Below are 55917 nucleotides of genomic sequence, written 5' to 3' on the forward strand. Positions count from 1 at the left end.
TTGGCCGCCCGAGGGTCCGGAACCGACCCGAAAAGAGACGCAAATCCGTCCATCCAACCCTCCTTAACAGAAAGACTGAAGTTGAATCGATTTGCGTCAAATATTCAATAGCTTAAAAGCCATACGCGATTCCCCTGCCTTGAGGGGGGAGATTTGGGCTGAGGGGCTGTCGCTTGGCGCTAGCTCGGTAGCTGATTTCCAGTCCGTTTCGGCAAGAACAGGCCACTGAGCTAACTCAATCACGCCCTTCCGACTTCGCCTTCTCTGGCCGAAACGTATAGCCCGTCTCCACCGCCGCCAGCCCGTATTTGCCGCGCAGGCGGTCGATGGCGCCTTCGGCTGCGGCGCGTTTGGCGGCGCCCGGGTCAACGAGATCCGGCGGGTCGGCGGTGGCGGGGTCGCAGAGGTCGGAAATGCCGATGCCGATCAGGCGATACCTGGTGCCGTCGGTCTCGTTCTTCAGCAGTGAGAGCCCGTTGGAGAAGATGCGGTCGGCCAACTGGGTGGGCGCGCTCAGATGGCGGTTGCGGGTGCGGATCTTGAAGTCGGCGGTCTTCAGTTTCAGCACCACGGTATGCCCGGCAAAGCCGGCCGCCTTGGCGCGGCGGGCGGTCTTTTCGCTCAAGCGCCTGAGGATGGCGCTTAGCTCCTCGAGATCGGAAATGTCGGTGTTGAACGTGGTCTCGTTGGAGATGCTCTTGGTTCCCCGCTCCGGCTTGACGGAGCGCGTATCCTCGCCGCGGGCGAGGTGGTAGAGCCTCGGGCCGATCACGCCGTAGCGGCGCAGCAGTTCGTTCTTCTCCATGGTCTGGAACTGGCCGATGGTCGTGATGCCGTCGCGTTTCAGCGTTTCGGTGAATGCCTTGCCCACGCCCCAGATCATGCCGACCGGCTTGTCGGCGAGGAAGCGCATGGCCTCCGCCTCGCCGATCACCGAGAACCCGCGCGGCTTGTTGAGATCGGACGCGATCTTGGCGAGGAACTTGCAGTAGGACAGGCCGATCGAGATCGTGATGCCGAGTTCGGCCTCCACGCGCTTGGCGAAGCGGGCGAGCGTGACGGCGGGGCTTGCCCGGTGCAGTTTCTCGGTGCCGGAAAGGTCGAGAAAGGCCTCATCGATCGACAGCGGTTCCACCATCGGAGTCAGTTCCAGCATCATCGCCCGCAACTGGCGACCGACGGCGACGTATTTTTCCATGTTGGGGCGGATCACCACCGCATCCGGGCAGGCCTCCAGCGCCTTGAACATCGGCATCGCCGATCTGACGCCGCTGATTCGCGCGATGTAGCAGGCGGTGGAGACCACGCCGCGCTTGCCACCGCCGATGATCAGCGGCTTGTCGGCGAGCTCGGGATTGTCTCGCTTCTCGATCGCGGCATAGAACGCGTCGCAATCGATATGGGCGATCGACAACGTATGCAGTTCGCTGTGGCGCAACAGCCGGGGACTGCCGCAATGGCGGCAGCGACGCGCCGCGCCCGCGGTCGCCTTCAGGCAATCGCGGCACAAGGCTTCCGAAGTGGGCGTCGTCTCGGCCATGACCATCAGAACAAAGATTGAACACCCGAAATTACCGCCGCCGCCGCCGCAAGGCAAGAAGCGGCGCGATGGCGATCAACCGTTTTCGGCGATGTGGCGGCGGATCAGCCGGTCGGCATCGTCCCAACCGGTCGCGACCACGGAAGGGGCCTCGGTCTTCGGCGCCATTGCGCGATAATCGTCGTTGATCAGCAGGTTGATGGTGAGTGCGTCCGGCAGGGATTTGGCAACCGATCTGCAATTGTAGAGCATGTCGTCGACGAAGATCAGAGCCGGCGGGTCCTTGCTGCAGAGCGCGCTCAGCACCTCGCCCTTCGGCTCCTCCGACGCGATCAGCGGAAAGTCGAATCCGAAACGCGACAGCAGGCGGCGGCGCGCCGCGCGATGGCGCGGCGGCATGGCGGTGAGCAGCAGAACATCGGCGATGTCGCCGAGGCCGTCGAGCGTTTCGCGCGCGGCCTCGAACGGCTCCTGCCATTCCTCCTGGGCGTCGTAGAACGCCGACAGGAATGCGCCGACATCGGCATCGGGAATTTTCTCTCCGGTCGCAAGACTGGTGACATTGCCGTTCAGGCTGAAGGTCTCCAGCACCAGTTCGTGGTCATTCGCTTTCAGGAAGGCCTTGAACGGGTCGAGGAATTGCAGCACGACCTCGTCAACATCGACGACCACGAGCGGGCGGTCGCCGATCCTCAGGCCGGAAAGATCCTCGTGTTCGCCGCTCACCGTTTTCAATCGACCTGTCCGCCATATTCGAGCTTCTGCCAGGCATAGGAAACCGTTTCCGGCTTGACGTTGCAGTCCTGGCAAAACGCCATCAGGGTGGGCTCATGCCCGGCGATGAAGCCGATCATGGCGCTTTCGAAGCCGGGGCTTTGCGAGAGCGCGCGCAATTCGCCGATATCGATTCCGGTCAGCGCGCAAAACCGGTTCAAAAGCTCCGGCTCGCCGGACAGCCAGACCAAGATTTCGATGGCCAGCGCATGTTCGCGCGAGGGATTTTCAGATGGATCGGGAAAATTCTGCACGCGGATTTCCGTTTCTTAACCAAATCGGCCTAAACTTGGTCGATGATGCGCTCATAATTCGGTGAGAGCGATTCTAGCGTTTCACCGGCGCGTTGCAAGCCGGACCATGGGTCGGTGCCAGGGGATTGCGTCAGATGGCGAAACAGGTTCTGATTGTAGAAGATAACGATTTGAATATGAAACTGTTTCGCGATCTGGTGGAAGCTTCTGGATATGAGGCGGTGGAAAGCCGCACGGGCGCGGATGCGGTGGAGCTGGCGCGGCTGTTTCGGCCGGGGCTTATCCTGATGGATATCCAGTTGCCGGAGCGTTCCGGCATCGACATTGCCCGCAGCTTGAAAGCCGACGCCGAATTGGCGACAATACCGATCGTCGCGATCACGGCGTTCGCCATGCGCGGCGATGAGGAGCGCATCCGCGAGGCCGGGTGCGATGCCTATCTTTCCAAACCCGTTTCGGTGCCGAACTTCATCAAGACCGTGAGAACCTATCTGGGCGATGCCTGAGGAAACGACCGTGAACAGCTTCGGCGAAGAAAGCATCGTTCTGATCGGCGGCGAGGGGGCTGTGGCCCAGACGCTCGCCGCGATGCTGAGTTCGTGGCCGGTCGATTTCTACCAGGCCGATTTTTCCGACAGCGATGGCATGATGGCGGCGGTCAATGCTGCAAGCCTGATCCTCGTCGCCGTCGATGACGAGGACCCCGCGCCGGCGCTCTCCTGCTGCGGGATTTTGAAGGAGCACGATTCGGGCATTGCCGCCCCGGTCGCCATCATCACACCGGAAAAGGCGGATGCCGGCCTCCGGCTGGCGGCGCTGCGCGCTGGCGCCGATGACGTGGTCGGGCTGGAGCACAATCTGAATGCCGCCGCCGCGCGGATTTCGGCGCTGCTGCGCTATAATGCGTTGCAGAGGGAGGCGGGAACGTGGGAGCGCGCCGCGGTGCGCACCCAGGCCGATCCCGTGCCAGATGACAATGTGAAGGTGCTCGTGGTCGCCGAGGATGCGGCGCTGCGGCAGGATATCCTCAAATCCATGCTGTCGCTGACCACCACGATCGCCACCGGCGATCTGCCGGAGGCGCTGTATCTGGCGGCGAGCCACAGTTTCGATCTTGTGCTGGTGCATGGCGGGCCTCAGCTTTCTGACGCGATGCGGATCTGCGGCCAGCTTCGCTGCGTGCCGGGCATGCGCTTCGTCCCGCTGTTCGCGCTGTCGGAACCGGGCGGGTTGTCGGTCGTCTCCAGCGATGCCGCCCGCAGCGCGGATGACTGCATGGACTGGCCGGGCGAAACCGGTGAACTGGTGCTGCGGGCGCTGCTGCATCTGCGCCGCAAGCGCTTTATCGAGACCATGGGCGCCGGCATGACCGATGCGGCCGGGGACGCGCCGCCGACCGAAGCCAGCGAAGGGCTTCTGGCGCCCGATGGCTTTGCCCGCGCGCTCAACACGCTGAAGCGCGAGGCAAGCGAGGCCGGAGAACCGCTTTACATGGGCGTGCTCAGGGTGCCCGAAAGCGTGGCCGACGAGAGCGCCCAGGCCGTGGCATCGCTGATCCGCTACCACCTGCGCGGCCGCGAGGCGGCGAGCCATGTCGAGGCCGGGCTGTTCGCCATCCTCTATCCGGACCGGGGCAGGGATGATGCCGAGCATGCAATCCATGCGCTGCACACCATGCTGGATGCCAGCTGGCGCCAGATCGCCGACGAACGCGCCCGCGCCGGACTGCTCGGCTCGGCGGATGGCGACGATATCCCGGTGTTCAAATCGGCGCTGATGGAAGTGGGGTAAAGCCTCTCGAGCAATGCCGGATGCAGCGAACCGCTCTCTTGGCCCGCTGCCTGACATAAAAAGCGAACTTCACTTTCCCATTCGATGATCTAATTGAATAGAGTTCACGTAATTAACCATAAAATAGACTGAATTGAGCGCGAACCGTTAAAAACGGTTGATTATTTTCTGTGTGCGTTCAAGTTTACTTTAGCTGCTTTAAGCAGTTGCCCCATGATGCTCAGGTCCGCCGCATCTCCTGGTCTCGTGGGGTCGGCCGGCCGACGGTAACAGGCTTCCTCGTGCCGTTTCCGTTGGCCGGTCGCTCTCGTGTTAGCGCTGTCGAATATACAAGAAAGCGGCGCCAAAGCCGGTTGCGGTTTCGCCGTAAATCCCCGAAAAAACATAAAGTTACGCCCTCAATCTTCCATAGCAAGGGATCGAGGGCGCAGAGAGCCGCCGTCAAGCAGGGCGGCTTGGGGCTACTTCTCGTCAGGCACGAAGTGCATCGCATGACCATTCATGCAATAGCGCAACCCGGTGGGCTTCGGACCATCGGGGAAGACGTGGCCGAGGTGGCCGCCGCAGGTGGCGCAGCGGATTTCGGTGCGCACCATGCCGAGAGAATCATCGCGCAATTCGATCACCGCGTCTTTCCTGACCGGCTCGAAGAAGCTCGGCCAGCCGCAGCCGGCATCGAACTTGGTGTCCGAACGGAAAAGCGGGGTCTCACAACCGGCGCAGTAATAGGTGCCGATTTCGAAACTGTCCCAGTAAGGGCCGGTAAAGGGGCGTTCGGTGCCATGTTCGCGCAGGATGTGAAACTGCTCCGGCGTCAATTTGTCGCGCCATTCTTCTTCGCTTGCCGGATTTTTCTGTTTATTGATGTCTGTCAAAGTCGCGCTCCAACGGTTTTTCACGTTTAATGGCTGTCTGTAGCGATAGATGTGTCGTAGGCTCAGAAAAAGCAATGCCTTGGCAGGAAAGCCGGCCATGGAGGGCGTTCGCGGTTTTGCGCTTGCGAAAAAGACTTGGACGCGGTTGAGCGCATGCTAAACTTAACGTAACTGATCAGGTTCAGTTGCGTGAATGCCCGGCAGACTAATTTTTGGAGATGCTATGTCGCCCAGTGAGACGACACTTATATTTCTGGCCCTTCTTCTGCCCTTCAACGGGGCGGTTTTATCTCCGATCCTCTACCGCATCTTCAAATCCTTCGCGCCCTGGCTTCTGGCGCTGCTGCCGCTGTTTTCGCTGGTCCAGTTCGCCCGCCTCGTGCCGCGCATCGCCGACGGCGAGGCGCTGACCGGCGGCTATGACTGGGTGCCGAGCCTGGGCCTGCGTTTTTCCTTTCTGATCGACGGTCTTTCGCTGACCTTCGCGCTGCTGATCACCGGCATCGGAACGCTGATCGTGCTTTATGCCGGGGGCTATATGAAGGGCCATCCGCAGCAGGCGCGGTTCCTGTCCTTCATGTTCATGTTCATGGGCGCAATGCTTGGCGTGGTGATCTCCGATGGGCTGCTGATGCTGTTCATCTTCTGGGAGCTGACCTCGATTACATCCTTCCTGCTCATCGGCTTCGACCATGAAAAGGATGCCTCGCGCCGCGCCGCGATCCAGGCGCTGGTGGTGACCGGCGGCGGTGGCCTGGCGCTGCTCGCCGGCGTGTTGACGATCCAGTACATCACCGGCGCGAACGGGCTTTCCGAACTTCTCGCAAGCGGCGATGTGCTGAGACAGAGCCCGCTTTATCTTGCCGCCTTCATTCTGGTGCTCGGCGGCGCGTTCACCAAATCGGCGCAGTTTCCGTTCCATTTCTGGCTGCCGAACGCCATGGAGGCGCCGACCCCGGTTTCGGCCTATCTGCACTCCGCAACCATGGTGAAGGCCGGCGTCTACCTGCTGATGCGGTTGAACCCGGTGATGGGCGATACCGCGGCGTGGATGACGGTGCTGCCGGTGTTTGGCGGCATCACGCTGCTGGTCGGCACGGTGCTGGCCGTGCGCCAGACCGACCTGAAACTGATGCTTGCCTACACCACCGTCGCCTCGCTCGGACTGATGGTGATGATGACCGGCATGGGCATCGAACACGCGGTGGAGGGCGCGGTGCTCTATCTGATCGCCCACGCGCTGTTCAAGGGTGGGCTGTTCATGGTCGCCGGACTGATCGACCACGAGACCGGCACCCGCGACCTGACCAAGCTGGGCGGGCTGGCGAAGGCGATGCCGATCACCTTCGCGGCCGGGCTTGCCGGCGCCATCTCGATGGGCGGCCTGCCGCCCTTCGTCGGCTTTCTCGCCAAGGAAGGGATCTACGAATCGCTCGATGCCGGAACAGCCTTTGCGACCATCTTTCTGATCGTCGCGATCATCGGCAACGCGCTGATGTTCGCCGTCGGCTTCGGCGTCGGGCTGAAGCCGTTTATCGGCGCGAAGACCGAGACGCCGAAACATGCCCACGAGGGGCCGGCGCTGATGTGGCTCGGGCCGATCACGCTTGGCCTTGCGGGCCTGCTTGCAGCCGTGTTCTCGCATTATTTCAACACCCATTTCTCGGGCCCGATGGCGAGCGCCGTCGCGGGCGAGGAGATCAGCATCCATCTGTCGCTGATCCCGCATATCGGCCTGCCGCTGGCGCTGTCGGTGCTGACCGTCGCGATCGCGCTGGTGATCTACTGGCAGCTTGATGCGCTGCGGGCTGCGATTGCCGGCATGCTGACGCGTCTTGGCCCCGGGCCGGATCTCTGGTTCGACAGTTTCATGCGCGGTCTTGTGAGACTGTCCTTCAAAGTGACGCAGACGATCCAGCCGGGGCGTCTGGAATTCTACATCACCGCAACTTTCATGATGGTCGCGGCCGTGCTGATGGCCTCGCTGTTCTCGTTCGGCGAATTGCCGGTATGGCAGGGCCTGCCGGAAGATCTCCACCTCGCGCACTGGGTAATCCTGCTGCTGGCCGTGATCGGGCTTGGCGCGGTGATCGGGGCGCATAACCGGCTGACGGCGATCGTGACGCTCGGCATCCAGGGCTTTTCGGTGGCCGTGCTGTTTCTGCTGCTCGGCGCGCCCGACCTGTCTTTCACCCAGTTCATGGTGGAAACCCTGTCGGTGGTCATTCTGACGCTGGTCATGACCCGCCTCAACCTGACGCCGTCCGACCACCGCGCGATGGGGCAAAGACTGTTCGACGGCGCGCTTGCCGTGATCTGCGGGCTCGGTTTCACGCTGCTTTTGATGCGCGTCACCCAGGTGCCGTTCAATGACCGGCTGTCGGAGTTCTTCAACAGCTATTCGAAGATGATCGCCCACGGGCACAACGTCGTCAACGTCATCATCGTCGACTTCCGCGGAACGGATACGCTTGGCGAGATTGCCGTGGTGATGATCACCGGACTTGCCATTCTGGCCCTGATCCGGCTGCGCAACACCAGGACCGGCACCACACCCAAGGAACCGACAGAAAGCGAGGTCCGATGAACACGCTGATCTTCCGAACGGCGGCGCCATTCCTGTCGGCGTTGATGATGCTGTTTTCAATCTTCGTCCTGCTGCGCGGCCATAATGCGCCCGGTGGCGGCTTTATCGGCGGTCTGATCGCGGCCTCGGCCATCGCCATTTTCGGCATTGCCATGGGGGTCTCGGCGGTGCGCCGGGCGATCCATTTCCATCCGCTGGCCTATGCCGGAGCGGGGCTTCTGCTCGCCGCGCTTTCGGGTCTGATCTCGATCTTCGCGCACACGCCGTTCATGACGGCGCACTGGATCTATCCGGTGATCTACGGTGTGGAAGTGCCGATCTCGACGGTCACCACCTTCGATATCGGCGTCTATCTCGTGGTGTTCGGGGCGATATCGTCGATCTTCCTGGCCCTTGAAGAAAGGGACCATGTCTGATGGAGTTCGTGCTCTCCTGCCTTGTCGGCATCTTCTTTACCGCCGCGATCTACCTGATGCTGTCGCGTCACAGCGTGCGCATCATGCTGGGCATCGCCATCCTCGGCAATGCGGTCAATCTGCTGATCTTCACCGCCGGGCGGATCACCGGCTTCGTGCCGCCGATCATCCCGAAAAGCATGGATACGCTGCCGTCGGGAACCGCCAATCCGCTGCCGCAGGCACTGATCCTGACGGCAATCGTGATTTCGTTTTCCTTCTTTGCCTTCCTTCTGGTTTTGACCTACCGCGCCTATCAGGATCTCAATACCGATGATACCGACGATATGCGGGCGGCCGAGCCCAAGGACCAGCCCATGCCGCCGCTCGGCTACTGAACGGGGATATCAAGACTGAACCCATGGCAGCTTCCGCTTACCAAATCGATCCTTCCGCCGCGCTGGTAATGGCGCCGACGACGCTGACGGACTGGCTCGTCATCCTGCCGGTCGCGACCTGTATCGCCGTCGGCGCGCTCTTGATGATGATCCGCAAGCACACCGTCTGGCATCCCGTGATCGCCATCGCCGCGCTTGCCTTTCTGGTCGTCATCGACAGTCTGCTGCTCTATACCGTATGGGAAAACGGGCCGCTCACCATGGTGGCGGGCCGCTGGCTGCCGCCCTTCGGCATTGCCTTCACCGCGGACATCATGAGCGCGCTGTTCGCGCTGGCCGCCGCCATTGCGGGGCTTGCAGGCGCTGTGTTCGCGCTTGGCAGCATCGACACGAGCGGGCGCCGCTACGGATTCTATCCGTTTCTGCTGCTGCTGATCGCGGGCGTCTCCGGCGCGTTCCTGACCGGCGATATCTTCAACCTCTATGTCTGGTTCGAGGTTCTGCTGATTTCGTCCTTCGGCCTGCTGATCCTGGGTTCCACCCACGAGCAGCTTGACGGCGCGATGAAATATGCGGTGCTGAACCTGATCGGCACCACGCTGTTCCTGATCGCGGTTGCCTATATCTACGCCGTGTTCGGCACGCTCAACATGGCCGATATCGCGATCAGGGCGCGCGAAACCCCGGCACTGCCGACCGCGACGATCGGGGCGCTGTTCGTGCTGGCCTTCGGCATGAAGGCGGCGGCCTTTCCTGTCAATTTCTGGCTGCCGGCCTCCTATCATACGCCGCGCACCGTGGTTTCGGCGCTGTTCGGCGGGCTTTTGACCAAGGTCGGCGTTTATGCGCTGCTCAGGGTCATGGTTATGATCCTGCCGGCCGATCTTGCGTCGCTTTCCTCCGTCGTCGGTCTTGCCGCCTTCCTCACCATGGTTCTGGCCGGTCTCGGCGCGATCGCCCAGCATGATATCCGCCGCGCTGTCGGCTATGTCGTGATCGTGGGGATCGGCAACTGCCTTGCGGGCGTTGCGATCGGCGGCATGGACGGCTTGCAGGGCGCACTGTTCTACGCGCTGCATTCGATGATCCTGATGACGCTGCTCTATCTGATCACCGGCCTTGCCGGCCGGCTCGCCGGCGGCTTCTCGCTCAACCAGATCGGCGGCATCTATAAGCGCTATCCGGTGTTTGCCGGCCTCAGCCTTGGCGCGTTCTTCGCCGCCGCCGGACTGCCGCCGTTTTCCGGCTTCTGGCCCAAAGCCATCCTGGTGCGCGCCAGCGTCGAAACCGGGTCTTGGTGGCTTGCAGCCGGCATTCTTTTCGCCGGGTTCTGTTTGACGGTTTCGCTTGGCAGGATATTCCTGCTGGCCTATTGGCGCCCCGCAGAGGGTGAGGTTTCCGAGACGCTCAGGATACCGTTTTCCGAGTGGCTGCCGATTATCGGGCTTTCCGCCATTGTTGTCGTCTTCGGGCTCTATCCGGAGCCGGTGCTGAACCTGACTTCAAAGGCGATTGGCGGGATTCTTTCGCCGGAGGGGTATTTCCTGTCGGTCTTCCCGGGAGGAAGCGTGCAATGAAGATACTGCTTTCCAATCTCGTTCTGGCAATCTTCTGGGTTGCCGTAACCGGCAGCGCCTCGCTGCACAATCTGTTCTTCGGCATTATCATCGGTGCGATCGCGGTCGGGCTGGTGCGCCACCAGATCGGCGGAACAGGCTATTTCTCGCGCGTGAAGCGGTTGTTCAAACTGCTGATGCTGTTTCTGTACGAGCTCATGGCGTCGGCATGGTCGGTCGCGAAACTCGTCTGCTCGCCGCGCATGAACGTCAAGCCCGGCATATTCCGCTATGAACTGACGCTGGAAAAGGATTTCGAAATCGTTCTGCTTGCCAACATGATCACGCTGACGCCCGGAACGCTGTCCGTCGACGTTTCGGATGACAATAAATATCTCTATATCCACGCGATTGACTGCGCCGATCCCGACGCGATCAGGAAGAGCATCGCCGAGGGCTTCGAAACCAAGATCAGGGAGGCTTTTGCCTGATGACGCCTGAGGAGATCGTACAGCATGCCGCAGATATGTCCCTTGTTCTGCTTTCGATTGCGCTGCTCCTGACGGCCTTTCGGGTGGTGAAGGGGCCGACGCTGCCGGACCGTGTTCTGGCGCTCGATATGATCGTGGCGGTGGGCGTGGGATTTATCATCGTGATTGCGGTGCGGACCGGGTTCACGCTTTACATCGACATCGCCATCGCGCTCGGCCTTGTCGGCTTTCTGGCGACTGTCGCCTTCGCGCGGTTCATCCGTTCGAGCGCGATGCGGGCCGATACCGAGACGGGCTTCAAGGTGAAACCGCATCCGATGGCCTATGATTCCGGGCCGTCAGGCGAAGACGTGCCGGTGGTTTCGGCCGATGCGGAAAAGAGCGGGGAGTAGGGGTATGGCGCAATATCTTCTGGCCGGACTGGTCTCCATCCTGATGCTTGGGGGCGCTGCCTTCACGCTTACGGCTGCAATCGGCATCATCAGGCTGCCCGATCTCTATTCGCGCATGCATGCGGCCTCCAAGGCCGGCACGGTCGGCGCGGGACTGATCTTTCTTGCAATCGGCATTCATGCCGGCGAGATATCCACGTTCGTGCGGGCCTGCGCGGGTATCGTATTCTTCATCATCACGGCGCCGATCTCGGCGCATCTACTGGCGCGCGCCTCTCATGAGGTTGGCTACCCGCTATACGAGAATACGGTCAGAGATGAATTACAAAGTAGAGACAGTGACTAGCAGCACGGTTTTTACGACTTTGGAATGTTTTTAAGTATTATGCCATGGGCAGACCCGAAATCGCGTGGTCGCGCTTCGCTGCTTTCAATAAAGACGATAAAACGACGATTTAAACTTTACATTTGTCATTGAAGTGGTATTCCCTCCAAGAGCGCGTGAATATTTTGTGCGTTAATGGAAATAATCAGGCCCTATCCGTGAGGCTGTGCTGCCGGTTTTCCGGGCGGCGCGGCTTTAATTTCTACGCAGAAACGACGACGACCAACGGCGCTGCTTGAAGAGATTTTCTGAAGGCGTCCTTGCGCAGAGTAACTGCGGGCGCGGGCAGGCAAAGAAAAGAACAGGAGTGAAGAATGACGGATGCAACGATCGAGCAGGACAACCAGGCCCTCGTGGAGCTGACCGCCGATATCGTGGCCGCTTATGTGAGCAACCATGTGATCCAGACTGGCGATCTGCCGGGGCTCATTCACGAGGTACACGCCGCGCTGAGCAACACCGCGAAGCCGCAGGCTGCCGCCCAGGCGGCCGAAAAGCAGAAGCCGGCGGTTTCGGTTCGCAAGTCGATCAGCGGCGACCATCTCGTTTGTCTGGAATGCGGCGGCAGCTTCAAGTCGCTGAAGCGTCACCTGATGACCCATCATGACCTGACCCCGAACGCATATCGCGAAAAGTGGGACCTGCCGGCGGATTATCCGATGGTGGCGCCCTCCTATGCCGAGGCGCGTTCCCGCCTTGCCAAGGAAATGGGTCTCGGACAGCGCCGCGGGCGCTAACCGCGATCATACGATTTCGCTCCGAATCTGGATGCCGGCGGTCGAGAGGCTGCTGGCATTTTTTTATGTGCCAGCGCTAGCAAATGCCGGCGTCCTCTCAGGGGGCCTTTCTCTAAGATTGTGTTTACCTTCGCGCAATGCCCGTATAGGTAAACGGTTGAAGAGAGTAGGAAAATAATCCTATTATGGAGGAAAATAAGTAAACAAAAACAACAGGCGGTTTTGAGGGTACCCCTCTTTATGTCCCCGCTTCCGGCGCCGATGTAAGAATAAAATCCTATTTTTCAGGGAGCTGACATGAACGAGCAACGCGTAGCATCGCCGGTCGCGACGACCTTCCAACAACGCCTGAACCATCAGCCAGCCTGGTGCATCGAGAGGGCAAGCCAGATGTCGGATATCCGCAAGGCTTGCCGCATTGTTCTGCTGATCACCAAGGAGATGGCGCTTATCGCCGGCGAGCGGATTTCGATCCGCGCCGAGCGGCGGCGCTCCGTCTCGCATTATCGCCAGATCGCCATGTATGTCTGCCACGTATCGCTGCAGTTGTCGCTGAGCGAGATCGGACTTGCCTTCGGGCGCGATCGCACGACGGTGGCCTATTCCTGCCGCGTGATCGAGGACCGGCGCGACGACCGGGCTTTCGATGAATTCATCGCCGCTGTCGAGCGGCTGGCCTATAACGTGGTTATTGCCGCCGAGGTGCGTCATGATGGCTGAGATGGGAGAGAAGACGCCGCTGGACATGCTGGCGCGGTTGAAGGCGCGCGACGGCTCTGCTTTTCTGACGGAGGAGGCGTTTGCGGCCGGCGAACGGCTGGCGGAGGATTTCAACCGCGCGCTGATGCAGCCGCGGATTTCCGCCTCGCTTCAGCCGCGCCTCGAGACGCGGAGCCGCTTTGCCGCCCCCTCGGCCATGTCGGATACGGCGATCGACGCACGCCGCCGCGTGGCGCGGGCGCTAAAGGCGGTTGGCCCGGAGCTTGCCGATATCGCGCTCGATTTCTGCTGCTTCATGAAGGGGCTCGAACAGATCGAGCGGGAGCGGCAATGGCCGGTCCGCTCCGCCAAGCTGATGGTGCGCACCGCATTGCTGGCGCTTGTCCGCCATTACGCGCCGCCGCCGGCCAAGACCGGTATTCGCGGTTGGGGCGCGGAAGGCTACCGGCCCGAAATCTCGGCGTTCTTCACGGAGGAATAAACCCGCTCAGGCGGCGAGTTCGCGCGCCGCCGTTTCGCGGATCTTGGTGACCATGGCGTTGAGACCGTTGGCGCGCTGGGCCGAGAGGTGATCGATGAGGCCGATCTTGCGGAAGGTTTCGATGGCGTCCGTCTTCGCGATCTCGGATGCTGTGTGGCCCGAATAGACGGTAAGCACGATCGATACGAGTCCTCGCACGATGAAGGCATCGGAATCGCCGCGGAATTCCATTACCGGGTCCTCGCCTTCGCCTGCCTTTGACACCAGCCAGACCTGGCTGGCGCAGCCATGCACGCGATTGTCCTCGATCTTCTCGTCCTCGGGCAGGTCGGGCAGGGCCTTGCCGAGTTCGATGACGTAGCGGTAGCGGTCTTCCCAGTCATCGAGAAAGGAAAAGTCGTCGATAATCTGCTTGAGTTTGTCGCTCATCATCCGGCCTTTTGATTGCTACTGCCCCGATATAGTTCGATGCGGCCGGAATTGAAATGCGCGGCAGCGCAGGAAGCCGAAATTTGCCGGTGTTTCAGCGCGGACGCGGGGTTGGCACGGGTACGTTTTCGGGCAGGCCGGGGATACGCACGGGTGCCTCGACCTTGGCCGGCTGGCCGACGATCGCCCCGGTCTGGATGAGATCGGGCGTATTTCCGGCAACCACCGCGGGCTCTGGTTCGACGACGGGCTCCGGAGTGGCGGTCCGGGCGACCTTGGGCGCGGCAGCGGTTTCCTGCGTGGGTTTCGGCGTCTTGTCGCCGAAGTGCTGGCCGAGATAGATATAGACGATCTCAGCGCCCTGGCGCGCGCGGCGGCCGAGAAAGCTGATAATGCCCGAACCGTCATTGCAGACATCGGGGCGTTCGTCGCAGATGCCGCTCATATATTCGAACGTGCCGCGCGCGGCCGACACCGCGCCGCCGATATCCTGGCCGCTTGGCAGGGCCTGCTGCTCGCGCGTTGCCGCACCCCCAAGCATGAGCGGCGCGAAGAACGGCACCAGCAGGAGCAGAACGAAAATCATGAAAGCGGATTTCAGCAGGAATCTCATCGGCCCCCGGCCTGTTGGTTGTGCCCGCAAGCGTTGTACCCACACTTAACCTAAGACGGTAAATGAGCCGCTAAAAGGGCGCGGGAAAACGGACACATGAGTGGCACTCCAGCACCTGACAATGGGTGTGCGTTGAAATATAAAAATAAATCAAAACCTTAGTTTGAAAACAGGGTGTGCCTTGATGTGTTACTGCAACGTACACCATTAACCATATCCAGAGATTTTTTCGATTGTAGAGGCGCTATCGGCGCGCGCGACGCTGGCAGCGGGAGGCCCGCTCCATTACCCTTCGTTAACAGCCGCGGTCTATTTTCTGCGGCGAGAGGCGTGACCGGATGCCGATGGTTTGAAAAGCGGCGAAGATACGGGTGATGGACTGAATGGCGAAAAAGACGACGAAGAAAACCGGAAAGCGCGGGAAGAAGACGCCCTCGCTGCTCGGGCGCACGGCGTCGTCGCTGGGCGGCCTGGCGGCGCGTCATCCGGGCAAGATCGGCGGGCCGCTGGTGTTCGGCGTGGTCTTCAGCTTCGTATCGGCCAATGCGCTGTGGTATCAGCCGGGGCCGCATCCGAGCCCGATGATGAAGACGCGCCAGCCGACCAACCCCTATGCCGTGCCCGGCCGCCGCATGGCGGAGGTGACGGACTTCGAGAGTTTCCGCATCGAACTCGAGGATGGCGAGACCGTCGCCGCCGAAAAGCCGAAGGACGATCTGGTCGCGATCCTCGAACAGGTCGAGGCCAACCTGCCGCCGGCAACGAGCGCCGCGACCGAACAGGACGTGACCGCCTCAGCCCCGCCCGCGCCCGCGCCGGTTTCCGATGAACCGGATATTCTTGCCGTTCAGCAGGCGCTGGCGGCGCGGGGTTACTACAAGGGCACGCCGGACGGGGTAACCGGCCCGCTGACGAAAGCGGCGATCAGGGCATTCCAGAGCGATAGCGGTATCACGCCGACCGGGGAGGCCGACGAGGAGGTTGTGGCGCTGCTCAGCGTAGCCGCGCCGCTGCCGGAACCGCGGCCGGAGACCGCCGCATCACCTGATCCGGTTGCCGACATCCTGAATGCGGAGACAGCGCCCGCCGGGGCTGCCGTCGCCGATCCGATGGTGGTCGAGATCCAGCGCGGACTGGTGAATATCGCCTATGACGGTGTGGTGGTCGACGGCGTTGCCGGGGCGACAACGCGGGCGGCGATCCTCGAATTCCAGAAACACTACCGGCTGCCGGAAACGGGCGAGCCGAATGAGGCCGTGCGCGACAAGCTTCGCGAGATCGGCGCGCTTTAGGGCTGCCAATCTGCCGTTGCAAAAAGCCCGACCATAGGGCATGCCATGAGAACGTCGTGGAAATCCCGGAGTGGCCGATATGCGCCTTCGTTCAGATTTTTTTGCTTCCGCGCTGGTGCGCGACGCCTTCGCCGCGGGCGGTTTCGCGGTGATCGAGCGCAAGGGGGCGGCCGAAGCGGGGGCGATCGCGATCCGCCAGATTTTCCGCGATGGCACCGAGAGCCTCTATCTGCCCGCGCCGCAGAGCTTTGTGGAAGAGGACGTCCAGGACCGGGTTTTCGAGAGGCGGCTCAACGCGGCGTCATCTGAAAAAGTGTCGGAAATGCTGGAACGCGAAATGCGGTTCGACAGCGACCTCTGGGTCGTGGTGCTGGAATGCGAGGATGTGGACGGCTTCTTCAACATTGCCGATGAGGAGCAGGGCTGAGCGGGTTCCTTGCGCTGACGGCGACCGGGCGGTTCACGCCGTGCGCCGCGCCGCTTCCTGTTTCTCGGCGGCGACACGGGTTTCGCGCTCGCGTTCAGACTGCCAGCCCAGCAGTTCCTGGATGCAGGCGGCGGGCTTCAGCGATCCCACGAGCTTTTCTGCCGCGTGTTCGGTGGTTTCGTTGTTCTGCCGGTCAATCGCGGCGATGCGGGGCAGGACGTAGCTCGTGTCCGCATGGTTCATGCCAAGCGCGATCAGGGCGACGGCAAGACGCTGGCCGGTGGGTTCATCGAGAATGCGGCGGGCGAGCACCCGGTCGCCGCCAAGCGCGCGGGTGAAGGTTTCGGTGAAGAACGGCTTTTCGGCGCGGCGCGCGAAGCGGACCAGGAGGGCGGTCTGCAACTCGGTGAGGGTGGAGACGCCGAGACGGTCTTCATCGCCGGTGCCGGCGGCCATGGCCTTCAGCGTGCGACGCAGCGCCTCGCTGTCATCGCGGGTGCCGGTGTCGATGTCGAAATTGCCGGCGGGTTCCTGCTGTTCTTCCGAGCGCCGTGCGCCGATCAGCGCCTGGATGACCTTCTGCGACAGGTCCGTCCGGTGGATGATGGCGCGGATATGTTCCTCGGTCGTGGTCTCGATCAGGGCGATCAGCGTGTCGTCGGTAATGGCGGGCGAGCGGGCGAGGAAAGGGGCCGCGACCGCGATCTCGCGGCTACCGATATAGCGGCAGACATCCTGCGGCACATGGGCGTGGCAGGAAAGGGCGGCGACCGCCTGGCGGCGCGCCTCCGGTGACGAGGCCTCGTAGACGGGACCGAAGAGTTCGGCAAAGCGCCGACGCTCGGCGCCGCTCGGATTGTCGAGCGAGCCAAAGCCTGAAACCGTGGCCATCAGCACGACGTCGAGATTGCGCGTGTTCTTCAGCCCTTCAAGTTCGCGATACCGATCGACCAAGACCGTACTCCCCGACAAATGTCTTCTATCGACAACAGGTTAGGGAGAAAACGTTATAAAGATGTTAACCATAGTGGAGGGGAGGGGGCGTCTCGGCTTGGAAGGTGCAGGAATCGCGCTTGCCTTTTGAAGGCGGCATCGCATCGATGGCCATGAGGCTTGCTCCCAATAGTCTCTCCCGCTGGCGGGGGAGATGCCCCGAAAGGGGCAGTGAGGGTGGTTCAGCGTTTCAAATCGTGAGGGCGTTCGCGGTGAAAGTCTCCCCCCTCACTGTCGCTTTCGCGACATCTTGTAACTTGAATTCCACCACGTGTGATATTGTTTCGCCCGCGGTGGCGGATGGAAAGCCGAACGGCATCCGGGACACCAAGCCCGTGGGAGAGCAAGGGGTTCCATCCGCCGTTCCATCGAACCCGAACAGTCGCCAGGGCCGCTTGCGCAAGCAAAGTCCGTTTAAGCAAGGATGGGTTAAGATGGATATCGTCGTTGGAATCGATGTTTCGAAAGATCGTCTGGATGTGGCCGTGGCGCCGTCCGGCCTGGCGTTTGCGGTGGTCAACACACAAGCCGGGATCGACGAGTTGATAGCGCGCCTGCAGTCAGTCAAGGCCGACATCGTTGCGCTGGAAGCGACGGGCGGTTTCGAGACGCCTGCTGTGGCGGGGCTGTCGTCAGCGGGGCTGCCCGTCATCGTGGTCAACGCGGCCCAGGTTCGCGCCTATGCCCACGCGATCGGCCGCAAAGCCAAGACCGATCTGATCGATGCGGGTTTGATCGCCGCCTTCGTAATGGCCACCAGACCCGCGCTTCGTCCGCTCAAGGACGCCGAGACACAGGCGCTGTCGGCTCTGGTGGCGCGTCGTCGGCAGATCGTGCAGATGATCGTGGCCGAGGAAAACCGGGCACGCATGGCGTTGGCCAAAGAGACGCAGAAGAGCATCAGGCGTCTGCTGAGTGCGCTGCGGCATGAGTTGGAAAGCCTGGATGCCGATCTCGATGATCACATCCGCAGATCGCCGCTGTGGCGGGTGCGCGAAGGCCTGCTGACCTCGGTGCCTGGGGTGGGACCGGCAACAGCCCGCACGCTCCTGGCCGAGATGCCCGAACTCGGTCGTCTCGACCGGCGGCAGATCGCCTCGCTTGCCGGCCTTGCGCCCTGGACACGACAATCGGGCTCGTGGAAAGGCAAGAGCTTCACCGGCGGCGGCAGGGGCAAGGTGCGCTCGGCGCTCTTCATGGCAGCGCTCGTGGCCAGCCGTCACAACCCCGTTCTCAAGGCCTTCCGTGAACGCCTCGTCGCCGCCGGAAAACCCAAGATCGTCGCCATCGTGGCAACCATGCGAAAACTGCTCACCATCCTGAACGCCATAATCCGGGATCAAAAACCATGGAAAAACGCTTGACCGCCAAGACAGTCGCTCTCCCCTCCAGGGCGAGAAGATTGGGGGGCTATGCGGTCAGACTGTAGCGCGTGGTCAGTTCGGGCGCGGTTAGCCTGAGGACAAGAAAATCAGATCGCCAGATATTCCTCGCGCAGTTCGGCGTTGTCGAGCACTTCGGCGGCGGTGCCGGAGAAGACGATCTGGCCGGTGTCCATGATGACCGCCTTGTCGGAGAGGCGAAGGGCTGCGACCGCGTTCTGCTCCACGATGATGGTGGTGATGCCGAGGTCGCGGATTTGCCGGACGATGCTTTCGATCTCGTGGACGATCACCGGTGCGAGGCCCTCATAGGGCTCGTCGAGGAACAGGATCTTGATTTCGCGGGCAAGCGCGCGGGCGACGGCCAGCATCTGCTGCTCGCCGCCGGACATGGTGACGGCGTCCTGCCTGCGGCGCTCGGCGAGGCGCGGGAAATGATCGTAGATCTTTTCGATGGTCCAGCCCTTTTCGCCGGAGACCTGGGCGAGGACGAGGTTCTCCTCGACCGTGAGGCCACCGATGATGCGGCGGTCCTCCGGCACGAGCTGCGCGCCCATCTTGGCGGCCTCGAAGGCGCGCTTGTTGTGCAGCGATTCGCCATCGAGCCAGATTTCACCGCTCTTCAGGGCCGGATTGTCGAGGCGGGCGAGGGTGCGCAGCGTGCTGGTCTTGCCGGCGCCGTTGCGGCCGAGGAGGGACAGCACCTCGCCCTTGGCGATATCGAAGGAAACGCCCTGAACGATGTAGCTTTCGCCGTACCAGGCGTGAATGTCGCGGACGCTGAAGAATGCATCGCCCTTTTCGGTGGCCATCCGGTTTTGCTCCTCGCGGACATTGTTGCTGTGCATGTTCATGCCTCGGTCTCCCCGAGATAGGCTTCCTTGACCTTCGGGTTCCCGCGCACCTCATCGGGTGAACCTTCGGCGATGATCCGGCCCTGTGCAAGCACCGATATCCTGTCGGCGAGGGAGAACACGACATGCATGTCGTGCTCGATGATAACCTTGGTCATGCCGCGGGCCTTGATGCGCTGAAGCAGTTCGATGGTGCGGTTGGTGTCGTGACGGGCCATGCCGGCGGTGGGTTCGTCGAGAAGCAGCAGCTTGGGCTTCTGGATCAGGCACATGGCAAGCTCCAGCCGGCGCTTGTCGCCTCGCGACAGCGAGCCCGCCTCGTGATGGCGACGGGGGGCAAGTCCGATATCCTCCAGAATGAATTCGGCCTCCTCGCGCACCTCGTTCTCGCCGGCAAGGGCGCGGATGGCGTTCAGCTTGAACGCGCCGTCGCGGCGGGCGAAGGCGGGGATCATGACGTTTTCGATCAGCGTCAGGTCCGGGAAGATTTCCGGCGTCTGGAACACGCGCGAGACGCCCATCTGGTTGATCTCGTGGGGCGCGTGGCTGGTCAGCGTCTGGCCGTCGAAGACGACCTTGCCGTGGGTCGGCTTCAGCCGGCCGATACAGACATTGAGCAGGGTGGACTTGCCGGCCCCGTTGGGGCCGATGATGGCGTGAACCTTGCCGCTTTCGACCTCGAGATTGACATCGGAGAGCGCGCGCAGGCCACCGAAGCTCTTGTGGACGTCGTCGACGTGAAGGACGATGTTGTTGTCGGCCATGGTGCTACTCCGCGGGCTGGACTTCGGCGACGGATTGTTCCTCCGCCTTGCCGGTGCCGCCGCCGCCAAAGCGGGCGCGGACACGTTTGACGCCTTCCATGATGCCGCCGGGCAGGAAGATGACGATGGCCATGAAGATCAGGCCGAGCGTTAGGTGCCAGCCCTCGCCGACGAACAGCGACAGGATCTTGACCAGCGGGGTCTCGAGCGTGTCCGGCAGGAGGGAGAAGGTCTGGTGCAGGGCCTGCTCGTTGAAGGACGAGAAGATGTTTTCGAAATATTTGATGACGACGGCGCCGATGACCGGGCCGACCAGCGTGCCGACGCCGCCGAGAATGGTCATCAGCACGACCTCGCCCGAAGCCGTCCACTGCATGCGTTCGGCGCCTGCAAGCGGATCGGTGACGGCCATCAGCGCGCCGGCAAGGCCGGCGAACATGCCGGAGATGATGAAGGCGGATCGGAGATAAGGCCGCGTGTTGAAGCCGGTATACATCATCCGGTTCTGGTTCGACTTCACCGCCTTCAGCATCATGCCGAAGGGCGAGCGGAAGATGCGGATGGTGAGATAGAAACAGATCAAAAGGGCTATGGCGCAAAAATAGAAGCCGCCATAACCCTGGAGCTGGATGCCGAAGAAATCGGGCGAGGGCAGGCCGGCCCCGGCTTCGAAGAACATCCGGTCGAGGATGCGCGGATCATTGTGCGAAAGCTGCAGGCCGGTCTCGCCGTTGGTGATTGGTGTCAGCACCGAATAGGCGAGGTTGTAGCTCATCTGGGCGAAGGCGAGCGTCAGGATCGAGAAATAGATGCCCGAGCGCCGGAGCGTGACGTAGCCGATGACGGCGGCGAACAGGCCGGAACAGATCATCGCGAAGATGATCGCCGGGATCGCGTTCATCGTCAGAAGCTTGAACGACCAGACGGCGGCATAGGAGCCGACGCCGAGAAAGGCGGCGTGACCGAAGGAGAGATAGCCCGTCAGCCCGAACAGGATGTTGAAGCCGATGGCGAAAATGCCGAAGATCGCGAACTTCTGCAGGAGCGCCGGATAGGCGGCGCCGAGCGGCATGAACAGGATGGGCGCGGCAAGCACGATGGCCGAGAAGATGGCAAACAGCAGCCAGTCATTGCGGGAAAGATTGGCGAACATGCGGGTCTAGTCCTCCATCACGCCGCGGCGGCCCATGAGCCCGCGCGGCATGGTCAAGAGAATGATGACGGCGACGAGGTAGATGATGACCTGGTCTATGCCGGGGATGATGGCTTTCACCTCGTTCATCGAGGCGAAGGATTGCAGGATCCCGAGCGTGAAGCCGGCAATAATAGCACCGGGCAGCGAGCCCATGCCGCCGACCACGACCACGACGAAGCTGAGGACAAGGAAATCCATGCCGAGGTGGTAGTTCGGCGGCAGGATCGGCGTGTACATCACGCCCGCAAGCCCTGCGACCACGGCGGCGATGCCGAAGACGACGGTGAAGCGCTTCTCGATGTCGATGCCGAGCAGGCCGACGGTCTCGCGATCACGCATGCCGGCGCGGACCACCATGCCGTAGGTGGTGAATTGCAAAAAGGCGAAGACGGCTCCGATGATAAGGAGCGCCGTCAGGAAATAGATCAGGCGCCACCAGGGATAGACGATGAAGGCATCGGCCATGCCGATCCATGCGCCGACATTGGCGGTGCCGGCGAAGACGGCGGGAGCGGATTGCGGGATCGGGTTGGCGCCGAAAATCTGCTTGATGATCTCCTGCAACACGATCGCCAAGCCGAAGGTGACGAGAATCTGGTCGGCGTGGGGGCGCTTGTAGAAGAACCGGATCAGGCCGCGTTCCATGACAAGCCCGAAGAGCAGCATGACCGGGATCGCCAGCAGGATGGAAAGCGGCACGGACCAGTTGATGATCGTGGCCCCGACATCGCCGAAAGCGTATTCCATGTAGGGGATGGCGCGGGGCGCGAACAGCGCGCCTTCTTCCTTGGGCGGCTGGATTGGCCAGGAGATCAGCGCGTTGAAGGCGACGGCGCAGAACGCGCCGAGCATGAACAGCGCCCCATGGGCGAAATTGACCACGCCGAGCGTGCCGAAGACCAAAGTGAGGCCAAGCGCGATCAGCGAATAGGCCGCGCCCTTGTCCAGACCGTTCAGAATTTGAATGATGATGGCGTCCATTACCCGCTATCCGCTGTTTCGATGCGCGGGACCGGGCGCGGATCTGGCGCCTGGTCCGTTGTTCATCTGGCCGAGATCAGCACTGCTTGGCCGTATCGGGGCCGAGCTCGCCGCCGAAGATCGACGGGTCGTAATCGACCTGCGAGCGCGGCACGACTTCGACCACCTTGAGGAGGTCGTACTCGTTCTGCGGGTCCGGGTTACCGCGCACGACCAGGCAATCCTTCATGCACTGGTGGTCGGCGGCGCGGTAAAGCGTCGGGCCATTGCCGAGACCGTCAAACTCGAAGCCTTCCAGCGCCTTGATGACTTCCGGTGCGAAGAAGGTGCCCGCGCGTTCCACGGCATCGGCGTAGAGCAGGGCCTGGACGTAGCAGGTCTGGGCGGCCTGGGACGGCGGGAAGCCGTATTCGGCGCCGAAGGACTGGACGAAGGCCTTGGTGCCGTCATTGTCTAGCGACCACAGCCAGTTGGCCGAGCCGAGGATGTTCTCGGCGGCGGAGCCCGCGCCCTTGGCCATCAGGTCGGAGAACAGCGGCACGACGATCTCGAAGTTCTTGCCGTTGGCCTGCTTGTCCTTGAGACCGAACTGCACGGCTTGGGTCAGCGAATTGACCATGTCGCCGCCGTAGTGGTTGAGAATCAGGACATCCGCGCCGGAATTGAGAACCGGGGTGATGTACTGCGAGAAGTCGCCCGCGCCGACGGGGGTCTTGACCGTCTGGACAGTTTCCCAGCCGAGCGCCTCGGTGGCGTTCTTCATCGACTCCTCCTGGGTCCAGCCCCAAGTATAGTCGGCGGTGAGGTGATAGGCGCGGCGGTCCTTGCCATATTCCTTCGCGAGGACGGGGCCGAGCGCTTCGCCCGACTGATAGGCGTTGAAGAAGTGGCGGAAGCCGTAACGGCGCTTGTCCTTGCCGGTGGTGTCGTTGGAATGGGTGAGGCCCGCCATGAAGATGACGCCCATGTCCTGGCAGAGGCTCTGCACGGCAATGGCGACGCCCGAGGACGAACCGCCGGTGATCATCACCGCGCCGTCCTTCTCGATCATGCGCTTGGCGCCGTCGCGGGCGGCATCCGACTTGGTCTGAGTGTCGCCGGTGACATAGTCGACCTTCTTGCCGAGAATGCCGTTGCCCTTCAGCGTCTTAGAGGAGAAGGTCGACAGCATGCCGCCATCGCCTTCGCCGTTCAGATGCTTGGCGGCGAGCTGGAGGGCCTTCAACTCGTCGAGGCCTTCATCGGCATAGGGGCCGGTCTGGGGCACGTTGAAGCCGAGCACGACATTGCTGCCGGTCGGCATGTTGCAGGACATCTTGTCCTGGGCATAGGCGCCGCGGACGAAATGCATGGGTGCGGCGAGCGTGATGCCGGCGGCCGCGCCCGCTCTCAGCAGGCTGCGCCGGTTCATGATAAAGCGAGACATTCAGACTCCTCCCAAGTCGTGAAAAGGGCTGCGCTCTCCTCAGCGCAGAAGCGCTCATCCTCCGGAGCGCATGGGGTGATGCTAGCAAGCGGGCAAATTGTCGCAATTGACCGATAGTGATAAGACCTTTGTTTAAGTCAGTAATTACTTACCTGATGTCCGGCCTGATGCGGGTTGAAGCGCGACCGCGATGCGCGCATATAGGCGGTTCGGCGAAAAGGAAGACCAATGGCTGACAAGGCGGACGAACCCTTCTGGCGGGTAAAGCGGCTCGAAGAGATGGACAATCGCGAATGGGAAGCCCTTTGCGATGGTTGCGGGCTGTGCTGTCTGAACAAGCTGGAGGACTGGGAGACGGGAGAGGTGGCCTTCACCTCGGTCGCCTGTCGGCTGCTGGACGGGCATAGCTGTCAGTGTTCGGATTACGAGCACCGGCAGAAGACGGTGCCGGAATGCATTCAGCTCGACATGGAGGGCGTGCGGGAAATACCCTGGCTGCCGCCGACCTGCGCCTATCGGCTGATCCATGAGGGACGCGACCTCTACTGGTGGCATTACCTGGTTTCCGGAGACCGCGAGACGGTGCATCAGGCCGGGATTTCCGCGCGCGACAAGACCATCAGCGAAATGAAGGTAGCGGTGGAGGACTACGAGGACTACCTGATCGAATGGCCGGTTCTGACGGGAGAGAAGACGGGATGAGGCCTTCCCCCAAAATTACAAGATAAGAAAAAATACCTATTATAGGAAAATAATCCTTGACGGCGTAACGGTGCTTTGGTAGCTTCTGTCTACGGTCGGGAATTTGCGGGTTTGACCCTGCGTCGCCTTCCCGCCCGATTCAGCCGTCACTCAGACTGGAGCGGTTCCGCTTTTCCTCGTATCGCGGAACCGCTCTATCTTTTTTGACCTTCTGCGAGCCGGTGACGGCTCCATCCGGATTTGTTGCCGCCCGGTTTCGACCGGGCTTTTTTATGGTCGAACGGCCTCTCTCGCGAGAAGCCGGAAGGAGCTTCATTGTGGCTGACCATGAGTCATTCGATATCTCGCTATTCGGGCTGTGGCCGCGCAACCCCCGCTATGAAGGCGGGGCGGGGCGAACGGAGGCTGGCTATCACTTCATCGAGCCGAAGACCCGGCGCGGCGGCGATGATGACATGCGGCTGCTCCTGAACGACCTGACGGCGGAGATGCGGGCGCAGTTCGCTTTCTTCAAGCGGTTGCGCATGCGGGCGGTGAAGCGGGGCAACCAGGGCGATGACGGCGATGCGCGCGCCGAGGTGAAGGCGGCGACCGACGCGATCGCGCTGATCATCCGCACGCTGGAAAAGGCCGACGAGTTACAGCGGCGGCTGGCGGCCAGCCGCATGGACGAGGAAGAGCGCCAACTGAATTTCAGGGATTACGACAATGCCAAAGCCCATTTCCTCGACCTCATCGAAAAGCGGGCCGAGGAACTGGCGGAACGGAAGCTTGCTGAACGCGAGCGGGCCGGCTGATCCGTTTCAATACGCCGCCTTCCTTGCCAAGGAGTGGCGGTTTCTGGCGCGGCCCGAGCAATTGCCGCCGCCCGCCGACTGGCGGACATGGCTGCTGATGGGCGGGCGCGGCTCTGGCAAGACGCGGGCCGGGGCGGAATGGGTGCATGACCTAGCGATTGCTCAGGGTGACACGAGCGAGTTGCGGATCGCGCTGGTGGCGGAGACGCTCGGCGATGCCCGCGAGGTGATGATCGACGGGGTTTCCGGGATCTGCCGGATGGCACGGCGGATGAAGCCGGATTTCGAGATCACGCGACGGCGGCTGGTGTGGCCGAATGGCGCGATGGCCTATCTGTTTTCCTCCGAGGATCCGGAGGCGCTGCGCGGGCCGCAGTTTCACTTTGCCTGGTGTGATGAACTGGCGAAGTGGCGCTACGGCCAGGAATGCTGGGATATGTTGCAATTCGGGCTGCGGCTCGGACAATCGCCGCGGCAGATGGTGACGACGACGCCGCGCGCGGTGCCGCTGTTGAAGCGGTTGATGGCCGAAGACGACACGGTGGTGGCCCGAATTTCGACGGCGGATAATCGCGCCAATCTGGCGCCGGGCTTCATCAAGGCGCTTTCCAGCCGCTATGGCGGGACGCGGCTTGGGCGGCAGGAGCTTGACGGCGAGCTGATAGAGGATCGCGAGGATGCGCTGTGGCGGCGCTCCGATCTGGATGCGCTTGTCGCCCGGCGGGCGATGGCGACCGGGCGGATCGTGGTGGCGGTTGATCCGCCGGCGGGATCGGGACGCAATTCGGTCTGCGGCATTGTGGTTGCTGGCGGGATGGAAAATGGCGGGGCGCTGGTGCTGGCCGATTGTTCGGTCGAGGGCGGTTCGCCGGCGCAATGGGCGCGGGCGGTGGTGGAAGCCTATCGGCGCTTCGATGCCGACCGGGTGGTGGCCGAGATCAACCAGGGCGGCGATATGGTGACGGCGATGCTGCGCAGCGTCGACGAACGGCTGCCGGTCTCGACGGTTAGGGCCAAGCGCGGCAAGTTTCTGCGCGCCGAGCCGGTGGCCGCACTTTATGAGCAGGGGCGGGTACGCCATGCCGGGCATTTTGCCAGGCTGGTTGACCAGATGTGCGATTTCGGGCCGGACGGGTTATCTGCGGGCCGGTCTCCCGACCGGCTGGATGCGCTGGTCTGGGCGCTGACGGCGCTGCTGCTGGAGGGCGACGGGATGCCGCGCGTGCGCGGCGTATAGCGACTTGCGCGCCGCAATCGCCAGTGCTAGCAGAAGCCCGAACAGCGCAGAGGTCTGGCATGATACGACATATCGTTTTCTTCTCGGTTCCCGAAGGCGGGGACGCGGATGCGATCGAGACCGGGCTTTCGATGCTGACCGAAAACCCGCATGCAAGCGTGCTGGAAATCGGGCGCAATACCCGTAGCGACCTTTATGACGAACAGGTCGATTTCGTCGTCTATGGCGAGTTCGAGGACGAGGCGGCGCTGGCGGCCTATCGGGCGCATCCAATCTATCAGAAGTCGACGGCGACGGTGCGGCCATTGCGCGAGATGCGGATGGCGGCGGATTACGATACCGACAAGGCGGTGAAGACGTCGCGATTTGTGGGGTAGCTGTTGGGGCGCCGTGGGTGGTTCGTCCCGGTAGGTTTTTCGTACGGATAGACTCCCCCCTCACTGCCCCTTTCGGGGCATCTCTCCCCTCCGGGGCGAGAAGATTTGGGGGCTTTGCGGTGGTGCCGGTGCGATAGTCGGCGCTTCGATAGCTGGCGGCCTGCCGCTTTTGTAGTTTTCAAAGCTCCGGTTTTCCGGGGCTTTTTTCGTTTTGAAAACAGAGAGGTGTGGCATGAAGATGCCCTTTCATCTGCCGGGACGGCGTCCGGCGGACGTGGTTTCCGCGTCCGAGAAAAAGGCGACGCCGGTGACGCTTTCGGCGCTTTCGATCAGCGGAGAGGCGCGGTGGACGGGGCGGTCCTATGCCGCGCTGTCGCGCGAGGGCTTCATGAGGAACCCGGTGGCCCACCGCGCGGTGCGGCTGATTGCCGAGGCCGCGGCGGCGATGCCCTGGCAGCTTTTCGAGGACGGGGCGCTGGTTTCCGACCATCCGCTACTGGCGCTTTTAAAGCGACCGAATGGGCGGATGAGCGGGTCGGATTTCTTCGAGGCGCTGTTCGGTCATCTGCTGCTTTCCGGCAATGCCTATGTCGAGCCGATCCTGGTTGGCGAGACGTTGCGCGAGCTGCATTTGCTGCGGCCCGACCGGGTGCGGATCATCGAGGGGCGGGACGGATGGCCGGAAGCTTATGAATATCGGATCGGCGCGCATGTGAGCAGGTTTGCGGCCGAGGGCGACGGCCTGACGGTGCTGCATATGCGGCTGTTTCATCCGCTCGATGATCATTCCGGGCTTTCGCCGCTGGCTGCGGCGCAGATGGCGCTCGATCTGCACAATGCGTCGTCGGTCTGGAACAAGGCATTGCTCGATAATTCCGCACGGCCGTCGGGCGCGCTGGTCTATCAGCCGAAGGATGGCGGGAACCTGACCGAGGAGCAGTATGAGCGGCTGAAACAGGAGCTGGAGGATGGCTATGCCGGTCCGGTGCGTGCCGGCCGTCCACTGCTGCTGGAAGGCGGGCTCGACTGGAAGGCGATGGGGCTGACGCCGCGCGACATGGATTTCACCGAGGCCCGCAACGGCGCGGCGCGCGATATCGCGCTCGCAATCGGGGTGCCGCCGATGATGCTCGGGATCCCCGGCGACAACACCTATTCCAATTACCAGGAGGCGAACCGGGCATTTTACCGGCTGACGGTGTTGCCGCTGATTGCGAGGACTGCCGCGGCGCTGACGAGCTGGCTCGCGCCGGTTTACGGCGCGGGGCTGAAGCTCGAGGTCGATCTCGACCAGGTGTCGGCCCTTTCGGCGGAGCGCGATGCTCTGTGGACGCGGGTGTCCGGGGCCGATTTTCTCTCCGACGAGGAGAAGCGCGAGGCTGTCGGCTACTAAAAATGGCTGGCGAATTTCAAGGAGTGGATATGGGCGAGAACACCATGCTGGCCGATGAACTGAAATATGCCGACCTGTCGCTGACCGACCTTGCGGGCGACGGTTCGTTTTCGGGCTATGCGAGCCTTTTCGGCGAGGTCGACCTCGGCAAGGACATGATCGAACGCGGGGCGTTTTCGCGCTCGCTGCAGAAGCGCGGCGCGGGCGGGGTGCGGATGCTGTTCCAGCACGATCCGTGCGAGCCGATCGGGACGTGGACGAAGATCCGCGAGGACGGGCGCGGGCTTTATGTCGAGGGCGTGCTTTCCGCCGATGTGGCACGTGCCCGCGAGGTCCACGCGCTGATGAAGGCGGGCGGGCTCGACGGACTTTCGATCGGTTTCCAGACGGTGCGGGCGCGGACGGATGCGAAATCCGGCGTGCGCCGGGTGCTGGAGGCCGATTTGTGGGAAATATCGATCGTCACCTTTCCGATGCTGCCTTCGGCGCGGATCGCGAATGTGAAGCAGGCGGGCGATATCTTTCCGACGATCAGAGAATTCGAGCGATGGCTGACGCGGGATGCCGGCCTCTCCCGAAAGGCGGCGCGCCGGTTTCTGGCCGGCGGCTATGACGCGCTTGTTGGCAGGCAGGATGCGGCCAATGGCGCAGACGGGGCGGATGACGACCGGCTTCTCGGCCTGCTGCGGCAGGCGCGCCGGATGATGACGCCCTGACACCCACAGGCGGGCCGGTTGCCACAGGCGACGCCCGCATTCCAACGATATTTGCGAGAGGACAGGATTATGACCATGTCTCAGATGAAGGTTGCGCCGGAGATCAAGAGCGCGCCGATCAATCAGGCTTTCGAGGACTTCATGTCGAGTTTCGAGGCCTTCAAGGAAGCCAATGACCGCCGGCTTGGCGAAATCGAGAGCAAGATGGGCGAGGATGCGGTGACCCGTGAAAAGGTCGACCGCATCAACCGCGCCATGGACGCCCAGTCGCGGCTGATTGACGAGATGCAGCTGAAGAAGGCACGTCCTTCGCTTGGCCGCTCGACCAGCCTTGCGGCGAGCGAGCACAAGGCGGCGTTCGAGAATTATATCCGCCGCGGCGACGAGCAGGGGCTGCGCGCCCTCGAGGCCAAGGCGATTTCGACGACTGAGAGCGATGGCGGCTATCTGGTGCCGGATGAGACCGATACCGAGATCGGCCGCCGGCTGACGGCGGTTTCGCCGATCCGGCAGTTGGCGACGGTGCGCCAGGTTTCCGGAGCGGTGCTGAAGAAGCCGTTCATCGCCTCGGGCTTTACCGCCGGATGGGTGGGCGAGATCGCCGACCGTGACCAGACCGCGACGCCGGACATTTCCGAGCTTTCCTTCCCGACGATGGAGCTTTACGCGATGCCGGCGGCGAGCGCCTCGCTGCTGGACGATGCGGCGGTGGATGTCGAGAGCTGGATTGCGAGCGAAATCGACATCGCCTTTGCCGAGCAGGAGAGTGCTGCCTTCATCAACGGCAATACGTCGACCATGCCGAAGGGTTTCCTGAGCTACACCAATGTGGCTGACAGCGCCTGGGAATGGGGCAAGATCGGCTATGTCGCCACGGGCGCGGATGGCGCTTTCAAGGCGGCCGATCCTTCCGACACGCTGATCGAGACGATCTATTCGCTGAAGGCGGCGCACCGCCAGAACGCGCATTTCGTGATGAACCGGAAGACGCAGGGCGTCATCCGCAAGTTCAAGGACGATGACGGCAATTATCTGTGGCAGCCGCCGGCCGGTCTTGGCCAGTCCGCTTCGCTCATGGGCTTTCCGGTGACCGAGGCCGAGGACATGCCGGACATCGCGACCGACGAGACGGCGATTGCCTTTGGCGACTTTGCCGCCGGCTATCTGGTTGTCGACCGCACCGGGGTGCGGGTACTGCGCGACCCCTATTCGGCCAAGCCCTATGTGCTGTTCTACACCACCAAGCGCGTTGGCGGCGGGGTGCAGAATTTCGAGGCGATCAAGCTGATCAAGTTCGGCGAGGCGTGAGGTCGGTCGTTTCTGCCGGGCAGGTCGACTGGCCTGGGTCCTCGGGTCAAGCCCGGGGATGACCCGGCAGGAGACGAGAATTGAGACAGGACAGCCCCGGCGCTTGCGTCGGGGCTTTTTCGTTGCCGGAGGAATTTTGACGATGAGCTATGCCCTGATAACGCCGCCCGCGGAAGAGCCGGTGAGCCTTGGCGAGGCCAAGGCGTTTCTGCGCCTCGATGGTAGCGAGGAAGATGATTTTGTAGCGGCGCTGATTGTGGCCGCGCGGGAATATCTGGAAAGCGTGAGTGGTCTGGCGCTGGTGAGCCAGACGTGGCGGCTCTACCGCGATGCCTGGCCGACGAGCGGCATGATTTCGCTGGCGCATGGGCCGGTGCAGAGCGTCGATGCGGTGACGGCGTATGATGCCGATGGCGAGGCGACCGTCGTGGCGCTCGACGGCGGACGGCTTGATGGGCGGGCGCGGCCGGCGCGGTTCTACCTGCCCGGCATGGGCGGATGGCGGGCCGGCGTCAACGGCATCGAAGTAGAGTTTACATCGGGTTTCGGGACTGCAGCCGATGTGCCGGAGGTCGCGAGACAGGCAATTCTGCGCCATGTGGCGCACATGTTCGTGTTTCGCGGCGCGATCGGGCCCGATCAGCAGCCGGCTGGAACGCCCGACGATTATGACCGGCTGATTGCGCCGCTCAAGGCATGGAGGCTTTGATGCGCACGTTGGATCCGGGGACGTTTTCGGCAAGGCTTCAGCTGATGGCGCCGACATTCACACCGGACGGGCAGGGGGGCGCGACCGAAAGTTGGTCGGAGGTCGCAAAGCTCTGGGCGCGGGTCGAGCCGGTCTCGATTGCCTTCGATGAGGAAGCCAATGGCGAGGTTGTTCGCCTGACCCATGAGGTCTGGATGCGGATGCGGACGGATTTGATGCCGGGGATGCGGCTCACGCGTGGCGGGCGGGTGTTCAAGATCAATGGCTGGCGCGATCCCGACGAGACCGGGCGCTATCTGGTCTGCCGATGCGGGGAGATTACGCCATGAGCTCAACTGAAAACGCGCTTCTTGCGGCAATCCATGCGGTGCTTTCCGGCGATAGCGAATTGACGGGGTTGATCGGCGCGGATGCGATCTTCGACCGGCTGCTGAGCCGACCGCGACTGCCCGCCATCGTCTTCGGCGAATGCGTTACCACCGATGATTCGACGGTGGATGGCAAGCTGTTCGAGCATGCGCTGACGATCGAGATCTGGTCGGAGGCGCATGGGCGCAAGGCATTGCAGGAGATCGAGGCGCGGGTGCGGGCGCTACTCGACGATCAGGCGCTGTCGCTTGCCGGTGCGACGCTTGTCAATCTTGCGCATCGTTCAACCAGGGTGAAGCGGGTGACGCGCACCGGCTATTTCCTCGCCGAGATGCGCTTTCGCGCGGTGACCGAACCGGCGTGAGCCGCCGATTTTCAGACAGACAACGGAGAGTTCCATGACGGCCCAGAAAGGCAAGGACCTGCTTTTGAAACTGCATAATGGCAGCGGGTATGAAACCGTCGCCGGCCTGAGGTCGCGGCGGCTGGCGTTCAACGCGGAGACGGTGGACATCACCGATTCCGAAAGCGCGGGACGCTGGCGCGAGCTGCTGGCCGGCGCCGGCGTTCAGCGGGCGTCGATGACGGCGTCCGGGATATTCAAGGATCAGGCATCCGACGAGACCGTGCGTGCGGCGTTTTTCTCCGCCGCGCTGGTGGAGGCGCAGATCGTGGTTCCGGGCTTCGGCGTGATTGCCGGTCCGTTCCAGATTTCGGCGCTCGAATATAGCGGCCAGCACAACGGCGAGGTTCAGTTCGAGATCGCGCTGGAATCGGGCGGGGCCGTAAGCTTCGGAGCGGCGGTATGAGCCGCGGCGGTGGAAGGGCGAACCGCCATCGCGGCGAGGTGGAGGCGGTCTTCGATGGCGAGCGGCGGATATTGTGCCTGACGCTGGGGGCGCTGGCGGAACTTGAGACTGCGTTTGCGGCCAATGGCCTCGCTGATCTCGGCAGCCGGCTTTCCTCGGGCGGGCTCAAGGCGCGCGATCTGATCGCGATCATCGGCGCCGGGCTTCGCGGCGGCGGCAACGCGATCGATGACGAGGAGGTGGCCGCGATGGGCATGGAAGGCGGCGTCGCGGCCTATGCAAGCCTTGTCGGCGAACTTCTGACCGTGACGTTTACGGGAGGGGAGACCTCGAAAGAGGCGGACCCTTCCTAGCCGCAGCGGCAGAGCCCCGACCTCCCGTCGCCGAACCGTTCCCCTGGCGGGCGGCGATCCATACCGGGCTCTGTACGCTGCGGCTTCCCCCGGCGACGTTCTGGGCGCTGTCGCCGATGGAGTTTGCGGCGATGGCGGGCGCGTTCGCTCCGGCCGAGGGCTATCCGACGCGGGCGGTTCTTGATGACCTGATGACCCGCTTTCCCGACAGATGAGGACGTTTCATGGACATTGAAGAGACGAGTATCGATGGCGCACGCGAGAGCGCCAGCGCGCTTTACGACGTGCTGCTCGATCTGGAAACGCAATCCGACCGGTTTGCGGGCGCGCTTACCACGGCGCTGAAGGACGCTACGCTTGGAGGCAAGGGGTTGCAGACGGTGCTGGGCGATCTTGGGCGTCGGTTGAACGACCTGGCGCTGAACGCGGCGCTGAAGCCGCTGGAAGGCGTGATCTCGAGCCAGATCGGGTCGTTGACAGGCGGGCTGGTGGAAGCGGTGGCCCATGCCAAGGGCGGGGTGCCGGGCAGGATCACGCCTTTTGCCGCCGGCGGCATCGTTTCGACGCCGACCTATTTCGGAATGAATGGCGGCCTGGGGCTGATGGGCGAGGCTGGCAGCGAGGCGATCCTGCCGCTGAAACGCGGGGCTGATGGCTCGCTTGGCGTAGCCGCAGGTGCCGGTGGCGGCGCGCGGATCGTTTTCAACGTGTCGACGCCGGATGCGGAGAGCTTCCGCAAAAGCGAGGGACAGATCTCTGCGATGTTGGCGCGGGCGGTGCGCTCCGGCCAGCGCAATATCTGAGGAGCGGTCATGAGCGCGAGTTTTCACGAGGTGCGGTTTCCGCTGCGCCTGTCACTCTCGGTAAGCGGCGGGCCGGTGCGGCGCACCGATATCGTCAACCTCTCCAACGGCCACGAATCGCGCAATCAGCGATGGCGGGATTCGCGGCGGTCCTACGACGCGGGTTCGGCGGTGCGTTCGGTGGCCGATCTTTATGAGCTGATGGCGTTTTTCGAGGCACGCGGCGGCCAGCTCTACGGGTTCCGGTTTCGCGATCCGGTCGATTTCAAATCCTGCGGGCCGCTTGCCGAGCCGGAAGCCGGCGATCAGTGGATAGCGACCGGAGACGGCGCGACGACGAGCTTTCAATTGATCAAGACCTATGGCGACGGCGCGGCGTCCTGGACCCGGACGATCCAGAAGCCGGTGGCCGACAGCGTGAAGGTCTCCGTGGATGGCGTTGCCGCATCCGGATTCTCCGTCGATGCGGCGAGCGGGATTGTGACGTTTGCGAGCCCGCCGGCGAACGGCGCCGCGATTTTCGCGGGTTATGAATTCGATGTGCCGGTGCGCTTCGATATCGATCGCATCGACATCAATATGAAGGCGTTCAATGCAGGCAGCGTGCCATCGGTGCCGCTGGTGGAGGTCAAGCCATGAGGGAGATTGAGGCGGGGCTGCTGGCTCACCTTTCAGCAGACGCGACCACGGTGTGTTCCTGCTGGCGGGTGGTGCTGAAGGACGGCACGGTCATGGGGTTTACCGAACATGATCACGATCTCCACTTCGCATCCACGACCTTTCTGGCCGCGAGCGGGTTTGCGGCGACGAACCTCGAGACGGAAGAGGGGCTTGCGGCCAGTACCAGCGAGGTCGCGGGCGGGTTTTCCAGCACGGCGATCACCGAGGAAGCGCTGGCGGCCGGACAGTATGACGGGGCGCGGGTGGAGGCCTACCTAGTCAACTGGCGCAACCCGTCGCAACACCAGCGGATGTATGTGCACGAAATCGGCGAAGTGACCCGTGAGGGCGGCGGATTTACGGCGGAGCTGCGGTCTGTGACGCACCGCTTGTCCCAGCCGCAGGGGCGCAGCTTCTCTCGCCGTTGCGATGCGGCGTTGGGAGACGGAAAATGCGGGTTTAACCTGGCCACGCCGGGGTTCACGGCGACCGGGACCGTCGTCGCGGTCGATAGCGATGCGCAACTGACAGTATCGGTCGCCGGAGAATTCGCCGCGGGTTTCTTTTCGTTCGGCGTTCTGTCGTTCGAGAGCGGGGCGCTTGCCGGCACGAAAGCGGATATCGAGACCAATCAGGGTGCGGGCGCTGCGATGCGGCTGGAGCTCTGGCTACCGCTGGAGGCGGCGCCGGAGATCGGCGATGCGGTGCGGCTGACGGCGGGCTGCGACAAGTCGTTTTCCACCTGCCGGGCAAAGTTCGGCAACCATCTCAACTTCCGGGGTTTCCCCCATATGCCGGGCGCGGACTTCGCCTATTCCTATGTGAATGGCGAGAGCGAGCATGACGGACGGGCGCTCTACAAATGACGGCGCTTGGCGATGCGGCCGTGGCAGCGGCCGAAAAATGGCTCGGGACGCCTTATCGCCACCAGGCGAGCGAATGCGGACTTGGATGCGATTGCCTTGGGCTGATACGCGGCGTCTGGCGGGAGCTCTATGGTTTTGCGCCCGAGCCGGCGGCACCCTATGCCGCCGATTGGGCGGAGCGGAGCAGCGAGGAACGGCTGCTTGAGGCGGCGCTTCGCTATTGCGGGCCGGCGATCACGATTGGCGAGATGCAGCCGGGCGATATTCTGCTGTTTCGCTGGCGGGCGCAGTTTTCGGCCAAGCATGCCGGTATCTTGTGCGATCCCGACCATTTCATCCATGCCTATGAACAGGCGGGCGTAATCCGCTCCGCCCTTGTTCCCGCATGGCGGCGCAAGGTCGCAGGCGTGTTCCGCTTTCCCGACCGAGATTGAGGTTTCAGCATGGCAACTATCGTGTTTCAGGCGGCCGGCGCCGTGTTCGGTGGGCTGCTCGGCCCGTTCGGCGCGGTTGCCGGCCGGGCGATCGGCGCTCTTGCCGGCAATGCGCTGGACGGACTTATCTTTTCCGGCGGCGGACAAAAGGTAAAGGGCAGCCATCTTTCAAGCGCGCGGATTGGCGGCGCGGAGGAGGGCGCTGCGATCCCCCGGGTTTATGGCACGTCGCGCATCGGCGGAACGCTGATCTGGGCAACGCGGTTCGAAGAGGAAGTGACCGAGGAGCGCACCGGCGGCAAGGCTGCGGGCTCGACGGTCGAGAGCTTTGCCTATTTCGGGAATTTTGCCTATGGCCTCTGCGAGGGGCCGGTAGCGGCGATCCGGCGCGTGTGGGCGGACGGTCGCGAACTCGATCTCGCCAATATCGAGATGCGGTTTTACCCCGGCTCGGACAGCCAGTTGCCAGATCCGCTGATCGAGGCGAAGCAGGGGGCCGGGAATGCTCCGGCCTATCGGGGGCTCTGCTATGTGGTGTTCGAGCGGCTGCCGCTGGACACGTTCGGCAACCGGATACCGGTGATCCAGTTCGAGGTGCTGAAGCCCACGGGTTCGCTGGAGAGCCAGATCCGGGCCCTTGCGATTATTCCGGGCGCGACCGAGCACGGGCTTTGCCCGTTTCCCGTGACCGAGGCGCTGGGCAGCGGCCAGCAGCGGATCATGAACCGCAACACGCTGACGCGGGCGACCGACTGGGAAGCCTCGATCGACGAGCTGATGGCGCTGTGCCCCAATCTGGAACGGGTGGCGCTGGTGGTGGCATGGTTCGGTTCGGACCTGAGGGCAGGGGAATGCCGGATCGAACCGGGCGTGGAAACGCCGTTCCGCAAGGAAGAGAGCACGCCGTGGCGGGTATCGGGCATCGCCCGCGGCGAGGCGCACATCGTTTCCACGCATGATGGCGGTCCGGCCTATGGCGGCACGCCCAACGATGAAGGGCTGATCGCGGCGATCGCCGATCTGAGGGCGCGCGGCATCGAGGTCTATCTCTATCCGTTTTTGATGATGGATGTGCCGGCCGGCAACGGTCTGCCCGACCCGCACGGCGGTTCCGAGCAGCCGCGCTACCCCTGGCGGGGACGGATAAGCTGTCACCCCGCACCGGGCCGGCCCGGCACTACCGACCGCAGCGCTTCGGCCCGTGCCCAGGTGGAAGCGTTCCTGGGGACGGCGGAGAACCATCAGTTCAACACCTTTGGCGGCGGGGTGAATTTCACCGGCGATGACAAGGGCTATCGCCGGTTTATTCTGCATTACGCGCATCTGGCGCGTGCCGCAGGCGGCGTGGACGGGTTTATTCTAGGCTCCGAGATGCGGGGGCTGACCTCCGTGCGTGACGGGAGCGATGCCTTTCCCTTCGTGGAAGGGCTGATCGCGCTTGCGGCCGATGTGCGCTCTGTCCTGGGCCTCAGGGGGCGGGTGACTTATGCCGCCGACTGGAGTGAGTATTTCGGCTACCATCCCGCCGATGGCAGCGGCGATGTCTATTTCAATCTCGACCCGCTATGGGCGAACCACAATATCGCGGCGGTCAGCATCGACAATTATATGCCGATTTCGGATTGGCGCGACAGTGATCTGGGCGCTGAAAACCCTGATGGATTCAAGGTCGCGAACGATCCGGATGGTTTTTGGGGGCAGGTTGCCGGTGGCGAGGGCTATGATTGGTACTATGTCAGCGATGCGGATCGGGCGGCGCGTATTCGTACGCCGATTACCGATGGTCTATCCGGCAAGCCCTGGGTCTATCGTTACAAGGACATCCAGAACTGGTGGGCGAACCCGCATTATGACCGCGTCGGCGGGGCGGAATCGCCGACGCCGACGGCCTGGGTACCGATGTCGAAGCCGATCTGGTTTTCCGAGCTTGGGTGCGCCGCCGTCGACAAGGGGGCCGGGCAGCCGAATGTCTTTGCCGATCCGAAATCGGCGGAATCGGCGTTTCCCTATTTTTCGAGCGGACAGCGCTCCGATGCCGAGCAGCGCCGGTTTCTGGAGACGCAGCTTTCCCGGTTTGAAACCGCGGAAACGCCCGTCGATTTCGGGCATATTTTCCTCTGGTGCTGGGATATCAGACCCTATCCCGCCTTCCCGCAGAATTCCGATCTATGGACCGATGGCGCCAACTGGACAACCGGCCACTGGCTGAACGGACGGCTGGGGGCGACGACGCTTGCCGACACGGTGCGTGCGCTTCTGGCCGACCACGGTTTCCACGATTGCGACGTGCGGCTTTTGAACGGCGATCTGACGGGCTATCAGCAGGCCGATATCGACAGTGCCCGCAATTTGATTGAGCCGCTGCTTTCGCTGTATTCCGCCGATACGATCGAGCGCGGCGGCGTGCTGCAGTTCCGCTCCAGGCTCAGGGCGAGCCTGCCGCCGGCGACGATCGACGTGACGGCGGAGCGCGAGGAGGCCGGTCGCTTCAGGGAAACGCGCAGCCATGAGAGCGATCTCGCCGGCGAGGCGGTCGTCTCCTATTTCGATCCTTTCACCGATTACGAGCAGGCGAATGTCCGTTCCAGCCGCGTTGTCGCGGTCAATGACCGGGTTTTGCGTTATGCGCTGCCCACGGTGCTGCCGGAAACCACGGCGCTTTCGCTCGCGGGCGACATGCTGCGGGAGAACCGGATTGCGGTGCGCACGCTCTCGCTCGATCTGTCTCCACAGGCGCGTGGCCTGGAAGTGGGCGATGTCGTGCGCATCAGCGACGGGCCGGCTGGCCGGTTCATGGTCACGCGTGCCGAGCTTGGCGAGACCCTGAAGATCGAGGCGCGCTCTTTTGCGCCGCTTGCGGGCGCGCGGTTTCTGCCGGTGGATCGGGGCCGGGTTCACGAAGATGCGTCCGACGGGTTTGCGCCGCGGGTGGTCTTTCTGGATCTAGCCCGCGACGGCGGCGGCGCGCCGGAGAGCTTTGCGCGCATCGCTGCGTTTGCGAGGCCATGGCGCCGCATCTTCGTTTCCTCGTCCGCCACCACGGAAGGTTATGGAGCCAATGTGGTGATCGAGCGGCCGGCAGGGACCGCGCGCCTGGCCGAGGCGCTGTCGCCTGGCGTGAGCGGCCGGTTTGATTTCTCCGAGGATCTGGCCATCGACCTCGATTTTGGCGGCCTTTCCTCGGCTTCGAAAGACGCTGTGTTGAGCGGCGCCAACCGGATCGCCGTTCGCGCCGGTAACGGCGTTTTCGAGATTATCGGTTTTCTCAATGCCGTCGAGATAGCAGCGGGGCGCTGGCGGCTCACCGGACTGCTGCGGGGGCTTTACGGGACCGAAGACGCCATGATGGCCGGGGCCTTGGTCGGAAATGACGCGGTTGTTCTGGGCGATGCGGTGATCCCTGTCGGCCTGAGCGCGCGCCACATCGGTCTTGAACGCAATTACGTGATCGAGGCCGCCTATGGGCAGCAGGATCTGAAGGGGCCTTACGTCTTCGCCGGCGGATTGCGGGCGGAGACGCCGCTTGCGCCGGTTCATCTGCGCGCGCGCCGGATGGCCTCCGGGGACATTCATTTCAGCTGGATCAGGCGATCGCGGCTCGACGCGGACGACTGGGCGGCAGCCGAAATACCGCTGGACGAGGATGTCGAACGCTACCGGCTCGAGCTGTTCGACGGCGCGACAATGGTGCGGCGTATCGAGATGGGCGTTGCGGAATTTCTCTACGCGGCGAGCGATCAGGCCGACGACTTCGGGTCGCTGGCCGGCGCGATGACGGTCAGGCTTTGCCAGCTCGGACGCAAGGTGCCGCTCGGCATCCCGCTGACCGCAGAAATAAACCTTCCCAACTGATAGAAAGGAAAATGCTATGGATGTGAAAAAATGGTATCTCTCCAAGACCGTTTGGGGCGCTCTGCTGGCGGTTGCCGCGCCGCTGCTGCAGCTTGGCGGCATCTATATCGATGACGGCACGCAGAGCGAACTGGCGGCTTCGATTACCACGATCGCAGGTGCAGCGGGCGGGATGCTCGCGCTGTTCGGGCGGATTGCGGCGAAGTCGTCGCTAACCCGTTAGCTTGAAACCATCATCTTTACACAGGACTGGTCGGAGCTTCGGGCTCCGGCCAGTACACCATTTTCGATTTTGCTGAAATTAAGATTGCAAGCGTTTCGACGGGGCTATTCATTTGGAGTTCAGCCACGTATCTTTATAAGGACTTGCGAATGGTGCGCAGGATGGCGAAGAAGAAGATTTGATGTCGTTGAAACCTCTATATATTCTGGTACTGACCGGCTTGTTGCTGGGCGGAAACAGTGGAACGGCCGGCGCCGCCAGCTGCGCAAACGCCGCGCGTCAGGTTGCGGCCAGCACGGGCGGTGATCTGCTTTCCGCTCTGCCCGCGCCGGACGATCCGAATATGTGCCTGGTAACGGTGATCGTTCCGGCAAGCGACGGCAGCCCGCCTCGCAAGATCACCCGCCGCGTTCCGGCAAGCTGAAGTCTGTCAGGCTGGCGCCTGCAAGAGCGGACAACTGAAATGCGAATTCTGCTGATCGAAGATGATGAGAACCTGAACCGCCAGCTTGCCCAGATGCTGCGGGAGTCAGACTATGTGGTTGATTGCGCCTATGACGGCGAGGAAGGCCATTTCCTCGGCGACACCGAACCATATGACGCGGTCATACTCGATATCGGTCTGCCCCAGATGGATGGCGTGACCGTGCTCGACAAATGGCGGCAGGCCGGTCGCAACATGCCAGTTCTGATCCTGACGGCGCGCGACCGCTGGAGCGACAAGGTGGCCGGGATCGATGCCGGCGCCGATGACTATGTCACCAAGCCGTTTCACATCGAAGAGGTGATGGCCCGCATCAGGGCGCTGATCCGTCGCGCCGCCGGTCATGCAGCGGCGACGATCACCTGCGGCCCGATCGAACTTGACGTCAAGGCCTCCAAGGCCACGCTCCACGGCGAGATATTGAGGCTGACCTCGCACGAATACAGGCTGCTGTCCTACCTGATGCATCATCAGGGCGAGGTGGTCTCGCGGACGGAGCTGACCGAACATCTTTATGATCAGGATTTCGATCGGGATTCCAACACGATCGAGGTTTTTGTTGGCAGACTTCGCAAGAAAATCGGAGCTGACTGGATCGAGACGGTGCGCGGCCTCGGCTATCGCATGCAGGCGCCGGGATGAGGTTTGCGAATTCCCTTACTCTGCGTTCGCTGGCTCTGACGACCGTATGGTTTGCGATCGCGCTTCTTGTGATCGCGATCGTGATTTCAGCGCTCTACCGCAATGCCGCGGAGCGCGGTTTCCGGCAGCTTCTACAAGCCGAAATGTTCAATGTGATCAATTCGGTATCGATTGATGATGAGGGCGAACTCAAGGGATCGCCCCAGCTTGGAAATCTGAACTATCAGCAGCCACAAACCGGCTGGTACTGGGTTGTCGATCCTCTTTACGACAAATCCAAAAAGTCTCTGCAATCGCCCTCTCTCGGCGCGCAAGACCTGCCGGTTACCCCTGAGAGCGAAGTTCCCTATGACGGCAATTATCGGCGCACCTATATCGTTCGCGACGACAACAATAATGACCTGGCGGTGATTGAAACCGTTGTCGTGATGGACGAGAAGGACCGGGCAACCCGGATCCGGGTGTCGGGCAATCGCGATGCGGTTGACAATGACGTACGCTGGTTTTCGCAGCGGCTCTACATAGCGCTCGCCCTTTTCGGGATTGCGAGCATTCTCCTCAATGGCCTCATCATTTTGTGGGCGCTGCGCCCGCTCGACCGGGCGCGTGTGGCCTTGCGCCATATTTCCGAGGAGGGCGAGGGAGAAATGCGCGGGCAGTTTCCGGTGGAGATTCAACCGCTTGCCGATGAAATCAATGCCTTGCTGGCAAACAACAGGGCAATCGTGGAGCGGGCGCGGATGCAGGTCGGCAATCTCGCGCACTCCCTGAAGACGCCGATTGCGGTGCTTTTGAACGAGGCCCAGGGCATGGCCGAGAAGGAGGGCAAACTCATCGCTTCGCAAGTGGTAATGATGCAGGCCCAGGTTCAGGCCTATCTGAACCGGGCGCGCATCGCTGCCCAGACCGAATCGATCCTGACGCGCTGTGAGGCGGAACCTGTGCTTGAACGGCTCGTGAGGGTGATGCGGCGGCTGAACCCCGATAAATCCTTCGTGTTGACATGCGAGCCGGGTCTTCTTCTGGCAACCGAGCAGCACGACCTCGAGGAGGTTGTCGGCAACCTTCTGGAAAACGCTGCTCGATTTGCCGAGAACGAGGTTCATGTGAGTGCGCAAAGCCGGGCGGATTCCGCTGAGCCTGGAGACTGGGCCGAGATCATCGTGAAGGATGACGGGCCGGGCCTGACGCCCGATGAAATCCGAAGGGCAATGAAGCGCGGCAACAGGCTGGACGAGAGCGGGGCGGGCTCCGGCCTTGGTCTTTCGATCGTTGATGATATCGTACAGGCCTATGGCGGTCGTTTCGAGCTGACCGGACTTGAGGGGGCTGGACTGCACGCGCGCGTTGTTCTTCCGGCGAAAAGCAGGAAATAGTTGATCGCGACCCCGCATGCGAATTATGGCCACATTCTGTGCTTAGCGACGATATAGCGGGAGCGCTGTGGATCGGGGAACCATTCTTTCTGCTCAACGCTTTCTCTGATGACGCAAAACAATATGACGGGAAAACTCGTGATACGAAATTGGCAATTGATTGCTGTCGTTCTCATGATCTCAGGCTGTTCGGCAACCGGCGGCGGTGGAGCGTCAGTCGCTCCTCAGCCCGTGGCGGCGCAGGCAACCGCTCAGTCGGCGGCGCTGGATGGCGGGTTGGTGCAGCGCGCCGGCATTACATTGTCTCCTTTCGATCAAGCCAAGGCACTGCAGGCCGAGCAATATGCCCTGGCGGCGGCGCCGGCGGGCGAAGCCGTCAACTGGCAGGGACAGGGCGCGCGCGGCTCTGTGACCGCGGCAAGCCCCTATCAGGTCGGCGAACAGAATTGCCGGCAATATACGCAGCGCATTGTGGCCGACGGCCGTGAGTTTGTCGGCCGAGGGGCCGCCTGCCGCGAAGCTGCCGGTTCGTGGAGCCTGCTCGATTAACACAGCGGCCTCTTGCGGGATGACCAGCCGAAGTGCGACGTTTTGAGGCAGGTTCGCCGCCTGATGTTTTGAACTGTTGGAATTTTCGCGGGGGTGGCGTACGAAGACGACATGATATTCGCGCTTGCCGCCATTGTCCTGACGCTTGCCGCGGCTTTTGCGGTTGCCGTACCGTTGTTCCGGCGGGACGCGCCGACAGATGCGGTCGCTACCGGGCCGGACCCGATCTATCGTTCCCAACTGAAAGAACTAGATCGGGAACGGCGAGACGGTGTTATCGACGAGAATGCCTATCTTTCGTCCCGTGCGGAAATCGGGCGAAGGCTGATGGCCTCGGAAGCGAGCGCGGCGGACAGAGCCGCGAAGCGGCGGGGCGGTGCCGCGCGCCATCGTATCGCAACGGCGGCATGCGTATTTGCTGCGCTGATTGTGGCGGGCGTTGCCTATCCCCTCCTGGGCGCGCCCGGCGCGAAGGATTATCCGCTGTCGGCCCGCCTCAACTCGGAGAATCCGGAGCTAGCTGTCCTTGTCGCGCAGGTCGAACGGCATCTCGCGCAAAATCCCGACGATGGCCGGGGATGGGACGTGATCGCGCCGGTCTATTTGCGCGAAAACAGGCTTGATCGCGCTTATGAAGCCTATACCAATGCCATAAGGATTTCCGGCCCGAGCCCGGAGCGACTTATGGGGCTCGGCGAGACGCTTGTGTCGCTCGAATCGGGTTTCGTCAATGACGAGGCGCTTGAGGTGTTTCGAGAGGCCGAGGCATTGTCGCCGGGCAATGTCAGTGCCGGATATTATATTGCGCTGGCGGATGAGCAGGCCGGGAGCCACCAGGCCGCGCTCGATCGATTCGACGCCTTGCTGGAAAAAATGCCGGAGAACGCCACCGGACGCGACGTGATCGAGCGGCATATCGCCTTGAATCGAGGTCGGTTGGCGCAGACGGGCGCGCCGGCGTTCGGGCCCGATCAGCATGACATCGACGCGGCGGCCGCGCTGTCGCCGCAGCAGCGTGCCGAAATGGTGGAGGGCATGGTCTCGGGGCTGGCGCAACGCCTTGAACAGGAGCCCGACGATATTGAAGGCTGGATGCGGTTGATCCGCTCCTACGCGGTGCTGGGTCGGGAGGATGATGCCAACGCGGCGTACGATGCCGCGCTGGCCTATTTCGGGGCGGAGAGCCCTGCCGGCCAGCGGCTTGAGCAGCTTGCGACGGAACTTGCGCTTTCGGGAGGAAGATCATGACGCGCAAGCAAAAAAGGCTCGCTGTCATCGGCGGCGGGGTGGGTTTTATCGCGATCGCGGTTCTGCTGGTGCTTTTTGCGCTGAGCCGCAGCGTCTCCTATTTTTTCATGCCATCTGATTTTGCCGAAAATCCCGTCAGTTCCGAAACGCGGATAAGGCTTGGCGGGCTCGTCGAGGACGGTTCGGTCCGGGGCGCGGAAGGGGCGGGTGTTGCCTTTGCCGTTACCGACGGCAATTCTTCCGTTGAGGTGCGCTACGCTGGCATTCTGCCTGATCTTTTCCGCGAAGGGCAAGGCGTGGTAACCGAAGGACGGATGGGACCGGACGGGATCTTCCGCGCCGACACCGTGCTTGCCAAACATGACGAGAACTACATGCCCAAGGAGGTCGCCGACCGTCTGAAGGCCGAGGGCGTATGGGAAGGCGAGGAGGGCGGAACACCTTGACCGTTGAACTCGGACTCTATGCGCTGATCCTCGCTCTGGCAGTCTCCGTTCTGACGGCGACGCTGCCGCTTGTGGGCGCGCGTACGCAGAACATGGCCTTGATGGGCATTGCGCGCAGCGGTTCTCTAACCCTGTTCGCGCTGGTGGCATTGTCGTTCGCCATTCTGATCAGGAGTTATCTTCTCTCCGATTTTTCCGTGCGCAATGTCTGGGAAAACTCGCATTCGCTGATGCCGCTGATCTACAAGTTTTCGGGCGTCTGGGGCAATCATGAAGGCTCCATGCTGCTGTGGTTGCTGATCCTGACGTTTTTCAGCGCGCTGGTGGCGGCCTTCGGGCGCAATCTGCCCGCCGATCTGCGAGCCAATGTACTTGCCATCCAGGCCCTGATCGCCACGGCTTTCATCCTTTTCATTCTTCTCACTTCCAATCCGTTCAGCCGCATCTTCCCTGTTCCCGCAGAGGGACGGGAGCTCAATCCGATCTTGCAGGATATCGGCCTCGCCATTCATCCGCCGCTTCTCTATCTCGGCTATGTCGGGTTCTCTGTCTGTTTTTCCTTTTCAGTCGCAGCGTTGCTCAGCGGGCGGATCGATTCGGCCTGGGCGCTTTGGGTGCGGCCCTGGGCGCTGCTTGCATGGCTGTTTCTGACCGCCGGCATCGCGATGGGCTCCTATTGGGCCTATTACGAACTGGGCTGGGGCGGATGGTGGTTCTGGGATCCGGTGGAGAACGCATCCTTCATGCCGTGGCTGGCGGGCACGGCGCTGCTGCATTCGGCTCTCGTCATGGAGAAGCGCGAGGCGCTGAAAATCTGGACCGTGCTCCTGTCGATCCTGACATTTTCGCTTTCCCTTCTCGGGACGTTTCTCGTTCGCTCCGGCGTTCTCACCTCGGTCCACGCCTTTGCGACTGACCCGACCCGCGGCGTTTTCATTCTGGCCATCCTCGCCTTCTTCATCGGCGGCGCGCTTACGCTTTTCGCCCTGCGGGTGCCACTCTTGCGGGCCGGCGGCCTGTTCTCGCCGATATCGCGGGAAGGCGCTCTGGTCTTCAACAATCTGATTCTGACTGTCGCCGCCGGCACTGTGTTGATCGGAACGCTCTATCCGCTGTTTCTTGAGACGCTGACCGGCGAGAAAATCTCGGTAGGACCGCCGTTCTTCAACCTGACCTTCGGGTTGTTGATGATCCCGTTGCTGCTGGCCGTACCCTTCGGGCCGATGTTTTCGTGGAAAAGAGGAGACCTCAAGGCTGCGTCCGAACGTCTTATGGTCGCGGCGGTCCTGGCGCTGATCTTCGCCGCGGTCTTCGTTTACTTCCATGAAGGCGGACCGGTTCTGGCCGTTGCCGGCATTGCGATCGCGTTCTGGCTTATCTTTGGAGCGCTGTCGGATATCTGGACCCGCTCAGGATTTGTCCGTCTGCCGTTTTCGAAGGCTTGGCCGCGGTTCAAGGGACTGCCGCGCTCGGCCTTCGGCGCGGCGCTTGCGCATTTCGGCCTCGGCGTGAGCGTATTGGGCATATTGGCGGTTTCGCTTTACGAAACGGAGGCCGTGCTGGAGATGACGCCAGGATCCGAGGTCGCCCTGAGCGGCTATACGGTCACCTTTGAGGGGGTCGAGACTGTGCGCGGTCCCAACTACACTGATGAACGCGGAACATTTGCGATCAGCGCGGACGGGAGGGCATCCGGCGTGGTGCACTCGGCCAAACGGCTCTACCCTTCGAGCAATACGCCGACGACCGAGGCGGGCATCAGGACCTTCGGTCCCAGCCAGCTTTATATTTCGCTTGGCGACCCGCGGCAGGATGGAGCCTGGGTCGTGCGCGTGTGGTGGAAGCCCTTCATCTTGTGCATTTGGCTTGGCTTCGTGCTGATGGCTGTCGGCGGGGTTGTCTCGCTTTCCGATCGCCGTTTGCGGATTGGCGCGCCGGCGCTGAGCAAGAAAAGAACGCAGCCAGCGCAAGCCCTGGGGGCCGCTGAATGATTCGGCTTGTTGTCTTGGTTTTTGCCGTGCTGCTCCCGATCGCTGCGGCCGCTGTCGAGCCGGATGAGATGCTGAGCGATCCTGCGCTTGAGGCGCGGGCGCGGGAGATTTCAGCGGAGCTTCGCTGCATGGTCTGCCAGAACCAGTCCATCGACGATTCCAATGCCGACCTCGCGCGCGATCTGCGTCTTCTTGTGCGAAGCCGGCTGGAAGCCGGTGACAGTGATGATGAGGTCATCGATTATGTCGTTTCGCGCTATGGCGAGTTTGTTCTGCTGAAGCCCCGCTTTTCGCCGCATACCTGGCTTCTATGGGGGGCGCCGGCCCTTCTCATCCTGTTGGGCGCCATCGGTTTGTGGCGGCTTGCGGCCGCTCGCCGCGGTGCTGACAGACCGCTCTCCCGCCAGGAGGAGGAGCGGCTGGAGAAGATTTTGTCCGAGACGGACGACCATTAACAAACCTTCATCTGGCGGACAGTGTTTTGTAAGGTCCCAGCTTTTATAGTCCCTCTATTCGATATGAAATCATTCAACCATCGACACCAGAGGAAAAGCAGACCTATGTTCCAGCAGCCCACCGGACCAAACAAGTTCAGGTCACTCTTGAAAGCCTCGGCAGCTGCGGGCGTCGCAGCCGTGCTGTTTTCCGCCGGCGCTCCCCTGACGGTGACGGAAGCGCTTGCCGACCCCGTCCATGTTCAGGCTCCGGAAGTCCCGGGATTTGCCGATGTCGTCGAAGCGGTCTCGCCCGCGGTTGTCTCCGTGGTCGTTGAAAGCAACGTCCAGCCGGTCGCCCAGCAGGATGGCAGCTTCGGTTTCGGCTTTGGCGGGCGCGGTTTCGACAACCTTCCCGATGATCACCCCCTCAAGCGCTTCTTCCATGACTTCGGCGCGCCGAACGAGCCGACACCGCCGCCGCAGCCGCGCAAGGGCGGGCCGCGTCCGGTTGCGCAAGGCTCGGGCTTCTTCGTTTCCGAGGACGGCTACCTCGTCACCAATAACCACGTTGTGCGCGAAGGCGACGCATTCTCGGTGCGCATGGATGACGGCACAGAATACGATGCAAAGCTGATTGGCACCGATCCCCGCACCGATCTGGCTGTGCTCAAGGTGGATGCCGACCGCGAGTTCACTTACGTGAAGTTCGCGGACGATCAGAACCTGCGCGTCGGTGACTGGGTTGTCGCGGTCGGCAATCCGTTTGGTCTTGGCGGCACGGTCACGTCGGGCATCGTTTCGGCGCTTGGCCGCGATATCGCCTCCGGTCCTTATGATGATTACATCCAGGTGGATGCTGCGGTGAACCACGGCAACTCCGGCGGCCCGACCTTCGACCTTAGCGGCGAAGTCGTTGGCGTTAACACCGCGATCTTCTCGCCCTCCGGCGGCAATGTCGGCATTGCTTTCGCAATCCCTGCGCATCTGGCCCAGGACGTCGTTGTCGACCTCATCAATGATGGCGTGGTCGAGCGCGGATGGCTCGGCGTTCGTATCCAGCCCGTCACCGAGGACATCGCCGAATCGATCGGACTTGCAAAACCGGAAGGCGCGCTCATCTCGGAGCCGACCAGTGACAGCCCCGGCGCCAAGGCGGGCCTGAAGCAGGGCGACGTGATTACCGCCGTGAATGGCGACGTGATCGAGGATGCCCGTTCGCTTTCGCGTATGATCGGCATGATGGAACCGGGCGACGAGGTGGAGCTGTCGGTCTGGCGTGACGGAAAGTCCCAGACGATCGATGTCAAGCTCGGTGAATTTCCGACTGACGATGAACTGGCCGCAGCCGATGGCCTTAGCGGGCCGACGGAAAGCTCGCTGATGACCCAGCTCGGCATCGAGGTTCGCCCGGCCGATGACGGCAAGGGCGTCACGGTCACGGCCGTGGACCCGAACTCCGACGCCGCGACCAAGGGCCTGGCAACGGGGCAGAAGATCCTGAGCGTCAACAACAAGGACGTCAGCTCGGCCGCGGATATTCTGAAACAGGTAAAGGATGCCGCCGATCAGGGTCGCAAGCAGGCGCTGTTCCAGGTCGAGACCGAAAACGGCAGCATGTTCACCGCGCTGCCCACGGAAACCGACGCCGAAGACGCCGGCTGATCCCCCATCAGCATTGGAGGAGGCGCATCGCGGAAGCATGCGCCTTTTCCGTTTCAGGAGACCTTAGATGTTTTCCAAAGAGCCGGTTGAGCCTGCTTGTCACACCGAGGCCGATGGCGATATGGTCCCCGGCATGCGTGTTCTTGTCATCGAAGACGATCTGGAGGCGGCCGCCTATCTGACCAAGGCCTTTCGCGAGGCCGGCATTGCCTGTGAGCATGCCGGCGACGGCGAAAGCGGCCTGTTCATGGCCAGCGAGAACGAATACGACGTCCTGGTCGTCGATCGCATGTTGCCGCGTCGCGACGGGCTTTCGGTGATCTCGGCGCTGAGGGCGCGCGGCATCAATACGCCTGTGCTGATTCTCTCCGCGCTCGGTCAGGTCGATGACCGGGTGACCGGTCTCAGGGCAGGGGGCGACGACTACCTTCCCAAGCCCTATGCCTTCAGCGAGCTTCTCGCCCGCGTCGAAGTGCTGGGCCGACGCAAGGGCGCGCCGGATCAGGACGTGCTCTACAAGGTGGGCGATCTGGAGCTCGACCGCCTGTCGCATGAAGTGCGCCGCGCGGGCCGCGAGATCACGCTTCAGCCGCGCGAATATCGCCTGCTGGAATATCTGATGAAGAATGCCGGCCAGGTCGTTACCCGCACCATGCTTCTGGAAAATGTCTGGGATTATCATTTCGATCCGCAGACCAATGTGATCGATGTCCATGTTTCGCGGCTGCGGTCCAAGATCGAGAAGGACTTCGACAAACCCCTGCTGAAGACCATTCGCGGTTCCGGCTATATGATCAAGCATGATGCGTAACGAATGAGGGAGCGGCTGAAGCTTCTGTTCAAGTCAACGGCGGTACGACTCTCCGCTGTCTATATTCTGCTGTTCGGGCTTTGCGCGGCGGTGATGGTGTTTTATGTTACCGCCGTCTCCGAAAGTCTGGTGGAACGTCAGATGCGGGATTCCCTCCATCGCGAGATCGCCCAGCTTGATGCCGCGTTCGAAAGCGGCGGCATTCGCAGGCTTTTCAACACGATCGAAAGACGCGCCCGCCAACCCGGCGCCAATCTCTATGTCATCGCCAGTCCGCAGGGCGAGATCCTGGCAAGCAATGTCGCCTCGCTCCAGCCCGGCGTGCTGGACAATGCGGGCTGGCTCGATACCCCCTTCCGCTATGAAGGCTTTGCCGAAAACAACAAGGGCGACCGCTACAGCCTTGCGATCGGCTATGTGATCGTGCTCGACAATGGCATGAAGCTGATGATCGGCCGTGATCTGGGGGATCCCGAAAGGCTGCATATCATCGTCAGGCAGGCGCTGCTTCTCGCCCTTATCATCATGGGCGTTGGCGCGCTGGTGATCTGGTTCGCGATCGGCCGCAACGCGCTGAAGCGCATGGACAGGATGTCGTCGGCGAGCGGCAAGATCATGGCCGGCGATCTGTCCCAGCGCCTTCCCGTAACCGGTTCCGGTGATGAATTCGACCGGCTTTCCAATTCGCTGAACCTGATGTTGGACCGCATCGTCCGCCTGAACGAGGGGCTGCGGCAGGTTTCCGACAACATTGCCCATGATCTCAAGACCCCGCTGACGCGTCTGCGCAACAAGGCGGCCGATGCCGCCGCCGCCGAGGACCCGGAAGAGCGGCGCACCTCGCTCGAAGGCATTATCGCCGAATCCGACCAGCTCATTCGCACCTTTAACGCCTTGTTGATGATCTCCCGCGTCGAGGCGGGCGCCGTTGCGGCGGAGATGTCGCCGGTCAACCTGTCCGCGATCGTCGAGGACAGCGCCGAGCTTTACGGCCCGGTGGCCGAGGAAGCCGGCATGACGCTTGAAATCGCGATCGAGCAGGATCTTTCGGTGAACGGCAACCGCGAACTGATCGGGCAGGCGATTTTCAACCTCCTCGACAATGCCATAAAATACGCCTCGGCCTCGGAAAGCGAGCCGCGCATCTATCTGTCGCTCAAACGCGAGGGTGCGGATGCCGTGTTCATGGTTGCCGATAACGGACCGGGCATCCCCGCCAATCGCATCGAGGATGTCAAAAGGCGGTTCTTCCGTCTGGATGAAAGCCGCACCAAACCGGGCACCGGACTTGGCCTCTCCATGGTCGATGCCGTGACCGATATGCATGGCGGTAAATTCGTGCTTGCCGAAGCCAGCCAGTATGTTCCGGGCTATGGCGGTCTTGCCGCGCTCCTTCGCTTTCCGCTCACCGCCAATCGTTCGCGCTGAGCGGCTTTTGCTTCCGCTCCGTCAATGCTAAGGCGGAGAAAAGAAGTTTCGGAGGAAGCTATGCAGGAGACCGAGGGTCGCTTGGCCGACAGTGCGGCAGGGCGCATCTTTACGCTGGATGAGGCGGCGGCAAGGGAAGCGGCAGAGGAACTTGCCGAAGCTGTCGAAAGCCACGGACTTCCGGCCGTCCTCGCCGACGCCGAGGCCCCTTTGACCGCCTTTATCGCGGCCGCCTTCACGCTCTCCCCCTTTCTCCACGACACCTTCCGCTCCCGGCCCGACCTGCTTGGCCGGATCGATGAGCCAATCGGCCCGCAAATCGAGGCCGAAATCGAAAAGGCGCGCACTGCCTGGATCGTTGAAGACGGCTCCCAGAGCGATGGCGAGATCATGACGCGGCTGCGTCGGTCAAAACAGCGCGTCGCCTTCCTCACCGCGCTCGCCGATCTCGGCGGAGTATTCCCGGCCGAAGTCACGACGGATCTCCTGAGCCGCTTCGCCTCCGCCGCCGTTGCCGCCACGCTCGACCATCTGCTCGTCTCCGCCGCCGGCGAAGGCAAGATCAGGCTGCCTCCTTCCCAGGACCACCCTTCGGAGAACTCCGGCGTCGTGGTGCTCGGCATGGGCAAGCTCGGCGCTAACGAGCTCAACTATTCCTCCGATATCGATATTGTCGTCTTCTTCGATCCGGAGGCGGAGATCATCATCGACCCCGACGATGCGCGGGAGCTGTTTCCCAAGCTGATGCGCCGGCTTGTGCGCATCCTGCAGGAGCGCACGGGCGATGGCTATGTGTTCCGCACCGACCTGCGGCTGCGCCCGGACCCCGGCTCCACGCCGCTCGCGATCCCTGTCGAGGCGGCGCTGATCTACTACGAAAGCCGCGGCCAGAACTGGGAACGCGCCGCCTATATCAAGGCAAGGCCGATCGCGGGCGATATCGCCGCCGGCGAATCCTTCCTCGCCGAATTGGCGCCCTTCATCTTCCGCAAATATCTCGATTATGCCGCGATTGCCGATATCCATTCGATCAAGCGGCAGATCCACGCGCACAAGGGCTTCGGTCTCGTGGCCGTCCATGGCCACAACGTCAAGCTCGGGCGCGGCGGCATTCGGGAGATCGAGTTCTTCGCCCAGACCCAGCAACTGATTGCCGGCGGCCGCATGCCGCAATTGCGCTGCCGTCGCACAGTCGATGCCCTTGACGCCTTGTGCGAGGCCCGGTGGGTCGACAGGCAGACCGCCGATGAGCTGAAATCTGCCTACTGGTTCCTGCGCAATGTCGAGCATCGCATCCAGATGGTGCGTGACGAACAGACCCATATTCTGCCTGAGGATGATGCCGAACTGCTGCGGATCGCGCGCATGAGCGGGTTCCGGACGACCGATGAATTCGCCGCAGCGCTGGTATCGAACCTGAAAACGGTCGAGAAGCGCTATGCCCGCCTGTTCGAGCGGGAGCTGACGCTGTCCGGCGAGACCGGCAATCTCGTCTTCACCGGCGAGGATGACGATCCCGGCACGCTGGAGACGCTTTCGAAGCTCGGTTTTGAGCGGCCGGCCGATATCGCCCGCATCATCCGCACCTGGCATTATGGCCGCTATCGCGCCACCCAGAGCACCAAGGCCCGTCAGCGACTGACCGAGATCATGCCCGATCTGCTGGCAGCCTTTGGCGCCAGTCGACGCGCTGACGAGGCGCTGCTGCGGTTCGACCGCTTCCTCTCCGGCCTTCCAGCGGGCATCCAGCTTTTCTCGCTGCTCAAAAGCAATCCCAACCTGCTTCTACTGTTCGTCGAGATCATGTCCGCCGCGCCGCGCCTTGCAGAGATCATCGCGGCGCGCGCCCATATCGTCGATGGCATGCTCGATCCGGCCCTGCTCACCGAAATTCCCACGCGCGATTATCTTGCTGGCCGCCTCGAAGCCTTCATGGCCGGCGCGGAGATCTATGAGGAGCGGCTTGATCGCCTGAGGATATTCACCGCCGAACAGCGCTTCCTCATCGGCATTCGCCTTCTGACCGGCGCGACCGGTGGTTTCGCCGCCGGCCGCGCGCTGACGGTGCTGGCCACGCTCGCGATCGAGGAGGCGCTCGCCGGCGTGCTGTCCGAAATCGAACAGTCCCACGGCAGGCTTAAGGGGCAGCGGGTCGCGGTGCTTGCCATGGGCAAGCTCGGCAGTGCGGAACTGACCGCCGGCTCGGACGTTGATGTGATCGTGCTTTATGATTGCGACGACCCGCTCGGCTCTTCCGACGGCCCGAAATCGCTCGACGCGCCGCGCTACTTCGGGCGCGTGACCCAGCGGCTGGTGGCCGCGCTCAGCGCGCCCACGGCGGAAGGCGTGCTCTACGAGGTTGACATGCGGCTGAGGCCCTCCGGCAATGCCGGGCCGCTTGCCACCCGACTTGCGGCATTCGAGAAATACCAGCTCAACGACGCCTGGACCTGGGAGCATATGGCTTTGTCGCGCGCCCACCCGCTCTGCGGCGATCAATCGCTGATGAAGGACGCGGCCGCCGTCATCGATGCGGTTCTGGTGAAACCGCGTGACCGGGCAGCGCTGGCGCGCGATATCGCGGAAATGCGGGCGAGAATCGAGCGCGACAAACCGGCGAAAAGCATCTGGGACCTGAAGCTGATTGCGGGCGGCCTGATCGATATCGAATTCATCGCCCAGTTCTGCCACCTCGGCTCCGACCAGCCGCGGGAAAAGGCCGGCGGCGGCGAGGCTATGAGCACGGATGACGTTTTGGTGCGGTTCGGGCCCGAGTTCATGAATGCGGGCGATCTCGAAGCCTGCCGAAAGGCGCTGGCGCTTTACACCGATATCGCCCAGCTCACGCGCGCCTGCCTGAACACCGGCTTCAAGCCCGATACCGCGCCAGCGGGGCTTCTGGACCGGCTTTGCAAATTGTCGGATTGCCCTGATATCGAAGCGCTGGAGGCGCTGATCACCGATACGGCTGATGAGGTGCGTTCGATCTTCAGAAAGCTGTTGCCGCTGGCGTAACCGGCGTTACGCCACGGTCTTGCGGATGATCGTCCCCGCTGCGCGGCTGGCCCTTTCGGATGAAAGCTCGGCTTCTTGATCGTATCGAACCGGGATGTCGCGACCGAGCGCACGATTGAGCGCGGCGCATTTCAGCTCCAGCCTGCGGCGCGCGGCGGCAAGGGCCGCCACCTTTTCGCGCAGCCTGGCCTGTTCGCCTTGAAGGCGGCATTCATCGCTCTTGAATGCGGTGATGTCGGAGCCGACGGTGAGCAGCGCGCCATCCGGCAGCCGGCTTTCGCTCACCGCCTGCCAGTGTCCGGCCGGCGTCCTGATCTCGCGTGACACGGCGTCATCGCCGCAGATCCGGCGAACCACCACGGCATCGTCGGCGACAAGGCTGTCGCGGCGGGCGCTGCCCTCCACGCCATAAGCTGCAGCGAAGCTGGCATTCGCAAGCTCAAGGCGTCCGTCCTTACCCCAGAGCGCCAATGCCTGCGGCATGGCGTCAAACGCGGCCTGATAGAGGCTTGCGCGCTTCGTGGCCGTCTCGACTTCCCGGCGGCTTGCACTTGCCGTGCGGATGGCCGTGCCGCTGACCGCGATCCTGCCATCGGTCTGGCCGGAATGGGCGCGGATATCGATGCGGGTATAGCGACCGTCATGCTGGCGGATGCGGAAACTCGCCTCGATCAGCCCGGTATCTGCCGGCGCAAACCTGCGGAAGAAGCCGGCGCGATCGTCGGGATGGATCAGCGCAAGCACTTGCCTGTGCGTGATCTGCCGCGGCGCGGAGCCCAGGCCAAGCGCCATTGCGGCCGAGCCGTCGAGAAAGGTGAGGCCGGCCTGCGGGTCGAACGACCAGAGGCCCGTTTCGCCATTGGCCAGCATGCCGTCGCGCCGCGCTTCGTTTTCCAGCATCAGTTCGGTGGTGTGGTCGGCGCGGTTGAGCTGTGCGTAATAGGCGTAGACCACTACCAGCAGCAGCATCGCCATAGCCGCAAATAGCGTGACGTTAAGATTGATCTCCGCCCGCCACAGGGCGTTCATCGTCTGCATCGAATGCAGTGCGATCACCATGCCGCCATCATTGCCCGCCAGGTGCATGGAGACCTGATACGGCACGCCATTGATGTGCGTTTCCACGACCCCGCCTGAAGAACGGCTGGGGCGCGCGGAGGTCAGTTCGGGAAAGACGGCGGCAAGTGGACGTCCGGTCAGGCTCGCGCTGGCGCCGGTCGCAGCAAGCACCACGCCGGTCGTGTCGATCACCACCAGATCGGTATCCGAACCGGCCGCGACAAGCGCGTTCAGTTCCTGAGCGGTTTCGGCCGCGCTGGCCGGCTCGAAAAGCCGAGGCTCGTCCTCGAGCGAGGCGAGCGCCATGGCCGAGGTCAACTCGGTCGCCTGACGGACGGCATCTTCCATCCGCTCATGGCTCGACATCAGCGACAGACCGCGCGCCGCCGCCACGCTGATGAGAAAGGCAATGATGAGAAGGGGAATCGACTTCTTCAGGATCCGTTCGATGGCCGGCCGCTCAAGCAAACCGAAGCCGCCGAGGTCGACAAATCCCGTCTGCTGCGCCGCGGTGAAAACCCGCTGTGTCCCCGCATGAGCGCGCAACTTCCCGTTGACTGTGGGGCGTCCCCACATGTCCGATCTCTTCATTGGTCTGGTTCCCTCGTGTGATTCGGCAAACCGCCTTTGCGAATCTGCCCTAGTGAATCAAACGTGATTCGCCTTGTCCAGCGCCCATAGGGAACCTTTTGTTAACCATAAGCATAAAAAGGCTTTTTTGTGTTCGCGGTCCTTCCGGCATACCGCCATCGGCGGCGTGCTAGCGTTATGGGTTACGAAGGCAAGGACTCCGAACGCACTTTTTTGCAAGCCCTTCGTCAGCTTTTCAACATGCGGTTGACGATATCGCGGAGGTTGCGGGAAAGGTCTTCCTGACCCGCAATGCGCTCAATCTCTGCCCGCGCCTTCTCGCGCCGCCCGGCTTCAAGCGACTGGAACGAGCGCATGGCGGTCATCATCCGCGCTGTCAGCGTGGCGTTGCGCGGGTCGGTGGCGAGGATGAAATTCGCGAAGAACCGGTAGCCGGCCCCATCCGGGCGGTTGAACCCGGTGGGATTGGACGAAGCGAAAGCGCCGATCAGTGCGCGCACGCGGTTGGGGTTGCCCTCATCGAAGGCAGGGTCGCCCATCAGTTCGGCCACGCGGTCGAGCGTGGCTTCGCCGGGAACGGTCGCCTGAGCGGTAAACCATTTGTCGAGCACCAGCGGCTCGCCGTCGAAACGCTGTCGGAAATCGGCGAGCACGGCGCCGGTTTCTGCGTGGCCCGGAAACTGGTGCGCCAGTATGCGAAGTGCTGCAATCATATCCGTCATGTTGGTCGCCGCGTCATAGGCGCGCTGCGCCGGCAGCGGCGACTGTTCGGCTTCGGCGAAATAGGCGAGCGCCGTGTTTCGAAGCGCCCGGCGTCCCGCGCTTCCCGCATCCGGGC

Annotated in this window: 59 protein-coding genes and 1 pseudogene (1 of these 60 only partly in view); 46 read left to right on the forward strand and 14 right to left on the reverse strand. The window is 62.6% G+C overall.

Features of this window, described 5'->3' with window-relative positions; all coding sequences use genetic code 11:
* Nucleotides 1-235: 235 nt before the first annotated feature.
* The 3 genes from V6766_RS12130 to V6766_RS12140 all read right to left on the reverse strand — a co-directional run bounded on the left by V6766_RS12130 (nt 236) and on the right by V6766_RS12140 (nt 2568).
* A complete protein-coding gene (locus V6766_RS12130) occupies nt 236-1546 on the reverse strand; it encodes a DNA polymerase IV (protein ID WP_448466759.1) in 1311 nt (436 codons plus the stop codon).
* A 69-nt stretch (nt 1547-1615) separates the two neighbouring features.
* On the reverse strand, nt 1616-2275 hold the full coding sequence (locus V6766_RS12135; protein ID WP_448466761.1) for a hypothetical protein: 660 nt from the start codon (nt 2273-2275) through the stop codon (nt 1616-1618).
* The gene (locus V6766_RS12140; protein ID WP_448429841.1) at nt 2272-2568 is read right to left on the reverse strand and encodes a DUF3572 domain-containing protein; all 297 of its coding nucleotides are present in this window, start codon (nt 2566-2568) and stop codon (nt 2272-2274) included. Before V6766_RS12140 ends, V6766_RS12135 begins: the two co-directional genes overlap by 4 nt.
* Nucleotides 2569-2702: 134 nt before the next feature.
* Here V6766_RS12140 and V6766_RS12145 point away from each other — a divergent pair, with 134 nt between their 5' ends.
* Together V6766_RS12145 and V6766_RS12150 are read left to right on the forward strand one after the other, a co-directional pair.
* Nucleotides 2703-3074, forward strand: coding sequence for a response regulator (locus V6766_RS12145; RefSeq protein WP_018066640.1), 372 nt, complete (start codon nt 2703-2705; stop codon nt 3072-3074).
* Nucleotides 3075-3084: 10 nt separating this feature from the next.
* Nucleotides 3085-4359, forward strand: coding sequence for a hypothetical protein (locus V6766_RS12150; RefSeq protein WP_448466764.1), 1275 nt, complete (start codon nt 3085-3087; stop codon nt 4357-4359).
* A gap of 461 nt (nt 4360-4820) precedes the next feature.
* On the opposite strand, the gene msrB is transcribed toward V6766_RS12150, so the two are convergent.
* Complete coding sequence (gene msrB / locus V6766_RS12155) at nt 4821-5234, reverse strand: peptide-methionine (R)-S-oxide reductase MsrB (RefSeq protein ID WP_230719021.1); 414 nt, start codon at nt 5232-5234, stop codon at nt 4821-4823.
* Between the two features lie 223 nt (nt 5235-5457).
* Between msrB and V6766_RS12160 the strand changes: the two genes are divergently transcribed.
* From V6766_RS12160 to V6766_RS12205, 10 genes are all read left to right on the forward strand, one after another.
* Nucleotides 5458-7821: a putative monovalent cation/H+ antiporter subunit A gene (locus V6766_RS12160; RefSeq protein WP_448466766.1), complete on the forward strand. Its 2364-nt coding sequence runs from the start codon at nt 5458-5460 to the stop codon at nt 7819-7821.
* Entirely contained in the window at nt 7818-8237 is a 420-nt protein-coding gene (locus V6766_RS12165) for a Na(+)/H(+) antiporter subunit B (protein ID WP_292054629.1), read from the forward strand. Before V6766_RS12160 ends, V6766_RS12165 begins: the two co-directional genes overlap by 4 nt.
* On the forward strand, nt 8237-8614 hold the full coding sequence (locus V6766_RS12170) for a Na+/H+ antiporter subunit C (protein WP_448466768.1): 378 nt from the start codon (nt 8237-8239) through the stop codon (nt 8612-8614). The genes V6766_RS12165 and V6766_RS12170 overlap by 1 nt, the downstream gene beginning before the upstream one ends.
* A gap of 23 nt (nt 8615-8637) precedes the next feature.
* On the forward strand, nt 8638-10191 hold the full coding sequence (locus tag V6766_RS12175) for a Na+/H+ antiporter subunit D (protein ID WP_448466770.1): 1554 nt from the start codon (nt 8638-8640) through the stop codon (nt 10189-10191).
* Nucleotides 10188-10661 carry a Na+/H+ antiporter subunit E gene (locus V6766_RS12180; RefSeq protein ID WP_230718970.1) on the forward strand — a complete coding sequence of 158 codons (474 nt, stop codon included), beginning with the start codon at nt 10188-10190 and terminating at the stop codon, nt 10659-10661. Before V6766_RS12175 ends, V6766_RS12180 begins: the two co-directional genes overlap by 4 nt.
* A complete protein-coding gene (locus V6766_RS12185; RefSeq protein ID WP_448466773.1) occupies nt 10661-11053 on the forward strand; it encodes a cation:proton antiporter in 393 nt (130 codons plus the stop codon). Before V6766_RS12180 ends, V6766_RS12185 begins: the two co-directional genes overlap by 1 nt.
* A 4-nt stretch (nt 11054-11057) precedes the next feature.
* On the forward strand, nt 11058-11399 hold the full coding sequence (gene mnhG / locus V6766_RS12190) for a monovalent cation/H(+) antiporter subunit G (protein WP_448429825.1): 342 nt from the start codon (nt 11058-11060) through the stop codon (nt 11397-11399).
* Nucleotides 11400-11752: 353 nt separating this feature from the next.
* The gene (locus tag V6766_RS12195; RefSeq protein WP_448466775.1) at nt 11753-12175 is read left to right on the forward strand and encodes a MucR family transcriptional regulator; all 423 of its coding nucleotides are present in this window, start codon (nt 11753-11755) and stop codon (nt 12173-12175) included.
* Nucleotides 12176-12472: 297 nt separating this feature from the next.
* Nucleotides 12473-12895 carry a helix-turn-helix domain-containing protein gene (locus V6766_RS12200; RefSeq protein ID WP_448466777.1) on the forward strand — a complete coding sequence of 141 codons (423 nt, stop codon included), beginning with the start codon at nt 12473-12475 and terminating at the stop codon, nt 12893-12895.
* Nucleotides 12888-13376 (forward strand): DUF6456 domain-containing protein, encoded by a 489-nt coding sequence (locus V6766_RS12205; protein WP_448466779.1) that lies wholly within the window; start codon nt 12888-12890, stop codon nt 13374-13376. The genes V6766_RS12200 and V6766_RS12205 overlap by 8 nt, the downstream gene beginning before the upstream one ends.
* 6 nt (nt 13377-13382) lie before the next feature.
* Here the strand turns inward: V6766_RS12205 and V6766_RS12210 are convergent, their stop codons facing one another.
* Nucleotides 13383-13808 carry a SufE family protein gene (locus V6766_RS12210; RefSeq protein ID WP_448466781.1) on the reverse strand — a complete coding sequence of 142 codons (426 nt, stop codon included), beginning with the start codon at nt 13806-13808 and terminating at the stop codon, nt 13383-13385.
* A 91-nt stretch (nt 13809-13899) separates the two neighbouring features.
* Complete coding sequence (locus V6766_RS12215) at nt 13900-14391, reverse strand: DUF5330 domain-containing protein (protein WP_448466783.1); 492 nt, start codon at nt 14389-14391, stop codon at nt 13900-13902.
* A 410-nt stretch (nt 14392-14801) separates the two neighbouring features.
* Here V6766_RS12215 and V6766_RS12220 point away from each other — a divergent pair, with 410 nt between their 5' ends.
* Both V6766_RS12220 and V6766_RS12225 read left to right on the forward strand, forming a co-directional pair.
* The gene (locus V6766_RS12220) at nt 14802-15710 is read left to right on the forward strand and encodes a peptidoglycan-binding domain-containing protein (protein WP_448466785.1); all 909 of its coding nucleotides are present in this window, start codon (nt 14802-14804) and stop codon (nt 15708-15710) included.
* 79 nt (nt 15711-15789) lie between these two features.
* Complete coding sequence (locus tag V6766_RS12225) at nt 15790-16137, forward strand: DUF1491 family protein (RefSeq protein WP_448466787.1); 348 nt, start codon at nt 15790-15792, stop codon at nt 16135-16137.
* Between the two features lie 33 nt (nt 16138-16170).
* On the opposite strand, the gene V6766_RS12230 is transcribed toward V6766_RS12225, so the two are convergent.
* A complete protein-coding gene (locus tag V6766_RS12230) occupies nt 16171-17091 on the reverse strand; it encodes a DUF2336 domain-containing protein (protein WP_448466789.1) in 921 nt (306 codons plus the stop codon).
* Nucleotides 17092-17564: 473 nt separating this feature from the next.
* Between V6766_RS12230 and V6766_RS12235 the strand changes: the two genes are divergently transcribed.
* Nucleotides 17565-18494, forward strand: a complete 930-nt coding sequence (locus V6766_RS12235) for an IS110 family transposase (RefSeq protein ID WP_448466791.1) — start codon at nt 17565-17567, stop codon at nt 18492-18494.
* Nucleotides 18495-18601: 107 nt separating this feature from the next.
* On the opposite strand, the gene V6766_RS12240 is transcribed toward V6766_RS12235, so the two are convergent.
* From V6766_RS12240 to V6766_RS12260, 5 genes are all read right to left on the reverse strand, one after another.
* Nucleotides 18602-19366, reverse strand: coding sequence for an ABC transporter ATP-binding protein (locus tag V6766_RS12240; RefSeq protein WP_448466793.1), 765 nt, complete (start codon nt 19364-19366; stop codon nt 18602-18604).
* Entirely contained in the window at nt 19363-20130 is a 768-nt protein-coding gene (locus V6766_RS12245) for an ABC transporter ATP-binding protein (RefSeq protein ID WP_448466795.1), read from the reverse strand. Before V6766_RS12245 ends, V6766_RS12240 begins: the two co-directional genes overlap by 4 nt.
* Before the next feature lie 4 nt (nt 20131-20134).
* Nucleotides 20135-21283, reverse strand: coding sequence for a branched-chain amino acid ABC transporter permease (locus V6766_RS12250; RefSeq protein WP_448466797.1), 1149 nt, complete (start codon nt 21281-21283; stop codon nt 20135-20137).
* Between the two features lie 6 nt (nt 21284-21289).
* Nucleotides 21290-22306, reverse strand: a complete 1017-nt coding sequence (locus V6766_RS12255) for a branched-chain amino acid ABC transporter permease (RefSeq protein WP_448466799.1) — start codon at nt 22304-22306, stop codon at nt 21290-21292.
* A gap of 76 nt (nt 22307-22382) precedes the next feature.
* Entirely contained in the window at nt 22383-23732 is a 1350-nt protein-coding gene (locus tag V6766_RS12260) for a substrate-binding protein (RefSeq protein ID WP_448466801.1), read from the reverse strand.
* A 228-nt stretch (nt 23733-23960) separates the two neighbouring features.
* Here V6766_RS12260 and V6766_RS12265 point away from each other — a divergent pair, with 228 nt between their 5' ends.
* The 31 genes and pseudogenes from V6766_RS12265 to V6766_RS12415 all read left to right on the forward strand — a co-directional run bounded on the left by V6766_RS12265 (nt 23961) and on the right by V6766_RS12415 (nt 53429).
* Entirely contained in the window at nt 23961-24434 is a 474-nt protein-coding gene (locus V6766_RS12265; protein WP_448429798.1) for a YcgN family cysteine cluster protein, read from the forward strand.
* 317 nt (nt 24435-24751) lie between these two features.
* Nucleotides 24752-25231, forward strand: a complete 480-nt coding sequence (locus tag V6766_RS12270) for a hypothetical protein (RefSeq protein WP_448466803.1) — start codon at nt 24752-24754, stop codon at nt 25229-25231.
* Entirely contained in the window at nt 25206-26468 is a 1263-nt protein-coding gene (locus tag V6766_RS12275; protein ID WP_448466805.1) for a DNA-packaging protein, read from the forward strand. The genes V6766_RS12270 and V6766_RS12275 overlap by 26 nt, the downstream gene beginning before the upstream one ends.
* Nucleotides 26469-26527: 59 nt before the next feature.
* Nucleotides 26528-26845, forward strand: a complete 318-nt coding sequence (locus V6766_RS12280; RefSeq protein ID WP_230718955.1) for a Dabb family protein — start codon at nt 26528-26530, stop codon at nt 26843-26845.
* Nucleotides 26846-27077: 232 nt separating this feature from the next.
* Nucleotides 27078-28238 carry a phage portal protein gene (locus V6766_RS12285; protein ID WP_448466807.1) on the forward strand — a complete coding sequence of 387 codons (1161 nt, stop codon included), beginning with the start codon at nt 27078-27080 and terminating at the stop codon, nt 28236-28238.
* Nucleotides 28239-28267: 29 nt separating this feature from the next.
* Nucleotides 28268-28954, forward strand: coding sequence for an HK97 family phage prohead protease (locus tag V6766_RS12290; protein ID WP_448466809.1), 687 nt, complete (start codon nt 28268-28270; stop codon nt 28952-28954).
* A gap of 69 nt (nt 28955-29023) precedes the next feature.
* Nucleotides 29024-30262, forward strand: coding sequence for a phage major capsid protein (locus V6766_RS12295; protein WP_448466811.1), 1239 nt, complete (start codon nt 29024-29026; stop codon nt 30260-30262).
* Between the two features lie 142 nt (nt 30263-30404).
* On the forward strand, nt 30405-30971 hold the full coding sequence (locus V6766_RS12300; RefSeq protein ID WP_448466813.1) for a head-tail connector protein: 567 nt from the start codon (nt 30405-30407) through the stop codon (nt 30969-30971).
* The gene (locus tag V6766_RS12305; RefSeq protein WP_448466815.1) at nt 30971-31300 is read left to right on the forward strand and encodes a phage head closure protein; all 330 of its coding nucleotides are present in this window, start codon (nt 30971-30973) and stop codon (nt 31298-31300) included. The genes V6766_RS12300 and V6766_RS12305 overlap by 1 nt, the downstream gene beginning before the upstream one ends.
* The gene (locus V6766_RS12310; RefSeq protein ID WP_448466817.1) at nt 31297-31704 is read left to right on the forward strand and encodes a DUF3168 domain-containing protein; all 408 of its coding nucleotides are present in this window, start codon (nt 31297-31299) and stop codon (nt 31702-31704) included. Before V6766_RS12305 ends, V6766_RS12310 begins: the two co-directional genes overlap by 4 nt.
* A gap of 34 nt (nt 31705-31738) precedes the next feature.
* Complete coding sequence (locus tag V6766_RS12315) at nt 31739-32149, forward strand: phage major tail protein, TP901-1 family (RefSeq protein WP_448466819.1); 411 nt, start codon at nt 31739-31741, stop codon at nt 32147-32149.
* Nucleotides 32146-32502, forward strand: a complete 357-nt coding sequence (locus V6766_RS12320) for a gene transfer agent family protein (RefSeq protein ID WP_448466821.1) — start codon at nt 32146-32148, stop codon at nt 32500-32502. The genes V6766_RS12315 and V6766_RS12320 overlap by 4 nt, the downstream gene beginning before the upstream one ends.
* 47 nt (nt 32503-32549) lie before the next feature.
* Nucleotides 32550-32717: pseudogene (locus V6766_RS12325) on the forward strand (rcc01693 family protein); the annotation flags it as partial.
* A 9-nt stretch (nt 32718-32726) separates the two neighbouring features.
* On the forward strand, nt 32727-33305 hold the full coding sequence (locus V6766_RS12330; protein ID WP_448466823.1) for a phage tail tape measure protein: 579 nt from the start codon (nt 32727-32729) through the stop codon (nt 33303-33305).
* A gap of 9 nt (nt 33306-33314) precedes the next feature.
* On the forward strand, nt 33315-33944 hold the full coding sequence (locus tag V6766_RS12335; protein ID WP_448466825.1) for a phage distal tail protein, Rcc01695 family: 630 nt from the start codon (nt 33315-33317) through the stop codon (nt 33942-33944).
* Entirely contained in the window at nt 33941-34831 is an 891-nt protein-coding gene (locus V6766_RS12340; protein ID WP_448466827.1) for a DUF2163 domain-containing protein, read from the forward strand. The genes V6766_RS12335 and V6766_RS12340 overlap by 4 nt, the downstream gene beginning before the upstream one ends.
* Nucleotides 34828-35265: an NlpC/P60 family protein gene (locus V6766_RS12345; protein WP_448466829.1), complete on the forward strand. Its 438-nt coding sequence runs from the start codon at nt 34828-34830 to the stop codon at nt 35263-35265. Before V6766_RS12340 ends, V6766_RS12345 begins: the two co-directional genes overlap by 4 nt.
* A 9-nt stretch (nt 35266-35274) precedes the next feature.
* A complete protein-coding gene (locus V6766_RS12350; RefSeq protein WP_448466831.1) occupies nt 35275-39117 on the forward strand; it encodes a baseplate multidomain protein megatron in 3843 nt (1280 codons plus the stop codon).
* Nucleotides 39118-39133: 16 nt separating this feature from the next.
* Complete coding sequence (locus V6766_RS12355; RefSeq protein WP_448429765.1) at nt 39134-39340, forward strand: hypothetical protein; 207 nt, start codon at nt 39134-39136, stop codon at nt 39338-39340.
* Between the two features lie 181 nt (nt 39341-39521).
* Entirely contained in the window at nt 39522-39764 is a 243-nt protein-coding gene (locus V6766_RS12360; RefSeq protein WP_448466833.1) for a hypothetical protein, read from the forward strand.
* Nucleotides 39765-39803: 39 nt separating this feature from the next.
* Nucleotides 39804-40466, forward strand: a complete 663-nt coding sequence (locus V6766_RS12365) for a response regulator transcription factor (protein WP_448466835.1) — start codon at nt 39804-39806, stop codon at nt 40464-40466.
* Nucleotides 40463-41842 carry a sensor histidine kinase gene (locus tag V6766_RS12370; RefSeq protein WP_448466837.1) on the forward strand — a complete coding sequence of 460 codons (1380 nt, stop codon included), beginning with the start codon at nt 40463-40465 and terminating at the stop codon, nt 41840-41842. The genes V6766_RS12365 and V6766_RS12370 overlap by 4 nt, the downstream gene beginning before the upstream one ends.
* Before the next feature lie 156 nt (nt 41843-41998).
* A complete protein-coding gene (locus V6766_RS12375) occupies nt 41999-42391 on the forward strand; it encodes a hypothetical protein (protein ID WP_448466839.1) in 393 nt (130 codons plus the stop codon).
* 111 nt (nt 42392-42502) lie between these two features.
* Nucleotides 42503-43639, forward strand: coding sequence for a c-type cytochrome biogenesis protein CcmI (ccmI, locus tag V6766_RS12380; protein WP_448466841.1), 1137 nt, complete (start codon nt 42503-42505; stop codon nt 43637-43639).
* Complete coding sequence (gene ccmE, locus V6766_RS12385; protein ID WP_448466843.1) at nt 43636-44085, forward strand: cytochrome c maturation protein CcmE; 450 nt, start codon at nt 43636-43638, stop codon at nt 44083-44085. Before ccmI ends, ccmE begins: the two co-directional genes overlap by 4 nt.
* Complete coding sequence (locus V6766_RS12390) at nt 44082-46076, forward strand: heme lyase CcmF/NrfE family subunit (RefSeq protein WP_448466845.1); 1995 nt, start codon at nt 44082-44084, stop codon at nt 46074-46076. Before ccmE ends, V6766_RS12390 begins: the two co-directional genes overlap by 4 nt.
* A complete protein-coding gene (locus V6766_RS12395; protein ID WP_448429751.1) occupies nt 46073-46531 on the forward strand; it encodes a cytochrome c-type biogenesis protein in 459 nt (152 codons plus the stop codon). Before V6766_RS12390 ends, V6766_RS12395 begins: the two co-directional genes overlap by 4 nt.
* Nucleotides 46532-46636: 105 nt before the next feature.
* Nucleotides 46637-48175 (forward strand): Do family serine endopeptidase, encoded by a 1539-nt coding sequence (locus V6766_RS12400; protein ID WP_448466847.1) that lies wholly within the window; start codon nt 46637-46639, stop codon nt 48173-48175.
* 121 nt (nt 48176-48296) lie between these two features.
* Nucleotides 48297-48986: a response regulator transcription factor gene (locus tag V6766_RS12405; RefSeq protein ID WP_330165987.1), complete on the forward strand. Its 690-nt coding sequence runs from the start codon at nt 48297-48299 to the stop codon at nt 48984-48986.
* Between the two features lie 3 nt (nt 48987-48989).
* Nucleotides 48990-50414 (forward strand): ATP-binding protein, encoded by a 1425-nt coding sequence (locus tag V6766_RS12410; RefSeq protein ID WP_448466849.1) that lies wholly within the window; start codon nt 48990-48992, stop codon nt 50412-50414.
* A gap of 60 nt (nt 50415-50474) precedes the next feature.
* Nucleotides 50475-53429 (forward strand): bifunctional [glutamine synthetase] adenylyltransferase/[glutamine synthetase]-adenylyl-L-tyrosine phosphorylase, encoded by a 2955-nt coding sequence (locus tag V6766_RS12415; RefSeq protein WP_448466851.1) that lies wholly within the window; start codon nt 50475-50477, stop codon nt 53427-53429.
* A gap of 6 nt (nt 53430-53435) precedes the next feature.
* On the opposite strand, the gene V6766_RS12420 is transcribed toward V6766_RS12415, so the two are convergent.
* Entirely contained in the window at nt 53436-55079 is a 1644-nt protein-coding gene (locus V6766_RS12420; RefSeq protein WP_448466853.1) for a PAS domain-containing protein, read from the reverse strand.
* Between the two features lie 227 nt (nt 55080-55306).
* On the reverse strand, nt 55307-55917 hold the 3' portion of the coding sequence (pepN, locus tag V6766_RS12425) for an aminopeptidase N (protein ID WP_448466855.1). The gene runs 2032 nt beyond the window's last position; 611 of the gene's 2643 nt are visible here — the last part of the coding sequence; its start codon lies beyond the right edge, outside the window; it ends in the stop codon at nt 55307-55309.

This window comes from Martelella sp. AMO21009 (assembly GCF_053484295.1).

What these genes read in the sequence shown, in the direction of transcription:
- V6766_RS12130 (WP_448466759.1), bottom strand. Translation starts at nt 1,546, where the DNA reads ATGGTCATGGCCGAGACGACGCCCACTTCGGAAGCCTTGTGCCGCGAT.
- V6766_RS12145 (WP_018066640.1), top strand. Translation starts at nt 2,703, where the DNA reads ATGGCGAAACAGGTTCTGATTGTAGAAGATAACGATTTGAATATGAAA.
- V6766_RS12160 (WP_448466766.1), top strand. Translation starts at nt 5,458, where the DNA reads ATGTCGCCCAGTGAGACGACACTTATATTTCTGGCCCTTCTTCTGCCC.
- V6766_RS12165 (WP_292054629.1), top strand. Translation starts at nt 7,818, where the DNA reads ATGAACACGCTGATCTTCCGAACGGCGGCGCCATTCCTGTCGGCGTTG.
- V6766_RS12170 (WP_448466768.1), top strand. Translation starts at nt 8,237, where the DNA reads ATGGAGTTCGTGCTCTCCTGCCTTGTCGGCATCTTCTTTACCGCCGCG.
- V6766_RS12175 (WP_448466770.1), top strand. Translation starts at nt 8,638, where the DNA reads ATGGCAGCTTCCGCTTACCAAATCGATCCTTCCGCCGCGCTGGTAATG.
- V6766_RS12180 (WP_230718970.1), top strand. Translation starts at nt 10,188, where the DNA reads ATGAAGATACTGCTTTCCAATCTCGTTCTGGCAATCTTCTGGGTTGCC.
- V6766_RS12185 (WP_448466773.1), top strand. Translation starts at nt 10,661, where the DNA reads ATGACGCCTGAGGAGATCGTACAGCATGCCGCAGATATGTCCCTTGTT.
- mnhG (WP_448429825.1), top strand. Translation starts at nt 11,058, where the DNA reads ATGGCGCAATATCTTCTGGCCGGACTGGTCTCCATCCTGATGCTTGGG.
- V6766_RS12195 (WP_448466775.1), top strand. Translation starts at nt 11,753, where the DNA reads ATGACGGATGCAACGATCGAGCAGGACAACCAGGCCCTCGTGGAGCTG.
- V6766_RS12200 (WP_448466777.1), top strand. Translation starts at nt 12,473, where the DNA reads ATGAACGAGCAACGCGTAGCATCGCCGGTCGCGACGACCTTCCAACAA.
- V6766_RS12205 (WP_448466779.1), top strand. Translation starts at nt 12,888, where the DNA reads ATGGCTGAGATGGGAGAGAAGACGCCGCTGGACATGCTGGCGCGGTTG.
- V6766_RS12210 (WP_448466781.1), bottom strand. Translation starts at nt 13,808, where the DNA reads ATGATGAGCGACAAACTCAAGCAGATTATCGACGACTTTTCCTTTCTC.
- V6766_RS12215 (WP_448466783.1), bottom strand. Translation starts at nt 14,391, where the DNA reads ATGATTTTCGTTCTGCTCCTGCTGGTGCCGTTCTTCGCGCCGCTCATG.
- V6766_RS12220 (WP_448466785.1), top strand. Translation starts at nt 14,802, where the DNA reads ATGGCGAAAAAGACGACGAAGAAAACCGGAAAGCGCGGGAAGAAGACG.
- V6766_RS12225 (WP_448466787.1), top strand. Translation starts at nt 15,790, where the DNA reads ATGCGCCTTCGTTCAGATTTTTTTGCTTCCGCGCTGGTGCGCGACGCC.
- V6766_RS12235 (WP_448466791.1), top strand. Translation starts at nt 17,565, where the DNA reads ATGGATATCGTCGTTGGAATCGATGTTTCGAAAGATCGTCTGGATGTG.
- V6766_RS12240 (WP_448466793.1), bottom strand. Translation starts at nt 19,366, where the DNA reads ATGAACATGCACAGCAACAATGTCCGCGAGGAGCAAAACCGGATGGCC.
- V6766_RS12245 (WP_448466795.1), bottom strand. Translation starts at nt 20,130, where the DNA reads ATGGCCGACAACAACATCGTCCTTCACGTCGACGACGTCCACAAGAGC.
- V6766_RS12250 (WP_448466797.1), bottom strand. Translation starts at nt 21,283, where the DNA reads ATGTTCGCCAATCTTTCCCGCAATGACTGGCTGCTGTTTGCCATCTTC.
- V6766_RS12255 (WP_448466799.1), bottom strand. Translation starts at nt 22,306, where the DNA reads ATGGACGCCATCATCATTCAAATTCTGAACGGTCTGGACAAGGGCGCG.
- V6766_RS12260 (WP_448466801.1), bottom strand. Translation starts at nt 23,732, where the DNA reads ATGTCTCGCTTTATCATGAACCGGCGCAGCCTGCTGAGAGCGGGCGCG.
- V6766_RS12265 (WP_448429798.1), top strand. Translation starts at nt 23,961, where the DNA reads ATGGCTGACAAGGCGGACGAACCCTTCTGGCGGGTAAAGCGGCTCGAA.
- V6766_RS12280 (WP_230718955.1), top strand. Translation starts at nt 26,528, where the DNA reads ATGATACGACATATCGTTTTCTTCTCGGTTCCCGAAGGCGGGGACGCG.
- V6766_RS12285 (WP_448466807.1), top strand. Translation starts at nt 27,078, where the DNA reads ATGAAGATGCCCTTTCATCTGCCGGGACGGCGTCCGGCGGACGTGGTT.
- V6766_RS12290 (WP_448466809.1), top strand. Translation starts at nt 28,268, where the DNA reads ATGGGCGAGAACACCATGCTGGCCGATGAACTGAAATATGCCGACCTG.
- V6766_RS12295 (WP_448466811.1), top strand. Translation starts at nt 29,024, where the DNA reads ATGACCATGTCTCAGATGAAGGTTGCGCCGGAGATCAAGAGCGCGCCG.
- V6766_RS12300 (WP_448466813.1), top strand. Translation starts at nt 30,405, where the DNA reads ATGAGCTATGCCCTGATAACGCCGCCCGCGGAAGAGCCGGTGAGCCTT.
- V6766_RS12305 (WP_448466815.1), top strand. Translation starts at nt 30,971, where the DNA reads ATGCGCACGTTGGATCCGGGGACGTTTTCGGCAAGGCTTCAGCTGATG.
- V6766_RS12310 (WP_448466817.1), top strand. Translation starts at nt 31,297, where the DNA reads ATGAGCTCAACTGAAAACGCGCTTCTTGCGGCAATCCATGCGGTGCTT.
- V6766_RS12315 (WP_448466819.1), top strand. Translation starts at nt 31,739, where the DNA reads ATGACGGCCCAGAAAGGCAAGGACCTGCTTTTGAAACTGCATAATGGC.
- V6766_RS12320 (WP_448466821.1), top strand. Translation starts at nt 32,146, where the DNA reads ATGAGCCGCGGCGGTGGAAGGGCGAACCGCCATCGCGGCGAGGTGGAG.
- V6766_RS12330 (WP_448466823.1), top strand. Translation starts at nt 32,727, where the DNA reads ATGGACATTGAAGAGACGAGTATCGATGGCGCACGCGAGAGCGCCAGC.
- V6766_RS12335 (WP_448466825.1), top strand. Translation starts at nt 33,315, where the DNA reads ATGAGCGCGAGTTTTCACGAGGTGCGGTTTCCGCTGCGCCTGTCACTC.
- V6766_RS12340 (WP_448466827.1), top strand. Translation starts at nt 33,941, where the DNA reads ATGAGGGAGATTGAGGCGGGGCTGCTGGCTCACCTTTCAGCAGACGCG.
- V6766_RS12345 (WP_448466829.1), top strand. Translation starts at nt 34,828, where the DNA reads ATGACGGCGCTTGGCGATGCGGCCGTGGCAGCGGCCGAAAAATGGCTC.
- V6766_RS12350 (WP_448466831.1), top strand. Translation starts at nt 35,275, where the DNA reads ATGGCAACTATCGTGTTTCAGGCGGCCGGCGCCGTGTTCGGTGGGCTG.
- V6766_RS12355 (WP_448429765.1), top strand. Translation starts at nt 39,134, where the DNA reads ATGGATGTGAAAAAATGGTATCTCTCCAAGACCGTTTGGGGCGCTCTG.
- V6766_RS12360 (WP_448466833.1), top strand. Translation starts at nt 39,522, where the DNA reads ATGTCGTTGAAACCTCTATATATTCTGGTACTGACCGGCTTGTTGCTG.
- V6766_RS12365 (WP_448466835.1), top strand. Translation starts at nt 39,804, where the DNA reads ATGCGAATTCTGCTGATCGAAGATGATGAGAACCTGAACCGCCAGCTT.
- V6766_RS12370 (WP_448466837.1), top strand. Translation starts at nt 40,463, where the DNA reads ATGAGGTTTGCGAATTCCCTTACTCTGCGTTCGCTGGCTCTGACGACC.
- ccmI (WP_448466841.1), top strand. Translation starts at nt 42,503, where the DNA reads ATGATATTCGCGCTTGCCGCCATTGTCCTGACGCTTGCCGCGGCTTTT.
- ccmE (WP_448466843.1), top strand. Translation starts at nt 43,636, where the DNA reads ATGACGCGCAAGCAAAAAAGGCTCGCTGTCATCGGCGGCGGGGTGGGT.
- V6766_RS12395 (WP_448429751.1), top strand. Translation starts at nt 46,073, where the DNA reads ATGATTCGGCTTGTTGTCTTGGTTTTTGCCGTGCTGCTCCCGATCGCT.
- V6766_RS12400 (WP_448466847.1), top strand. Translation starts at nt 46,637, where the DNA reads ATGTTCCAGCAGCCCACCGGACCAAACAAGTTCAGGTCACTCTTGAAA.
- V6766_RS12405 (WP_330165987.1), top strand. Translation starts at nt 48,297, where the DNA reads ATGGTCCCCGGCATGCGTGTTCTTGTCATCGAAGACGATCTGGAGGCG.
- V6766_RS12410 (WP_448466849.1), top strand. Translation starts at nt 48,990, where the DNA reads ATGAGGGAGCGGCTGAAGCTTCTGTTCAAGTCAACGGCGGTACGACTC.
- V6766_RS12415 (WP_448466851.1), top strand. Translation starts at nt 50,475, where the DNA reads ATGCAGGAGACCGAGGGTCGCTTGGCCGACAGTGCGGCAGGGCGCATC.
- V6766_RS12420 (WP_448466853.1), bottom strand. Translation starts at nt 55,079, where the DNA reads ATGAAGAGATCGGACATGTGGGGACGCCCCACAGTCAACGGGAAGTTG.